This window comes from Herbaspirillum sp. C9C3 (genome assembly GCF_013359625.1).
Taxonomy (GTDB): Bacteria; Pseudomonadota; Gammaproteobacteria; order Burkholderiales; family Burkholderiaceae_D; genus Herbaspirillum.
In genome coordinates this window covers 171356-228170 of the sequence record NZ_JABFMQ010000001.1, presented here as the reverse complement: position 1 = coordinate 228170, position 56815 = coordinate 171356, and the positions used below count along the sequence as shown (strand labels likewise).

The following is a 56815-nucleotide window of genomic DNA, read 5'->3' as shown; positions in this document are numbered from 1 at the left end:
TCCGGATCCAGGCGCGGGAACATGTACAGCGCCGATTTGGGCTTCACGCAGGTCACGCCGGGGATATCGGTCAGGAGCCGGTGTGCCAGGTCGCGCTGCTTGGTGAGGCGACCATTGGGCGCCACCAGGTCGTTGATGCTCTGATAGCCGCCCAAGGCGGTCTGGATGGCGAACTGGCCAGGCGCATTGGCGCACAGGCGCATGGAGGCCAGCATGTTCAAGCCTTCGATGTAGTCGCGGGCATGCTTCTTCTCCCCCGACACCACCATCCAGCCGGCGCGGTAGCCGCAGGAACGATAGTTCTTGGACAGGCCGTTGAAGGTGATGAACAGCACGTCATCGGCCAGCGAGGCCAGCGAGGTATGGGTGTTGCCGTCGTAGAGCACCTTGTCGTAGATCTCGTCGGCCAGAATGATCAACTGGTGCTGACGCGCCAGTTCGATGATTTCCTTGAGCACGTCCACCGAATAGAGCGCGCCGGTCGGGTTGTTGGGATTGATGACGACGATGGCCTTGGTGTTGGGCGTGATCTTCTTCTTGATATCGGCGATGTCGGGCTGCCAGCCTTGCTGCTCGTCGCAGACGTAATGGACCGGAGTACCGCCCGACAGGCTCACCGCCGCCGTCCACAACGGATAGTCGGGCGAAGGGACCAGCACTTCGTCACCGGTGTTGAGCAGCGCGTTCACGCTCATGACGATCAGTTCGGAGGCGCCATTGCCGAGATAGATGTCATCGATGGTGACACCCTCGATCTTCTTTTGCTGGGTGTAGTGCATGACCGACTTGCGCGGGGCGAACAGGCCCTTGGAATCGGTATAGCCGGAGGCATTGCCCATGTTGCGGATCATGTCCTGCACGATCTCGTCGGGCGCATCGAAGCCGAAGGCGGCCAGGTTGCCGATATTGAGCTTGATGATCTTGTGGCCCTCTTCCTCCATCTGACGCGCTTTTTCCAGCACGGGACCCCGAATGTCGTAACACACATCTGCCAGCTTCTTGGATTTCTGAATCGGTCGCACAGCTCTTCCTCTATTCGTTTCGCGCCAGGCCGCACCGGCTGCCGGCCGGGCCTGCCCTGCTTCATCGGCCGCATGCGCCGGACCGGAACCTTTACCTCGCGGTTCTCTCCATTACCACGCTTGCCGTCATTTTCCTGCATGTTTTTGCCTGCTGCAGTGCAGTGTAAAGCACTTGCAAAGAGGCCTGCGGCGGCGCCCCATGGGCTTGCCGGGAACCGGCCATTTTGCCCAAAGCTAAGCATTTTATCAATCAAATAGGCGTGCGCCAGGGTCGGAAACGGCTACAATGGCGCACTTTACGACCACGTTGCCGCGATGTATGTCGACCTGACATCATGGCCTGGACGTTCGCCCCGCGGGGCCGCCTGCAACCCATCCTGCCCATCTGCGATGAAGCTCCATTCGACCGAAACCAAGCAATACCAGACCGTCACCGCCTACGACGAAGACGGTGTCGAGCTCAATGCCATCCGGTTCACCAACAGCCTGCTGGTACTGCCCGAAAGTGAACCGGTGCCATGGCCGGTAGAGCGCTTCGAGGCACTCACCACCGAGCATTTCGGCCAGATCGATGCTACCGCGCCCGATGTAGTCATCCTGGGCACTGGCGAGCGCCAGCGCTTCGTGCATCCCAGGCTGACCACGGCGCTGACCGCGCGTCGCATCGGCGTGGAGTGCATGGATAACCAGGCGGCCTGCCGCACCTACAACATTCTCATGGCCGAAGGGCGCAAGGTGGCCCTGGCGCTGATCATCGCGCCCCAAGCCTGACGCCGGCACTTGCCGCGACAAGAAACCGAAGAACACGCAACAAGGAACCACTGTCAATGCGCGACCTGTACAAATCCAAGGCGTTCGTCTGGACGCTGATCATTCTCTTCCTGCTGGTCTGGTTCTGGATGCTGGGCGCCCGCGTACTGGTGCCCACCGACGAGGGCCGCTATGCCGAAATGGCGCGCGAGATGGTGGCCACGCAAGACTGGATCACCACCCGCCTGAACGGCATCAAGTACTTCGAGAAGCCGCCCCTGCAAACCTGGATGAATGCCATCACCTTCGAGCTGTTTGGCCTGGGTGAATGGCAGGCGCGCCTGTGGACGGGCCTGTGCGGCCTGCTCGGCATCGGCCTGGCGAGCTATACCGGCACCCGCATCTTCAATGGCCGCGTGGGCTTCTATGCGGCACTGGTGCTGGCCTCCAGCTTCTTCTGGGCGGGCATGGGCCACATCAATACGCTGGACATGGGGCTGTCGGGGATGATGACCATCGCCCTCTGTTCGCTCCTGATGGCGCAGCGCGACGGCGCCTCCCGCGAGAGCCAGCGCAACTGGATGCTGCTGTGCTGGGCCGGCATGGCGCTGGCGGTGCTGTCCAAGGGTCTGATCGGTATCGTCCTGCCGGGCGCGGTGTTGGTACTCTATTCAGTCTTCGCGCGCGACTGGGCGATCTGGAAGCGGCTGCACCTGATCAAGGGCCTGATCCTGTTCTTTGCGATCTGCACCCCCTGGTTCCTGGCGGTGTCGCTGCGCAATCCGGAGTTCCCGCAGTTCTTCTTCATCCACGAACACTTCCAGCGCTTCACCACCAAGATTCATAGCCGCACCGGTCCGTGGTACTACTTCATCCCCATTCTGGTACTGGGCATCATTCCCTGGCTGGGCGTGTTCTTCCAGAGCCTGTGGAAAGGCACCCGCGAACAGCGCGATACGGCCGGCTACAACAGTCTCAACGGCGGACGCTTCCAGCCCAAGCGACTGCTGCTGGTGTGGGCAGTATTCATCTTCGTGTTCTTCAGCATCTCGGACTCCAAGCTACCCTCCTACATCCTGCCGATCTTCCCGGCGCTGGCATTGCTGATCGCCTGCTATCTGGAAGAAGCCGACTACAAGGCGCTGGCCTGGGCCGGCTCGCTGGTGGCCCTGCCCTCGGCGGTGGCGCTGGCCTTCATCCCGCGCGTGCCCTCGCTGGCCAAGAACGCCTACTCCCTGCCGCTGATCGAAGCCCACGTGCCCTACCTGTATGCGGGTGCCCTGATCTTCTTCGTCGGCGGCATCGCCGCCATCCGTCTGGCGCGTCAGCACAAGGACTGGGCCGTGACCTCACTGGCGACCACCGCCTTCCTGGCCGGCCAGTTGCTGATGCTGGGCCATGACCCGCAAGGCCGCTATTCCGCAGGCGTGGACTACGTACCTGTCCTGCAGGCCGAACTGAAGCCGGAAACCCCGATCTATCTGGTCGGCCGCTATGAACAGGCCCTGCCCTTCTATCTGCGCCGCACCATGATCCTGGTGGAGCATGCCGATGAGATGGAGTTCGGCCTCAAGCAGGAACCGCAGCTGTGGCTGCCGACCGTCGATGCCTTCGTGGCACAGTGGGTGGCCGACCATACCGCCGGCAAGAAGGATATCGCCATCATCGATCCGACCATCTACAAGCAGCTGGTCGAGCGCAAGCTGCCCATGCGCCTGATCGGCCAGGACCCGCGCCGGGTGATCGTGGCCAATGATCCGGCCCCCGCCGTTCCGGCCGCTGGCGAGAAGAAGGCCGCGAAATGAACCTGACGACATTTGGCTTCATCTTTGTCGGCATCTGCCTGAACGCAGTTGCACAATTGCTGCTCAAGGCCGGCACCAATGCGGTCGGCGCGATCCACCTGACGGCGGACAACTGGTTTTCAACCGGGCTCAAGCTGGCCACCCAGCTGCCCATCATCGGTGGCCTGTCCTGCTACGTGATTTCGGTCGGCGTGTGGATCATCGGCCTGTCGCGCGTGGATGTGACCATCGCCTACCCGCTGCTTTCCCTGGGCTACATCATCAATGCCATCGGTGCCTGGTACTTCCTGGGCGAGGCGGTCTCCCCGCAGCGCCTGCTGGCCATTGGCGTGATCATCGTGGGTGTGGTCTTGCTGACCAGAAGCTGATTTACAATACCGCGTTGCCGTGCGCCCGGCGCGCCGGCAACAGCCCTGCCGCCTGGCGCGGCCCTCCCCCCCACTGAATATCGTCTGACCGGATTTCACCATGAGCCTGCCCTTTCTGCCGTTTGCCAAACCCACCATCGATGAAGCCACCATCGCCGCCGTCGGCGACGTGCTGCGATCGGGCTGGATCACCAGCGGCCCCAAGGTGCAGGCCTTCGAAAAGGCCTTGTCGGAGTACCTGGACGGGCGCATCGTGCGCACCTTCAATTCCGGCACCTGCACGATGGAAATCGCCCTGCGCATCGCCGGCATCGGGCCGGGCGATGAAGTCATCACCACCCCGATCTCCTGGGTCGCCACCGCCAACGTGATCCTGGAGACCGGCGCCACCCCGGTCTTTGCCGACATTGATCCGGTCACCCGCAACATCGACCTGGATCAGCTGGAGGCGGCCATCACTCCGCGTACCAAGGCCGTCATCCCGGTCTACCTGTCGGGCCTGCCGGTGGACATGGACCGCCTCTACGCCATTGCCGCCAAGCACAAGTTGCGCGTGGTGGAAGACGCCGCCCAGGCGCTGGGATCGACCTGGAACGGCAAGCGCATCGGCGCCTTCGGCGACTTCGTCTCCTTCAGTCTGCAAGCCAACAAGAACATCACCAGCTCCGAAGGCGGTTTCCTGGTGCTCAACAATGCCGAGGAAGCCCGCCTGGCCGAGAAATACCGCCTGCAGGGCGTCACCCGCAGCGGCTTCGACGGCCTGGAAGTGGACGTCCTGGGTGGCAAGTTCAACATGACCGATGTGGCCGCCGCCATCGGCCTGGGGCAGTTCGCCCATATTGACACCATTACCGCCCATCGCAAGGCGCTGGCACGCCACTATTTCGCCTGCTTCGGCAGCGACTTCGAAGCCAACTACGGCGCCCAGCTGCCGGTGGCCGACTTCGAGAACTCCAACTGGCACATGTTCCAGCTGGTCCTGCCGGAACGCATCACCCGCGCCGCCTTCATGGAAAAGATGATGGAAAAGCAGATCGGCATCGGCTATCACTACCCGGCCATTCATTTGCTGAAGCTCTATCGTGAACGCGGCTTCAAGGAAGGCATGTTCCCGGTGGCCGAGCGCGTCGGCCAGCGCATCGTCTCGCTGCCCATGTTCAATGCAATGAGTAAAGAAGACGTTGAGCGCGCAGTTGAAACGGTAAAATTGGTGCTTGGCTGATTTTTGCGGTTGATGCGAAGAAATTCGGCATAATTCGATTTATTTGCATTCCTGCAATGTCGCAGCAGCACACTCCCTGGCCTGAACGCCGCGATGAAGCTGATCGTGGCGCATCGGGCCTTTGATTTATGGACGTCGATACGGCTCCGTCCGTGCCGACACCAGGCAATTCCAGCAATTTACGATATTTGATGAAACCAGAACTGTCCGTCGTCATCCCGGTATACAACGAGGAATCCGGGCTCTCCAAACTGTTCGAGCGCCTCTACCCGGCGCTGGACGCCCTGGGATACCGCTATGAAGTCATCTTCGTCAACGATGGCAGTCGCGACCGCTCCGCCGGCATCCTGGCCGAGCAATACCGCATCCGCCCGGATGTGACGCGTGTGGTGCTCTTCAATGGCAACTATGGTCAACACATGGCCATCATGGCCGGCTTCGAAGCCACCCGTGGCGAAGTCGTGGTGACCCTGGACGCCGACCTGCAGAATCCGCCCGAAGAAATCGGCAACCTGGTGGCCAAGATGCGCGAAGGCTACGACTACGTCGGCTCGATCCGCCGCAAGCGCCAGGATTCGGCCTGGCGCACCTATGCCTCCAAGGCCATGAACCGCCTGCGTGAAAAGATCACCCGCATCAAGATGACCGACCAGGGCAACATGCTGCGCGCCTACGGTCGCAATGTCATTGACCTGGTCAATCAGTGCCGCGAGGTCAATACCTTCGTACCGGCGCTGGCCTACACCTTCGCGCGCAATCCGACCGAGATCGTGGTGGAACATGAAGAACGCTCGGCCGGGGAATCGAAATATTCCTTCTACAGCCTGATCCGCCTGAACTTCGACCTGGTGACGGGCTTCTCGCTGGTGCCGCTGCAATTCTTCTCGCTGCTGGGTATTGCCCTGTCGTTCGCTTCGGCCGCGCTGTTCATCCTCATCGTGCTGCGCCGCCTGCTCATCGGTGCCGAAGTGGGCGGGGTGTTCACGCTGTTCGCCATCACCTTCTTCCTGATGGGCGTGATCCTGTTCTCCATCGGCCTGCTGGGCGAATACATCGGCCGCATCTACATGCAGGTGCGCTCGCGCCCGCGCTATGTGGTGCAGGCCATCCTTGAGCAAGCTACTTCAGAAGACAAGCAAGCCCTATGAACGCCGTCGTCTTTGCCTACCATGATGTGGGTGTACGCTGCCTGAAGGTCTTGCTCGCCCGCGGCGTGCAGGTGTCCCTGGTGGTCACCCATGAGGACAACGCTGCCGAGAACATCTGGTTCGGTTCGGTGGCCGGCCTGTGCCGCGAGCACGGCATTGCCTGCATCACCCCCGCCGATGCGCGCTCGCCGCAGTTGCTGGCCCAGCTGCAGGCCGCACAGCCGGACTTTATCTTCAGTTTTTATTACCGCCATATGCTGCCGGTGGAAGTACTGGCCTGCGCCAGGCGCGGTGCCTACAACATGCACGGCTCGCTGCTGCCCAAGTATCGCGGGCGCGTGCCCATCAACTGGGCGGTGCTGCACGGCGAAACCGAGACCGGCGCCACCCTGCATGAAATGACGGTCAAGCCGGACGCCGGCGCCATCGTGGCGCAGACGGCCGTGCCCATCCTGCCCGACGACACCGCCCATGAAGTCTTCGGCAAGGTCGTCGTGGCCGCCGAAATGACGCTCTGGAACGTGCTGCCGGCCATGCTGGCCGGCCAGACCCCCAACCTGCCCAATGAGCTCTCGCAAGGCAGCTACTTCAGCGGCCGCAAGCCCGAAGATGGCCGCATCGACTGGCGTCGTACCGCCGGCGAGGTCCATAATCTGGTGCGCGCGGTGGCCCCGCCCTATCCTGGCGCCTTCGAAGAAATCGCGGGTGATAAAATTACGGTCACGAGAACCCGGCTGGTTCCGCCAGCGGCCCATCCCGCGCTGCAGCGGGCCCACGGTACGCAGGACAAGTTCTTCGAAGGTGGCAAGTTGTACGCCCGTTGTGGCGATGGCAACTTCCTGCAGATTCTGGGCATCCAGATCAATGATCAGGATGCTTCACTCAACAATTACCTGAAATACATGGCCTCCTGAAGTCCGGCCATTCACTAGCTCTCAACATTATGAAAAAAGTCCTCATTCTCGGCGTCAACGGCTTCATCGGCCATCACCTGTCCAAGCGCATCCTGGAAACCACGGACTGGCACGTCTATGGCATGGACATGATGACCGACCGCATCACCGACATTCTGGAAAACGAGGCCTACAAGTCGCGCATGCACTTCTTCGAGGGCGACATCACCATCAATCAGGAATGGGTGGAATATCACGTCAAGAAGTGCGACGTGATCCTGCCGCTGGTGGCCATCGCCACCCCGTCGACCTACGTGAATGCCCCGCTGCGCGTCTTCGAGCTGGACTTCGAAGCCAACCTGCCGATCGTGCGTTCGGCGGCCAAGTACAAGAAGCACCTGGTCTTCCCCTCGACCTCGGAAGTCTATGGCATGTGCCATGACGAGGAGTTCGATCCGGAAGAATCCGAACTGATCTGCGGCCCCATCAACAAGCCGCGCTGGATATACTCCTGCGCCAAGCAGCTGATGGACCGCGTGATCTGGGGCTATGGCATGGAATCGGGCCTGAACTTCACCCTGTTCCGTCCGTTCAACTGGATCGGCGCCGGCCTGGACTCGATCCACACCCCCAAGGAAGGTTCGTCGCGCGTGGTGACCCAGTTCTTCGGCCACATCGTCCGTGGCGAGAACATCTCCCTGGTCGACGGCGGCCAGCAGAAGCGCGCCTTCACCTACATCGATGACGGCATCGATGCCCTGATGAAGATCATCGCCAACGAAGGCGGCGTAGCCTCCGGCAAGATCTACAACATCGGCAACCCGACCAACAACTACTCCATCAAGGATCTGGCTGACATGATGTTGAAGCTGGCCGCCGAGTATCCTGAGTACGCCGAGACCGCCAAGCAGGTGCAACTGGTCGAGACCACCTCCGCTGCCTACTACGGCAAGGGTTACCAGGACGTGCAGAACCGCGTGCCCAAGATCACCAACACCTGCGAAGAACTGAACTGGGCGCCCAAGACCACCATGGCCGACACCCTGCGCAATATCTTCGACGCCTACCGCAGCCAGGTGGCTCAGGCTCGTGCGCTGATGGACTGATCGTCTGCTTGTCAGATGGACCAAGGCAAACCGCGCTTCGGCGCGGTTTTGCTTTTTTGCTCATTTCCCGGCCGGCTTGAATGCAGAACAGATCCCTTAGCTGACACTGCATTGCCCCTCAATGCTGCGCCGCTGCATATTGTTCTATCCCGCGCAGGATGCTAGTCTCGCAACTTGTCGTCCGTCACCGCAGACCAACGCCTGGCGCCACGCCCAGAACATGGCGGACCACCGCCGATTACCTTCTTTTCCGGTCCAGCGAATTGCCCAAACTCACTCTCAAGATCGACGCCGATACCTACCGCGGCACCCGCGTGGGCGTCCCCAACCTGATCAATCAGCTGCGTCGCCATGGTGCGGGCGCCACGTTCCTCTTTTCGCTGGGCCCAGACCATACCGGCTGGGCACTCAAACAGATCTTCCGCCCCGGTTTCTTCAGCAAGGTCTCGCGCACCTCGGTGGTGGAACACTACGGCCTGAAGACCCTGATGTACGGCACCCTGCTGCCGGCCCCCGATATCGGCAAGACCTGCGCGCAATTCATGCGCGCAGCCCGGGATGCCGGCTTCGAATGCGGCATCCATACCTGGGACCACCGCGTCTGGCAGGACGACGTGCGCACCGCCCCGGCCCAATGGACGGTCGAAACCATGCACCGTTCCCATGCCCGCTACCGCGAGATCTTCGGCCAGGCGCCGCGTACCCACGGTGCAGCCGGCTGGCAGATGAATGATCACGCCTTCGTCCAGCTGGACCAGTTCGGCATGGCCTATTCTTCGGACGGTCGCGCGCAGTTGCGCGAGGATGGCCGCCTGGCCGATGCCGATGCGGGCCCGCATCGCCTCTCGGCCTTCGGCAAACCGCTGTCCTGCGTGCAGTTGCCGACCACGCTGCCCACGCTGGACGAAATCCTGGGCCGCGAGATCGGCGGCAAGATGATCGATGCGGGCAATGCCGCTGAGTTTTTGCTTCAGTTGACCAAAGAACCACGTGATCACGTTTTCACCCTGCACGCGGAACTTGAAGGACAGAAACTCGGCCCCATTTTCGAACGACTGCTCACCGGCTGGCGTGCCCAAGGCTATGAACTGGTGTCCATGGGCGACTACTACCAGAGCATCAAGAATGATGTCCTGCCCATCCTGCCGATCGCCTGGGGCGAGTTGCCCGGCCGTTCAGGCGAGATGATCGTGCAGGCCATGTAATCCCGCCAGCCAACCCTCCACCAACAAGATTTCACCTACGGGGCGCCACTTTGACAGACCGACCATCCCTCCTGAACAAGACCGTGCCGGACTTCTCGGCCGCCATGACCAGTGGCAAGACCTTCAACCTGGCCGACTATCGCGGCAAGAACCTGGTCCTGTACTTCTATCCCAAGGACAACACCCCCGGCTGCACCACCGAGGGCATGCAGTTCCGCGACCTGCATCCCGAGTTCCAGGCCGCCAATACCGAAATCTTCGGCATCAGCCGCGACAGCCTGAAGTCCCACGAAAACTTCAAGGGCAAGCTGGGCATGCCCTTCGAGCTGATCTCCGATCCCGACGAAAGCCTGTGCACCATGTTCGATGTCATGAAGATGAAAAACATGTATGGCAAGCAGGTGCGCGGCGTGGAGCGCAGCACGTTTGTGATTGACGCCGCAGGCAAAGTGGTGAAAGAATGGCGTGGAGTGAAGGTTCCTGCACACGTGGATGAGGTGCTGTCCTTCATCAAAACCTTGGCCTGAATGAAGTTTCATACCTGAACAGGCGGTCCGGTTGCTGCATCGCAATAGCCCATCAGGCTGCTGCGTCCAGCCTCCGGCAGCAGACTTCGATTCAGGCCGCGGCGCCGGTACCTGGCAAGTGCCTGCGACGTGTTCCAACCATGCGGTCAAACGATACAAGCCATTGAATTCAAACAGAAAAACGTTTGCTGGAAGCCGTTTCAGGTTAAGGCCCGAGGCCTGCCGAAACGGCTTTTTTACTTTTTACTTTGCCACCCTCGCCGTCCAGGCCAATCAAGCCCTCGCCCATTGCCTGTCGGCATACCGTCCGGACCCGTCCGGCACGCTGCACGACAGGTGCAAGGATTTCATTGGCATGCCCGGCCCCGCAGCAAGATCCCTCCCTTTGCTGTCTGATGTATTGCTTCACCTGTTCGCTCTGACAAAGCGGTGTTTTCTTCATCCACTTCCGAGGTCCTGATGCCCCTGCCCAAAATGCCGAGCAAACCAGCTTCGATGCTGTCTCCCGAGGACTATCCCAAGGCCGATCGCAACAAGCCCGTCAAACCGAACATCACTCTCGTTGAAACCTCCGCTGCCGTAGTTGCACCACAAGAAGTTGCAGTTGCCGTTGCCGACGTCTCCGACACCAAGGTCGCTGCGCCCCGTGCGCGCATCACCGGCAAGACTGCCGCCGTGGCCGAGAAACCCAAGGTCGCTCCCAAGAGCACCGAAGTCCGTCCCAAGTCGCCCACCAGCCGCGTAGCCGACAAGCTGGGCAAGTCCAAGCTGTTCGTGCTGGATACCAACGTGCTGATGCACGATCCGACCTCGCTGTTCCGCTTCGAGGAACACGACATCTACCTGCCCATGGTCACGCTGGAAGAACTGGACAACCACAAGAAGGGCATGTCCGAAGTGGCCCGCAATGCGCGCCAGATTTCGCGTTCGCTGGATGCGCTGGTGTCGGATATTGCCGAAGATGCGATCGACCTGGGCATTCCCTTGTCCAAGCTGGGCAACAAGGATGCCAAGGGCCGTCTGTACTTCCAGACCAAGCTGCAGAACGCCGCCCTGCCCGAAGGCCTGCCCGAGGGCAAGGCCGACAACCAGATCCTGGGTGTGGTGCGCGCACTGGACCAGCAGTATCCGGAACGTCCGGTAGTGCTGGTCTCCAAGGACATCAACATGCGTCTGAAGGCGCGTGCCATCGGTCTGCCCGCCGAAGATTACTTCAATGACCATGTGCTGGAAGATACCGACCTGCTGTATTCGGGTATCCAGCAGTTGCCGGATGACTTCTGGAACAAGCACGGCAAGGGCATGGAGTCCTGGCAGGAAAGCCGTCACGGCAGCAGCTATACCTACTACCGTGTGACCGGCCCCTACGTGCCGTCGCTGCTGGTCAACCAGTTCGTCTTCATCGAACCCAAGAATGGCGAGCCGGCCTTCTACGGTCAGGTCAGCCAGATCAACGGCAAGACCGCCGTGTTGCAGACCCTGCGCGACTTTGGCCATGCCAAGAACAGTGTCTGGGGCATCACTGCGCGCAACCGCGAGCAGAACTTCGCGCTGAACCTGCTGATGAACCCGGAGTGTGATTTCGTCACCCTGCTGGGCCAGGCCGGTACCGGCAAGACCCTGCTGGCACTGGCCTCGGGCCTGGCGCAGGTGCTGGAGACCAAGCTCTACAACGAAATCATCGTCACCCGCGTGACCGTGCCGGTCGGTGAAGACATCGGTTTCCTGCCGGGCACGGAAGAAGAGAAGATGGGGCCCTGGATGGGCGCCTTCGATGACAACCTCGAAGTGCTCAACAAGTCCGATGGCGATGCCGGTGAATGGGGTCGCGCTGCAACCCAGGATCTGATCCGCTCGCGCATCAAGATCAAGTCGCTCAACTTCATGCGCGGCCGCACTTTCGTGAACAAGTTCTTGATCATCGACGAGGCCCAGAACCTGACGCCCAAGCAGATGAAGACCCTGGTCACGCGCGCCGGTCCCGGCACCAAGATCGTCTGCCTGGGCAACATTGCCCAGATCGACACGCCCTACCTGACCGAAGGCTCCAGCGGCCTGACCTATGTGGTCGACCGCTTCAAGGGCTGGGCGCACAGCGGGCATGTCACCCTGGCGCGGGGTGAACGCTCGCGCCTGGCCGATCACGCCAGCGACGTGTTGTAATCATTTTTCTTCAGCATCAATGCAAAAAGCCACGTGAAAACGTGGCTTTTTGCTTTTGCACGGCGCGGCGAGTGCCGCGCCAACGGGAACGACTTACAGCACGTGCACGCCGATCCACCACGCGATCGCCGCCACGAAGGCCGAGGCCGGGATGGTGAAGATCCACGCCCAGACGATGTTGCTGGCCACGCCCCAACGCACGGCCGACATCTTCTGTGCTGCCCCCACGCCGACGATGGCGCCGGTGATGGTGTGCGTGGTCGAGACCGGAATGCCCAGCGCCGTGGCGATGAACAGAGTGATCGCGCCACCGGTTTCGGCGCAGAAACCACCGACCGGCTTCAATTTGGTGATTTTCTGGCCCATGGTCTTGACGATGCGCCAGCCACCGAAGAGCGTACCCAGGCTGATGGCGCAGTAGCAGGCAATGATGACCCACATCGGCGGTGCATCCGGCGAGGAATAGCCGGAGGCGATCAGCAGCATCCAGATGATGCCGATGGTCTTCTGCGCATCATTGCCGCCGTGGCCCAGGCTGTACATGGAGGCCGACAGCAATTGCAGGCGCCGGAACCAGCCGTCGATCTTGCGCGGCGTGGAGCGGTAGAAGATCCACGATACCGCAAGCATCATCAGCGAGCCGAACACCAGGCCCAGCAAGGGAGACAGCACGATGAAGAGGATCGTCTTCAACAGACCCGCCGAGATCAGCGCCCCGGTACCGGCCTTGGCCACGGCCGCACCGACCAGGCCGCCGATCAGAGCATGCGAGGACGAGGACGGAATACCGTAGTACCAGGTCACCAGGTTCCAGAAGATGGCGCCGATGAGGGCACCGAAGATGACGTACTGGTCAACGATGGCTGGCTCGATGGTGCCCTTGCCCACCGAGGCCGCCACGTGCAGCTGGTGAAACACGAACACGGCGGCCAGATTGAAGAAGGCCGCCATGGCCACGGCGGTCTGCGGGCGCAGCACGCCGGTCGAGACCACGGTAGCGATCGCGTTGGCGGCATCGTGGAAACCGTTCATGAAATCGAACAGCAAGGCCAGGACGATCAACAACGCGAGAATATGTAAGCTGATTTGGATTGTTTGCATGGGGAAACCGTTGTGTGAAACCAGCGGCGTCCCCGTCGGAAATCGAGGGAATCGCCGCTACGCCGACAGATCAGGCGTTTTCGACGATGATGCCTTCGATGATGTTGGCCACGTCTTCGCAGCGGTCGGTGACGGTTTCCAGGATTTCGTAGATGGCCTTGAGCTTGATCAGGGTGCGTACATCAGGTTCATCGCGGAACAGCTTGGACATGGCCGCACGCATGACGTGGTCGGCATCGGATTCCAGGCGGTCGATTTCCTGGCAGATCGCCAGGATCTGGCGCGAATTGTCCATGTTCGACAGCAGGCCCACGGCCGCCTGCACCTTCTCGGCGCAGGACAGGCACAGCTCGGCCAGGCGCTTGGCCTCCGGCGTGATGGACTTGATGTCGTACAGCGAAATGGTCTGGGCAGCGTCTTCCAGCAGGTCCAGGATATCGTCCATGCGCGTGATCAGCTGGTGGATGTCATCACGGTCCAGCGGCGTGATGAAAGTCTTGTGCAGCAGTTCGATGGCATTGTGCGTGATCTTGTCGGCTTCCTTCTCGACGGCTTCAATGGCATGCACACGGATTTCGAGGTCATCGAAATTGGTCATCAGCGCTACCATTTCCTTCGCACACTTGACCGCCAGCTCTGCATGCTGATTGAAAAGGTCAAAGAATTTGCCTTCAGTCGGCATCAATCGTCCAAACATTTTTCTCTCTCATCAATGGTTAGCGCCCGGTTCAAGCGCCGTTTCGAACCGGCCTGCGGCTGCCCCCATGGAAGCCGGTATCCCGCCCTGCCGGTCCTGCACGAACGGCCTTGGGAGCCGTCCGCCTTGCATGCCACGGGCGCCCAAAGGCTGCCCGTGATCCTCCGGCGACGCACCTGACCGGCGCGTCGCCCATGGCCTCAGTCGCCGCCGTAAGGCTGCGCCAGATTGCCGATATAGTTGTCGTACTTGGTATACATCCCCAGGAAGGACAGGCGAATGCTGCCGATGGGGCCATTACGCTGCTTGCCGATGATGATTTCCGCCGTGCCCTTGTCGGGCGAGTCCGGATTGTAAACTTCATCGCGGTAAATGAACAAAATGACGTCCGCATCCTGCTCGATGGCACCCGATTCGCGCAAGTCGGACATCACGGGACGCTTGTTGGGACGTTGTTCCAGCGAGCGGTTCAGCTGCGACAGGGCGATCACCGGACAATTGAGTTCCTTGGCCAGGCCCTTCAGGCTACGCGAGATTTCCGAGATTTCGGAGGCGCGGTTTTCGGAAGAGCTGCCGCCGTTGCCGGACATGAGCTGCAGGTAGTCGATGATGATCAGGCCCAGCTTGCCGCATTGACGCGCCAGGCGGCGCGAACGTGCGCGCAATTCGATGGGCGACAGCGCCGGGGTTTCATCGATGTAGAACTGAGCATCGTTCATCTTCTGGATGGCGTGCGTCAGGCGCGGCCAGTCCTCGTCGAGCAGGCGGCCGGTACGCAGGCGGTGCTGATCCAGCCGACCGACCGAACCCAGCATACGCATGGCCAGCTGGGCCCCGCCCATTTCCATGGAAAACACGGCCACCGGCAGACCCGACTCGATGGCCACATGTTCGCCGATATTGATCGAGAAAGCGGTTTTACCCATGGAAGGACGACCCGCGACGATAATCAGGTCACCCGGCTGCAGGCCGGAAGTCATCTTGTCCAGGTCCATGAAGCCGGTGGGTACGCCGGTGATGTCGCTGGAGCTGTCGCGGTTGTAGAGTTCGTCGATGCGTTCGACCACCTGCGTCAACAGCGGCTGGATTTCCATGAAACCCTGGGAGCCACGCGAACCTTCTTCGGCAATGGCGAAGATCTTGGATTCGGCCTCGTCCAGCATGGACTTCACATCCTTGCCCTGCGGATTGAAGGCGTTACCGGAAATTTCGTCGGCCACCGTGATGAGCTTGCGCAGGATACCGCGATCACGGACGATCTCGGCATAGCGGCGGATGTTGGCAGCAGAAGGGGTGTTTTGCGCCAGCGCATTCAGATACACCAGGCCACCCACCTCTTCGGCCTTGCCGCTGGTGGACATGGCTTCATAGACGGTGATGACGTCAGCCGGCTTGGTGCTGTTGATGAGCTTGACGATGTGCTCGAAGATGATGCGATGGTCGTAGCGATAGAAGTCGTCAGCGCTGACGAAATCGGCAATGCGGTCCCAGGCTGCGTTGTCCAGCAGCAGGCCGCCCAGCACCGACTGCTCGGCCTCGATGGAGTGTGGCGGCACGCGGAGCGCATCGATCTGGGGATCGGAGGACTCCTTCTGGCCACGGAAAAATTCTGGATTGCCGCGGGACGATTCTTTCATGGCGCGCATTATAACCTGCTGATGTGAAGCCGTAGGTCAGGCCGAACGTTTTTGCACGACCTGCCACTTCATATGAACGAATGCCATATGAAGCCCCCGACATCCCGGCGGATCGCGACGACCGCCAGCGGGACGCCGGAGGCAAAGACAATAAAAAAGCCAGGCGAACCCGGCTTTTCCATTGCAAAACGAATTGCAGCAAACAGGCGTATTACGCTTGCTCGCCCTTGACTGCGATGGTGACGTCGACCACCACGTCGGTGTGCAGAGCCACCGACACCGGGTGTTCGCCAACGATCTTCAGCGGGCCGTTGGGCAGACGCACTTGCGACTTTTCGACGGCGAAGCCCTTCTTGCCCAGCGCTTCAGCGATGTCGAAGTTGGTCACGGAACCGAACAGACGACCGTCAACACCGGCCTTCTGAGCGACTTCCACGGTGGCGCCAGCCAGCTTTTCGCCTTGGGCTTGAGCGGCGGCCAGCTTCTCGGCAGCGGCCTTTTCCAGCTCGGCGCGCTTGGCTTCGAATTCAGCGATGGCTGCATCGGTAGCGCGGCGGGCCTTGCGTTGCGGGATCAGGAAGTTGCGTGCGAAACCGTCCTTGACGCGCACGACATCACCCAGACCGCCGAGATTCACGATTTTTTCCAACAGAATGACTTGCATGTTTTTCTCCTATTTCTCGACGCTGATTAGGCGTTGTGCAGATCGGTGTACGGCAGCAGGGCCAGGTAACGCGCGCGCTTGATGGCGGTGTCAACTTGACGCTGGTAGTGGGCCTTGGTACCGGTCAGGCGTGCCGGCATGATCTTGCCGTTTTCCTGGACGAAGTCCTTCAGGGTGTCCACGTCCTTGTAATCGACCTGTTCAACGCCAGCGGCGGTGAAACGGCAGAATTTCTTGCGCTTGAACAGCGGGTTTTGCTGTTGACGCTTGTTTTTCAGCTTGCTTTTATCGAACTTTTTACCGAATGCCATGGTTGGCTCCTGTATCTAAAAATTGGGTAAGGTCTGTTTGGCTACCTTGCGTCTTCAATCCGACGCGACCGGGCCAAAATCAACGATATGAAACACGACACTCTTGCTGTTGCGATTCCTGCGGGCCAGAAAGCCGGTGAACCGGAAGACTTCCCCCAGTGCCGCCTTGTTGAGGGCACCGGAGATTTCCCCTGCTGCCAGCGCTGCGATCTCGAATTCGACCTGACGCTGCATGCCAGCTTCCATCTGTTCCGACTGATGCTGCAACCTGGCAGTGACAATCGGGATACCGGCCGGCGTGTAACGTAAAACATCACGTTCTGCCAGGCTGGCGATGACTTGAAACTGGTTCACTCTCCGCGATGTTCGCAGCGCTTAAGCTGCCGGTGCTTCGGTACGGCTCTTGGCCGCGTCTTCCTTCTGCACTGCCTTCAGGATGGGGGAAGGACCGGTTTCGGCCTTCTTCATCTTGACGGTCAGGTGGCGCAGGACGGCGTCGTTGAACTTGAAGCCGGTTTCGATTTCAGCCAGCGTTTCGCTGTCGACTTCGATGTTCAGGCAGACGTAGTGAGCCTTGGCCAGCTTCTGGATCTGGTAGGCCAGTTGACGACGGCCCCAATCTTCGACACGGTGGACCTTGCCGCCGCGGGTGGTGACGATGCCCTTGTAACGCTCGATCATCGCCGGCACTTGCTCGCTTTGGTCCGGGTGGACGATAAATACGATTTCATAATGACGCATGTAGACTCCTTATGGACTTATTGAAGACGCCCACCCCGGCGTCAAGACGGGTGTGGGAAGAGGAAAACCCGAGATCATACTAGCTTTCGCCCACCAGGGCAATGTCGGAGCCCACAAACGCCGCCCCGGCGGTGAGATCGAGCGGTCAGCGCGCCACACTTTCCGACTTGGCGGCATCAAATCTCATGTGTCTGCCTATATATATGCAGGAGAAAGATTGCCTTTTCCGCCTCGCAAAGTGCATGTTGCCGTTGACACAAGGATTGTACCTGTATAAAAATACAGACTGTTCATCCAGACAGCCTTCCCTCCGAGAAAGGCCACCCCCATGCTCAAACTGACTGCGCGCCAGGAACAGATCCTGAACCTGATCAAGAACGCCATCGAGAACACCGGCTTCCCTCCCACGCGCGCAGAGATCGCCGCCGAATTGGGCTTTCGCTCCGCCAATGCGGCCGAAGAGCATCTGCAGGCCCTGGCCCGCAAGGGGGCCATCGAGATTTCTCCCGGCACCTCGCGCGGCATCCGCCTGCGCGAGTCCTGCGCGCTCCCAGGATCCGTGGCAGCACGACAAATGGCCCTGCCCCATCCGGCGCTGATGCAGCTGAGCCTGCCACTGATCGGACGGGTGGCGGCGGGTTCGCCCATCCTCGCCCAGGAACATGTGGAAAAGACCTACCAGGTCGACCCGGCCATGTTCCCGGCCAAGCCGGATTACCTGCTCAAGGTGCGCGGCATGTCCATGCGCGACGCCGGCATCCTCGACGGCGATCTGCTGGCAGTGCGCCGCGCCGATCAGGCGCGCAACGGCCAGATCGTGGTGGCCCGCCTGGCCGATGAAGTCACGGTCAAGCGCTATCAGAAGACCGGCAGCGTCATCACCCTCTTCCCCGAGAATCCGGAATTCGAACCCATCATCGTCAAGCCGGAAGAAGACCAGTTCGCCCTCGAAGGACTGGCCGTCGGATTGCTGCGCAGCTGGAACTGATCCCCGGGGCAGCCCACCGCCCCGCACCAGGCGAGCAGGCCGCAAGCCGCTCCAGCAGGCTGCGCGCCGTCTCTTGCTGCATCAACCTCCGCCTAAAACGGAGGTTTTTTGCTTTCTATTCAGCTCTTCGCAAGTGACGGGTTGCGCATATCATGCCTGCTGGATAGCTATGTCCGGCGCCAGCGATGCGCCCAACCAAGAGGACCCCTTTCGATGTCGACGCGCAAGAGCAGCAACAAGCACGGCAAACCCGTTCCGGCCCCGGCCGCCGCCAAGGCCAACCTGCAGGATCTGCTGGATGTCCGCAAGAGTCTCGATCTGCTGGACAGTCGCCAGACCGAACAAGCCAAGGCCATCTGCGTGGCCGTTCTCAAACGCGACCCGGAACTGGTTTTCGCCAATCACGCGCGCGGCCTGATCGCCACCCAGGAGGGACTGCACCCGGAGGCTGAGCACTATTTGCGCAAGGCCTTTGCGGCCGATCCCGCCAATGCCGAATACCTCAGCAACCTGGCCGCCGCCGTGCTGGCACAGGACCGGGTGGACGAGGCCATCAAGCTGTACGAGCAGGCCATTTCGCTAGACCGGGAAAACCGGGCAGCACGCATCGGCCTGGCCAATGCGCTGCACGAAAAGAATGACCCGGAAGCCTCCATTGCCTACTTCGAGGACGCAGTCAAACGGGAGCCGGATGCTCCCGGCCCCCTGTCCCACCTCGGTCGCGCCCTGGTCGAGGCCAAACGCTACCAGGAGGCGGTGGCCACGATTCTCAAATCGCTGGAACTGGACATCAGTTTCGCACCCGGACATACCGCCTTGGGCGAGGCGTTTTACGGCATGGAGATGTACAAGGAAGCACTGGAATCGCTCAAGACGGCCATCCTGCTCGACCCTCAAGACACCTATGCCCAGATCAAGATCGCCGATGCCTATCTGAAACTGGAGAAAATCAGCGAAGCGCACGAGCACCTGCAACGCATCATCGAGATTGCCCCCAGGGATCCCAACAGCTACATCCGCCTTGCTTCCAGCCTCTTTGCGACCCAGGACCGCTTCGAGGATGCCATGCAGCTCTTCAACAAGGCCCTCGAACTGGATCCCAGGCAGGCGCTGACTTACAACAACATGGGCGCAGTCCTGCATGATCACGGCGACACCCATGAGGCCGTAGCCAACTTCCGCAAGGCATTGACGCTGCGCCCCAACTATCCGACGGCGCAACACAACCTGGCCTTGAGCCTGTTGCTGCACGGCGAACTTAAGGAAGGCTGGGCCTGCCACGAAAGCCGTCTGGTCACGCGCGAGCGCGCCCATGTCTACAAGTTGATCCACAAGCTCTTCGGCATCATCCCGAAATGGGATGGAAAGTCCTCGCTGGCCGGGAAGTACATCCTCCTGATGCACGAGCAAGGCTTCGGCGACAGCATCCAGTTCCTCCGTTATGTCCGGCTGCTGGTCGCACAGGGCGCGCGGGTGGCGCTGCACGTCAAGAATCCTCTGTACCGGCTGTTCCAGTCCTTCACACCGGAAATCACGCTCATCCGCGAAAGCGATCCGCTGCCACCCTGCGACTGCGCCTATGTGCTCATGAGCCTGCCCTACGCACTGGGAACCGATACGGTGGAAGACATCCCGGCATTCCCGAGCTATCTGGCAGCCGATCCGGCCCTGGTCGAGGTCTGGCGCGAGCGCATCGCCGCCATGGGCGGCGCGGCACCAGGCAAGCTGCGTGTGGGCGTAGTCTGGGCCGGCAATCCGGAACACGGCAACGACCGCCATCGCTCCATCAGCCTGAACAAATTTGCCAGATTGTTCAGCCTGCCAAACATCGAGTTCTACTCTTTACAGAAAGGCAAGCCCACCGAAGGGCTGCGCACCCTGCCGCCAGACCAGAAGGTTCACAACCTGGGCGATCTGTGCACGGACTTCGCCGATACCGCCGCAGCCATCCACAATATGGACCTGATGATCAGCGTCGACACCTCCGTGGTTCACCTGGCCGGTGCCCTGGGCCATCCGACCTGGGCCCTGGTGCCACATGTACCGGATTGGCGCTGGCTCCAGAATCGCGACGACTCCCCTTGGTATCCGAGCATGCGCCTGTTCCGCCAGCCCGCCATCAGTGACTGGGACTCGGTCCTGACCCGGCTTGCCGACGAATTGGTCATCTTGCAACAGAAAAAAATGCAGGGATAAGACGCCCCTCTCCAGAGACCGCCCCGCTTTGTGCGCAGCACCAGCGGGGCTTTTTGTCAGCGGCGGACAAAATTTCTCAGTTTCAACAAAAAATCGCTAAAGTTTTCTGAAGTGCCGTCGAAAAACATGTGCTTGGAGTTTCAAAGCACGTAGTTTTAGGTCGGAAAGCCTTGAAAAAGATTTTTTTGCAGCAAACCCTAAACTTTTTCCAAGACTGCCCGATAAAGCAATCAACAGCGGTTGAAACGCCTGGGGCTCATGGGTAGAAGACCAAAGTTAAGCACTGAAACTCGGATCATCGGTCTCAAATCTTAGGAGAATTAACATGGCAGCAGTCATTAATACCAACATTGCGTCGCTCAACACCCAGCGCAATCTGAATTCGTCGCAAGCGTCGCTGAACACCTCGATCCAACGTCTGTCGTCGGGCCTGCGCGTCAACAGCGCCAAGGACGACGCCGCCGGTCTGGCCATTGCCGACCGCATGAACGCCCAGATCAAGGGCCTGGCAGTTGCACAGCGTAACGCCAACGACGGCATCTCGATGGCGCAGACCGCTGAAGGCGCTCTGTCGACCGTCGGCGACAACCTGCAACGTATGCGTGAGTTGGCTGTGCAGGCTGCCAACGGCACCAACAGCGCACAAGACCGCAAGACCCTCAACGACGAATACACCCAGCTGTCGCAGGAAGTGTTCCGCGTTCTGAACGGCACCAGCTTCAACGGCCAGAACCTGTTCACCGGTGTCGGTCAAGGTGCTTCGGCTGGCGTGGGCTCTTCGTCGGCCAACGTCAAGGCTTCGCTGACCCTGTCCTTCCAGGTCGGCGCCAACGTGTCGGACAACAAGCTCAACGACCAGATCACCATCACTCTGGATGACCTGTCCAACAACGGCACCATGGCCGACGTCATCGGCACCAGCGCCAAGGGTCTGATCGGTCTGGGCGACACCTCCGGCGTGAGCGCTGCTCAAACCACCTACACCTCGGCCAAGGCTGCCCTGGACAACCTGTTCGCCACCGGCTCCTCGCTGTCGGCCAGCGCCCTGGCTGCTTCGGCTGTGACCCTGCAGAAGGCCGTGGACAGCGCCAAGCTGTCCCTGGACAAGGCAGTGGCTGCTCCGTCGGCACAGAGCGATGCCCAGAAGGCGATCAAGAACCTGGACAAGGCCATCAGCCTGATCTCCTCCAAGCGTGCAGAGTTCGGTGCAGTGCAGAACCGCTTCAGCGCCGTCATCAGCAACCTGCAAGTGTCGAGCGAGAACATCACCTCGTCGCGCAGCCGTATCATGGATACCGACTACGCGCAGGAAACCGCGAACCTGACCCGTGCGCAGATCCTGCAACAAGCTGGTACCGCCATGCTGTCGCAGGCGAACTCGGCACCCCAGCAAGTGCTGTCGCTGTTGAAATAAGCCTGATAGCTAGGTAGGATGACGTGCGGGGGATAGACCTTATTCTCCGCACGTTCCTTTAAGGAAGGGAGTAGTACCATGTCGATTGCCCCACTTAACATCACTGCTGCTGGCGACTCCGGTACTGCATATGCAGCACCGAAGGCTGCCGACAAGCCCAATCCCGTGGTATCGACGGTCGCACCGGCGGCCACTCCGGAAGCCCGCCGCGCAACCGAAAGCGAAGTCAATGATGCCGTCGGCAAACTCAACGATTTTGCCGCCGCCAATGCCGCCGCCTTGAATTTCTCCAAGGACCAGGATACCGGCAAGACCATCATCAAGGTCGTTGATACTGCCACTGACACCGTGATTCGCCAGATTCCCAGCGAAGAAGCGATTGCCATCGCAAAGTCCATCGACAAGATGCAAGGCCTGTTGATCAAGGACAAGGCTTGAGTGTCAGCTCGAGTCTGGTACGAACTGCAGTGGCTCGAATAACCGCATGCGTCAATGCTCGTTCATTGCGCATGTCGGGTTCGACTACTCTAGTTCATAACGGATTCAGATAGTCATCCCGCACAGCGTCCCTCTTTCCCCGACGCCGTACTCGAGAGCCCGTCTCCTCTTGACCGCGCTGGAAACTGCACAGCGCTGTGCTTCACGCAAAGTATCAGGAGTTGAACCGTGGCGACTTCCACCGGCACCATTTCCACATCGGCAGGCCCGCTTGATGTAGCCACTCTCGTAAGCCAGCTGGTTTCGGCCGAGAGTCAATCGCAACTGACCCCGCTGACCACCCAGGCGAGCAGCTACAACACGCTCATCTCCGCGTATGGAAGCCTCAAGAGTGCATTGTCGAGCTACCAGTCGGCGATCAAGTCGCTCACGTCGGCCAGCTTCAGTTCGCAGAAAAGCACAGTCAACAACGCCGGTACCGGGTCCACTCTGACCACCGATCCGTTCACCGCCGATATCAACGGCGACGACTCCACCAAGATCCTGGCGCAGAAGATCCAGTCGGCCGGCGTGAGCAGCGGCACCACCTACAATGCCGGGGATTCGATTGCGATCAAGATCGGCACGGGTTCACCGACCTTCATCACTCTCAAGGCCAACGCCACCCTGGCCGGCGTACGCGACGCGATCAATGCCGCCAAGGCTGGCGTGACCGCCTCCGTCGTCACCGATGGCAGCGGCGATCACCTGGTGCTGGAGTCCAACACCGGCGGCACGGCCAACACCATCAAGGTGAGCGCCAACAACAGCCTGTCCGCCTTCGCTTACGACCCGTCCAGCTCGACACCGAGCACCATGACCCAGACCCAGGCGCCGCGTGACGCCACCAAGGCGGCCTCGGGCACTTATTCGGTCAGCGTGTCGCAGCTGGCGCAAACTCAAAAGCTGAGTTCGGCCAGCATCGCCCCCGGCACCACCTTCGACAGTGGCATCCTGGCCATCAAGACCGGCACCGGCTCGACTACCATCATCCAGCCTGCCACCAATAGCCTGACCGGCGTGCGTGATGCCATCAACAGCAGCGATGCCGGCGTGAACGCCACCATTGTCAGCGACGGTACCAACGACCACCTGGTCATCACGGCCAAGGACAGCGGTGCGGCCAACACCATCAAGATCACCGGCACCGGCAATTATTCGGTGTTCAGCTCGGACCCCAGCGGCACGGTGATCTCACCCAACGTCAGCACCAGCCAGACCTACAGTTCCGGCACGCTGAACCTGAAGGTGGGCGACACCACCGTGGCCATCAACCCCACTGCCAACGGCAGCGGCAACATCGACCTGAACCAGGTCATGAGCGCCATCAACAGCGCCAGCGCGGGCGTGACCGCCTCCATCAGCAACGATGGCAGCAACGACCACCTGGTGCTCACACCCACCGGCAGCAGCGCGACGGCGGCTGTTTCACTGACCGGGACCGGTGATTATTCCGGGCTGACCATGAGCGGCATGGGCCAATTGCTCAAGGCACAGGATGCCAAGCTGTCCATCGACGGCGTGACCGTGACCAGCACCAGCAACAAGGTCGAAAACGTCATTTCGGGCGTGACGCTGAACCTGTCCAAGGTCACCACCTCGTCCGACAGCTTCACGCTCAACATCAGCAACGACACCTCCGGCATCACCACGGCGGCCAACAGTTTCGTATCGGCCTACAACACCCTGGCCAAGGCCGTGGCCAGCATGACCTCGCAGACACCCTCGACCACCCTGGGCGAGGCCAATACGTCTGCACCGCTGGCCAGCGAGTCGTCGGTGCAGACCATCATGAGCCAGCTGCGCAACACCCTGTTCTCCAGTGTGGATGGCGGCAACGGCATCAGCACCCTCTCCGACATCGGCATCGCCTTCCAGAAGGACGGCACCCTGGCACTGGATGCCACCAAGCTGTCGACGGCGACCACCAACAACTTCGCGGGCATTGCCAATCTGTTCACTGCCACTGATCCGGATACGACCAACACCACATCGTCCAAAAATGGTATCGTCACCAAATTGCAGACGTTGATGACCAATCTGCTCAGCGATACCGGCATCATTGCCTCCAAGACCAACGGACTGCAAGCCAGTCTGAAGATCAACCAGGATCGCCAGACCACGGTGCAGACCCGTCTGTCGAACCTCAAAGACGACTATACCAATCAGTTCAACCGCCTCAACGTCACGCTGGCCAGCATGCAGTCCACACAGAGCTACCTGACCCAGCAATTGGCCAGCCTGGCCAAGAGCAGTTGAAGTGACACCGCGAACATAGGAGAACGTCATGTTCGGAACCATGAAACGCGGGGCCAACGCCTACGCAAATATCGGCGTGGAAACCGGGGTGGTTGCGGCCAGTCCGCACAAGCTCATCACCATGCTCTTCGACGGCGCACTGGTGGCCATCGCACTGGGCAGGAAGTCCATGGGCGAGGGCAACATCAAGGACAAGGGCGAATCCATCACCAAGGCCATCCTGATCATCGACAACGGCCTGCGCGCCAGCCTGAACAAGGAAGTCGGCGGCGAACTGGCGCTCAATCTCGATTCGCTCTATGAATACATGAGCCGCCGCCTGTTCGAGGCCAACGCGACCAACAACCCGGCCATCCTCGACGAGATCCACGGACTGCTTGAGGATATCCGTTCCGCGTGGGAACAGATCGGTCCGAATGCAGCGCAGCCCGCTGCGCCGATGGCCATGGTGCAAGACGTCCCTCTCTCCAGCTTTGCAAAGGCATGACTGACATGAACGGTGACGACGTCATCGCGCTCTACGAGTCCATCTCGAAGCTGACCAACGAGATGCTGTCGGCCGCCCGTGCCGGTGACTGGGACTTGCTGGCCGCACTCGAAGCCCAGTGCGGCAAGCACATCGCCAGCCTGCGCGACAGCGAGGAACATGTCGCCCTGCCCGAGCCGCTGCGCCATCGCAAGGTCGACATCATCAAGAAGATCCTCGAAGACGACCGCGACATCCGCAACCTCACCGAACCGGGATTGCGCAAACTGTCGGCAATGATCCAGAGCAACCAGACCGAACAGAAGCTCCTCAATACCTACGGCATGGGTAGTTGACCATGTTGCCGCGGGCCGATATTGCCAGCGCCGTCCAGCCCGTCAATCCTGTCGAAGCGGCGACCGCCGTCGTTTCGGTTGCCGATGCGCGCCAGGAAGCCTTCAGTCGCCTGGCCCAGATTGCAGTGGGCCAGCAGATGTCGGGCCGCATCCTCTCCAATTTCAACGACGGCACCTTCCTGGTGCGCATCGCCAATACGGCCGCGCGCATGGTGCTGCCCAACAGCGCCAAGGTAGGCGATACCCTGACCCTGACGCTGGTCTCGAAGGATCCCCGCCCGACTTTCTCGGTCAACGAAGGCAGCATCCACCCTGACGAGGAAAGCGCCTCCGTAGCCTTGAGCAGTGCCGGGCGCGCGATGCAGAAGGACCTGAAGTCGCTGCAGTTCGTTACCCGCGACGAAAGCGGTGCGGGACAGATCGCGCAGAACGAGGATATCGCTGCCGATGCCCAGGCCAAGGGCCCACGCCAGGGGCAATCGGGCGCTCCCGCCAGTACCACCACCACGCTCAGCCATGCCGGCCGCCTGATCGACACGCTGTTGCACGCATCCCAACAGGGCGACGTGGCCGATCACATCAATGCGGCCACCCCCTTGCTGCCCAAGGCCGGGGTCGCCCCCGAACAGATGGCCGCAGCCTTGAAGGATGCCATTGCCAACAGCGGCGTCTTCTACGAGTCGCACGTGGCCGCCTGGGCCGCCGGCCAGCGTCCGGCCGCAGACCTGATGAAGGAACCGCAAGCCCAGGTCGCTGCGCGACAGGGTGGCGACATCAATCTGCTCAGCGACAGCGATCCCTCCCAGAATCAGCTGGGACAAATCATCAACCTCCAGCTCAACGCCCTGGAACAGCAGCGCGTGGTCTGGCACGGCGAAGTCTGGCCCGGCCAGAAGATGGAATGGGAAATCAATCAGGAACAGGGCCAGAACAGCCGCGAACAAGCCGGCGCCGAGGACGAGAACACGCCCACCTGGCATAGCGTGGTGCGCTTCAACTTTGCCCACCTGGGCAGCGTCTCGGCCTCGATCCGGTTGATTGGTCAGCAGATCCACGTACAGCTGAAAGCCGACAACGAAGCCGCCGCCGCTGCCCTGCGCGGCAACAGCGCGCTGTTTTCCGGTGCCATGGCGGCTGCCGGCACCTCCCTGGACTCACTGATTGTCAAGCAAGCCGATGGAGAAACCTAATATCCCCCTGCAAAACGCCGTGGCCCTGGCCTACAACGCCAGCCAGGCAGCCCCGCAGGTGGTGGCCAAGGGCCGCGGCCTGGTGGCCGAAGCCATCATTGCGCGGGCGCGCGATGCGGGCGTCTATGTCCATGAATCCAAGGAGCTGGTCTCACTGCTGATGCAGGTCGAACTGGACCAGCAGATCCCCCCTGCCCTGTACCGCACCGTGGCGGAATTGCTGGCCTGGCTATATCGTATTGAAAATATGCAATTAAGCGGGTCAGTGATGTATGATACGGGGTTAAATTATTCCAACAAATCCTCAGGGGAAAGCGATCCCACTCGCTGAATTCAGACGTACAAGACGCACAGATGGCTAACCACGACGAGATCGACGACGACAGCCCATACCGGGTTCATTCACGGAGGGAGATCATTGCCCTGCTGACCAGCATGATGGAGAAGAACCAGCTCCTGAGCCTGCTGATCAAGGGCGGATCCGAGTCCGTGATCACTTCCATTCTGGAAGTCGATGACGATGACGACTCGCTCATCATCGACGCCGCCCCCAGCGCCATGCTCAACGAGAGCATCGTGTCGAGCAAGCGCATCAATTTCGAGGCGCTCTACAACAGCATCCGCATTACCTTTGCCGTCGACGGCGCACGCCAGGTCGAATACCAGAGCCGCCCGGCGTTGCGGGTCGATATCCCCGAAAGCCTGGTGCGCCTGCAGCGCCGCGAGTATTTCCGCATCCCCACGCCGATCGCCAAGCCGCTGCGCTGCACTTTCCGCATCACCCAGCCGGATGGCTCCTTCATCACGGTCGTTACGCTGCTCAACAATATCAGCGCCGGCGGCGTGGGCATCACCGACGAAAAGAAGCTGCTCCCCACCACTCCGGGCGTGACCTACGAAGATTGCCAGCTGGAGCTGGGTGACAACACCCTGGTATCGGTCAAGCTGCAGGTGCGCGACTGCAAGGAATTCAAGATGACCAATGGCAAGGTGGTCAATCGCTTCGGTCTGCAGTTCATCGACATCCCGCGTACGGTACTGGCCGCGATCCAGCGCTTCATCACCAAGCTTGAACGCGAACAGAACGCCAAGGCCTCAGGCATGATGTAAGCCGGTGCGCCCCGCCGGGCGCGCCAATGACAAAACACCCCAGCAACCGAATCACCGGTTCTGGGGTGTTTTGTCATGCACGACCGCCCCTTGCCAGGGGCGACCTCAAGCAGAAAACTTCACACCTGCATGGTCATGATGTCACGGTAAGCCGAGACCAGCTTGTTGCGCACCTGGATACTGGTCTGGAAGGAAATGTTGGCTTTCTGCGAAGCGATCATCACATCCGACAGGTTCACGTTGTCATCCCCCATGGCGAAGGCCTGCGACATCTTGGCCGCCTTCTGCTGAGAATCGTTGACCTGGTCGATCGCGCCCTTGAGCACGTCGGCAAAATCCACCCGCTGGGCCGGTTTTTCGGCTGCCACGCTGCTCTGAACCGGGTCCACACCCCCTTGGGCGCGGGCCGCTGCCGCCTTCAACTGGGCTACCATTGCTTCGATCTTGCTGGTGTCGATCACGCTGTCAATTGCCATTTCCCACCTCTTGAGTTCATTTTGCCGCCTGGCAAAAGTACCACGCGCACCTTCGCCATCTACAGCAGCACCTTAACACTGCTGCATTGACAAATCGCACCAATAAGCGGGGAATTTGCCATTCTGTTCGGCCGATCAAATTCCCGCTACCAACGGACAATCCACACTGAGCAAAAAACCTCACAAAGGTAGGCAGTGATCAAAGTATTCATCAAGCTGGCAATCGAGGGAACGCCAGAGGGGAAATCATGGCGGTAGCAGCCGACGGCACGATGACCGGCGAGACCAACAATTCGGGCGAACTCGGCAACAACGAGGGCATGCCCCAGGGGCAGTCCGCCCAGGGCGGCATGATGGGCTACGCCCGTTCGCCCCAGGGCAAGCGTATTCTGCTCATCATTGCCGCCGCCGCGACTCTGGCGCTGATGGCCGGCATCTGGCTGTGGAGCCAGAAGGTCGAGTATCGCGTCCTGTTCGCCAACTTCAATGACCGCGACGGTGGCGCCATCGTGGCCTCGTTGCAGCAGATGAACGTGCCCTACAAGTATTCCGAAGGCGGCACGGCCATCCTGGTGCCCGAAAACATGGTGCATGACGCGCGCCTGAAACTGGCCGCCCAGGGCCTGCCCAAGGGTGGCAATGTCGGCTTCGAGCTGATGGAGAACCAGAAGCTGGGCATTTCCCAGTTCCTGGAACAAGTCAATTTCCAGCGCGCCCTGGAAGGCGAACTGGCGCGCTCGGTGGAATCCCTGGCGCCGGTCCAGACCGCCCGTGTGCACCTGGCCCTGCCCAAAGCCTCGGTGTTCGTGCGCGACCAGCAAAAGCCGACCGCCTCGGTGATCCTGAGCCTCTATCCGGGCCGCTACCTCGATCAGCAACAGGTCAGTGCCGTCGTGCACCTGGTCGCCAGCAGCGTCCCCGAGCTCTCGCCCAAGGCCGTGACCATCGTCGACCAGAACGGCAATCTGCTCTCCGACACCACCAAGCAAGGCCAGACCAACACCCTCGATCCGACCCAGCTGAAGTATGTCCAGGATCTGCAGCAGGATATCGTCAAGCGCGTCGAATCCATCATTGCACCCATCGTCGGCAACGGCAACGTGCGTGCCGAGGCCACGGCCGATGTGGACTTCTCCCGCTCCGAGCAGGCTTCCGAAGCCTACAAGCCCAATCAGACCCGTGACACCGCCGCCGTTCGCAGCAAGCAGAGCAGCGAGTCCAACAGCGCCACCTCCGGCACGTCGGGCGTACCCGGCGCGCTGACCAACCAGCCCCCTGCCCCGGCCACCGCCCAGATCGTCAATCCGGCGGCCGCCAATGGTGCAGCCAACCAGAATACTGCGGCCACGCCCAATGGCGCAGCACCGACTCCTGCGGCCAGCGGCAATTCGCGCAAAGATGAGACCATCAACTACGAGGTCGACAAGACGGTGCGCTACACCCAGCAACCCATGGGTGGCGTGCGTCGCCTGACGGTGGCCGTGGTGGTGAACTACAAGCGCACCCTGGACAACACCGGCAAGATCGTCATGCGCCCGCTGACCGAAGCCGAGCGCAACCAGATCACCGATCTGGTCAAGGAGGCGATGGGTTACAACAAGGATCGCGGCGACTCGCTCAACGTGGTCAACACCCAGTTCAGCACCGACATGGAACCGGAAGTGCCGCTGTGGAAGCAGCCGGGCATGATCGAACTGGCCAAGGAAATCGGCAAGTACGTGCTGGTGGCCGCGGTCCTGCTGTTCCTCTACTTCCGCGTGCTGCGCCCCATCGTCTGGAAGCTGTCGGGCCGCGAAGAACGCGAACGTCTGGCCAAGGAAAAGGCCGAGGCCGAAGCCGCCGCCGCTGCCGCAGCGGTTGCCGCCGGCTTCGATCCGGACGATCCGGACGCCATCGTCAACCTCTCCGGCGAGCCGGCAGTGGACGAACGTGCCCAGTACAAGGCCAATCTGGAAACCGCCAAGCAGTGGGCCAAGAATGATCCGAAACTGGTGGCAAGCATCATCAAGTCATGGGTGAACAATGAGTAACGACGGCGTTCAAAAAGGCGCCATCCTGATGCTCGCCCTGGGCGAGGATGAGGCCGCCGAAGTCATGAAATATCTGGGTCCGAAAGAGGTCCAGAAGCTGGGCGCGGCCATGTCGGCCCTGCGCAATGTCAGCTTCGAAGAAATCAACGAAGTGCTGGAAGCCTTCGTCGCCGAGACCGGCCAGGCCTCCTCGCTGGGACTGGATTCGGACGAATACATCCGTAGCGTGCTGACCAAGGCCCTGGGCGACGACAAGGCCACCTCCCTGCTCAACCGCATCCTGGGCGGACGCGATGCGTCCGGCATCGAAAGCCTCAAGTGGATGGACGCGCAGTCCGTGGCCGAGCTCATCCGCAACGAACACCCGCAGATCATCGCCACCATCCTGGTCCACCTGGAGCGCGACCATGCCTGCGGCATCATCAACAATTTCACGGAACGTTTGCGCAACGACGTCATCCTTCGTATTGCAACTCTGGACGGCGTGCAACCGGCCGCGTTGCGCGAACTCAATGACGTGTTGACCAAGCTGCTGACCGGCAACGAAAGCCTCAAGAAGCAACAGATGGGCGGCATCCGCACTGCGGCCGAGATCCTCAACTTCATGTCGGGCGAGAACGAGACCTCGGTGATGAACAACCTGCGCTCCTACGACGAGGACATGGCGCAGAAGATCATGGACGAGATGTTCGTCTTCGAGAACATCATCGATATCGACGGCCGCGGCATCCAGCTGCTGCTGCGCGAAGTCCAGTCCGAGTCGCTGATCGTGGCCCTCAAGGGTGCCTCGCAAGGCCTGCGCGACAAGATCTTCGCCAACATGTCGCAGCGTGCGGCCGAGATGATGAAGGAAGACCTGGAGTCCAAGGGACCGGTGCGCCTGTCCGAAGTGGATGCGCAACAGAAGGCCATTCTGCAGATCGTGCGCCGCCTGGCCGACGAAGGCCAGATCGTGCTGGGTGCCAAGGGCGAGGACGCGTTCATCTGATGCACTTGAAGCGGTCCATGCAGGATGCTGTCGGCATGCCGGCCTGAGGAGTCAAAGAAGCCATGCGTGCAAAGATCATACCCAAGGAAGAGATGACGCCCTACCAGCGCTGGGAGCTGGCGTCCTTCAACGAAGAACCCGAACCGGAGCCGGAACCGCTGCCGGAAGAGGAAGAGTTTCTGGAAGAACCGCCGCCAGTCCCCCAACTGACGGCCGAGCAGCTCGACGCCATCCGCGAGGCCGCACGCCAGGAGGGCTTTGCCGAAGGCCGCGGGCACGGCCTGCAGGCCGGCCGCTCGGAGGGCTATATGGCCGGATTGCAGCAAGGCCAGCAGGAAGTCAACGAAGTCATCCAGCACTTCCGCCAGATCGCCGTCAACTTCAGCACCGAAGTCTCCCAGTGCAGCGAAAAGATGGCCCCCGAACTGCTGGACCTGGCACTGGACCTGGCCAAGTCCATGTTGAAGACGGCCTTGAACGTGCGCCCCGAACTGATCCTGCCGACGGTGAGTGCCGCCATCCACGCCCTGCCCGTGCTGCAACTGCCGGCCAGCCTGACACTGCACCCGGACGATGCTGCGCTGGTGCGCAAGCACCTGGGCGAAGAACTGGCCCAGCAAGGCTGGAAGATCGAGGAAGACGCCCTGCTCGACCGCGGCGGCTGCCGTGTCGAAACCCGCACCAACCAGATCGATGCCACCACCCAGACGCGCTGGCAGCGTCTGGGCGAGTCGCTGTCCAAGCAGCTCGACTGGCTGGAATGAGGTGTCCGCCGTGATACCGACCTGAACGGGAGACCCGCATGAACTCCCCGATGCCATCCCATAGCAGCCTGTGGCAAGCCTATCTGCACAACTGTCGCAGCCTGGTGGCCATGACCGAGCCTACCCGCACGGCCGGGCGCATCACGCGCGTGGCCGGACTGGTGATGGAAGCGGTCGGACTGAAGCTTCCTGTGGGCAGCCCCTGCAATGTGCCACTGCCCAACGGCACGATGATCGAAGCCGAAGTCGTCGGTTTTCAAGATGAACGTTTGTTCCTGATGCCGCAGAGCGATGTCGAAGGCATCGTTCCCGGCACCCGCGTCTATCCCGTCGAACCGGTGCGTCCACCGCCGCGCACCGGCCCCATCAGCTTCACCCCGCGCCGCGCCGACGAGCACAGCCGCCGCCTGCCGGTCGGTGACGAACTGCTGGGCCGCGTGCTCGACGGCGCCGGCCGTCCGCTGGACAATCTCGGCCCCCTGCACACTGAACGCTCGGCCCCGCTGGCCGTGCGCGCCGCCAACCCGCTGGGACGCGCACCGATCCGCGACATCCTGGACACCGGCATTCGCGCCATCAACACCATGCTTACCGTGGGACGGGGCCAGCGCATGGGCCTGTTCGCCGGCTCCGGCGTAGGCAAGAGCGTGCTGCTGGGCATGATGGCGCGCTATACCAGCGCCGATGTGATCGTGGTCGGCCTGATCGGTGAGCGCGGCCGCGAAGTGAAGGAATTCATCGAACAGATCCTTGGTGCCGAGGGCCTGGCACGCTCGGTGGTGGTGGCTGCACCGGCCGACACCCCGCCGCTCATGCGCCTGCAGGGCGCCGCGTATTGCACTTCCATTGCCGAGTATTTCCGCGACCAGGGCAAGGATGTGCTGCTGATCATGGATTCGCTGACCCGTTACGCCATGGCGCAGCGCGAAATTGCCCTGGCCATCGGCGAGCCGCCGGCCACCAAGGGCTACCCGCCCTCGGTCTTCGCCAAGCTGCCGGCCCTGGTGGAACGCGCCGGCAATGGCGATGAGGGAGGCGGCTCCATCACCGCCTTCTACACCGTGCTGACCGAAGGCGACGACCAGCAGGACCCGATCGCCGATGCCGCCCGCGCCATCCTGGACGGCCACATCGTGCTCAACCGCCAGTTGGCCGAAGCCGGCCACTATCCGGCCATCGACATCGAGCAATCCATCAGCCGTGCCATGCACAGCATTACCGACGCCGACCATCAGCGCCGTTCACGCCATCTGAAGCAATTGTATTCACGTTTCCAGCGCAACCGCGACCTCATCAACGTGGGCGCCTATGCCGCCGGCAGCGATCCGATCCTGGATGAAGCCATTGCCTTGTTGCCAAGAATGGAAGCCTTTTTGCAGCAAGGCATCCATGAGCAAGCCGATGTATCAGAGAGCTTGAGGCAACTTACCGCTCTATTCGGGTGATTGAGCGCGCATCCTCAAAAATATAATCAGAGCGATCATGGCTACTCCCTCCGCACTTGATACGCTGATTGAATTGGCGACCAAAGAGACCGACGAAGCGACCAAGCGCCTCGGTCGGGCTATTCGCGTGAGTGAAGAAGCACAGCAGAAGCTGGGCATCCTGCAGCAATACCGCGACGATTACGCCGCGCGCTTCCAGGAAACACTGACCAATGGCCTGACTGCGCTGGCCTATCGCAATTTCCAGTTGTTCCTGGAAAAGATCGACAACGCCATCGACGGCCAGGTCAACGTGGTACAAAGCAGCCAGCAGCGTGTGGCCGAAGCCCGTGCAGCATGGCAGGCCTGCGAGCGCAAGCGCATGTCCTATGACACCCTGGCCACCCGCGCCCGGGACCAGGAGCAGCGCAAGGAAAACAAGCGCGACCAGAAGTCCATGGACGAGCATGCCGCCCGCATCAGTTTCTACAAGCGCTGAGCGCTGAAACACCCGGCCACGCAATACCGAAACCGTACGCAACGCACCACAACCCGCATCCTAGAGCAGCAGACAGCACTTACCGACAGGCCCACCATCATGAACACTTCCCTGCCGTTGTTGAACGTGATTACCGGCTCCCAGGCCGCCACAGGCGCGCGCTCGGGCAATCCTGCCGACAGCTTCTCGGCCGATGTCCCCTTCAACCAGGTGCTCAACAGCCAGGTCAGCACGCGCGTGCAGGACAACCAGGCCCAGGCGCGCCAGGCCCAGCAGAACGCCGACAACCAGGCCGCCAATGCCCAGGCTGCGGCCAAACAGGCGGCCGCCAGTCAATCGGCTGCCAGCCAGCAATCCCCCAACGCCGCCAACAGCGCCAGTCACGCCGGCAAGAGCGACGGCAGTGACGAGAGCAGCCAGGTCAGCGACAAGGACAAGGACGAAGACGGCAGCGACACCACCACCCAGGCCTCGGCCGAACTGCTGGCCCTGGTGGCCAACATCGCCCAGAACGCCGTCAAGCCCGGCGATGGCAAGGCCAAGGGCGAGAGCAGCGAGGCCGACCTGCTGGCCCAGGCCAAGCGCGGCGGTGGCAAGCTGTCCCTGGCGGATCAGCAGCAAGCCCTGGCCGAAGACAAGCAAGGCAAGCTCGATCCGACCGCCCTGCAGGATGCCCTGGCTGCCGCCAGAGGCAAGCAGGGTGCCGCCGCCGGCGAACTGGCCGGCAAGAGCAACGCCGAGGCCAACCCGCCCCAGCAAAACGGCCACGGCAAGGACGGCAAGCCAGCCATCGACCTCAGCGCCGCCGCCAAGGCCGAGCCCAAGGAAGATGCCAGCGCCCTGGCCGCACGTGCCCAGCTGAACAAGACCGCGCCCGAGATGGCAGCGCCTGCCCGACAGGACCAGGCCCAGGCGGCCCCGCAGCCGCTGGCCTTGCCCGTCATGCAGCAAACCGCTGCGGCCAACCAGACGCAGGCCGTGTTCGCCCCGGCCTACAGCGACAAGATCCAGTCCAACGTCGGCAGCGCCGGCTGGAACCAGGCCCTGGGCACCAAGATCACCTGGATGGCCACCGCCGGCATGCAGAGTGCCTCGCTGAGCCTGAACCCGCCGGACCTGGGCCCGATGCAGGTGGTCCTGAACGTGCACAACCAACAAGCCGATGCCACCTTCATCACCGCCCAGCCGGAAGTGAAGCAGGCGCTGGAAGCGGCCCTGCCCAAGCTGCGCGAAATGATGGACCAGGCCGGCATCCAGCTCGGCCAGGCCAATGTCCAGACCGGCATGCCCAACCAGCATCAGGGGGCAGGCAATGGCCAGCAGCAGGCGCGCAGCGGGTCCTCCTCCAGCTTCGGCAAGGAACAGGAGGGCGACGTCGCCCTCAGCGGCAGCGTCACGGCAGCCGCAACCTCCAGTGGACTGGGCCTGGTCGATACCTTCGTGTAAGCGCCGAGACCGGAAACCTTAAAAAACATGCAATTTTCGTCCGTGCGGGACTCAACAATGCGATTTGGCTGCCGATAAGCAGATAAGCCCTCAACCCGCGCTGACGAACTGAAAGGAATAGTAGATGGCAACAAAAGGAAAAGCCCCGGCCAAGGGAGCTGAAGCAGAAGCAGCACCGGCAAAATCCAGCAAGAAGATGCTCTTCATCATCATCGGTGTCGTGCTGGTACTGGTGATCGGTGGTGCAGCAGCTTTCTTCATGATGGGTGGCAAGGGCAAGAAGGGTGAGGATCATGCCGAAGAAAAGGTCGAGGCCAAGGCGCCGACCTTCGTGGTGATCGAACCCTTTGTGGTGAACCTGCAGCAGGAAACCGGCGACCAGTACCTGCAAGTGGCCATGACCCTGCAGGTGCCCGACAGCCAGACCGCCGAAGCCCTCAAGCTGTACATGCCCCAGGTGCGCAGCCGCCTGCTGATGGTGCTCTCCAGCAAGAAGGCGTCCGAACTGCTCACCAGCGAAGGCAAGCGCCGTCTGACCGACGAGATCATCGACCAACTGGGCGAGCCGTTCTCGGGCAAGGGCAAGGGACCGCAGATCACCGACGTGTTCTACACCTCGTTCGTGATCCAACAGCAGTAACACCGTATCGAAGTCAGAGATCGTCGACCATGGCCGAGCATTTTCTATCACAGGAAGAAGTCGATGCCCTTTTGAAGGGCGTGACGGGAGATGAAGACGAAGAAAAAATCGTCGAAGAAGCTCCTGGTACGGTACGTACCTACAACCTGGCCACGCAGGAACGCATCGTGCGTGGGCGCATGCCCACGCTGGAAATCATCAACGAGCGTTTCGCGCGTCTGTTCCGCATCGGCTTGTTCAACTTCATTCACCGTACCGCCGAGATCTCGGTCGGTCCGGTGAAGGTGTCCAAGTACAGTGAATTCATCCGCAACCTGGTGGTCCCGACCAACCTGAACCTGGTCCACATCAAGCCCTTCCGTGGCATCGGGCTGGTGGTGTTCGACCCGCAGTTCGTGTTCATGCTGGTGGACAACATGTTCGGCGGCGATGGTCGCTTCCATACCCGCATCGAAGGCCGCGAATTCACGCCCACCGAGCAGCGCATCATCATGCGCGTGCTGGAGATCACCTTCGAGACCTACGCCAAGTCGTGGGAACCGATCTATCCGATCGAATTCGAATTCATCCGCTCGGAAATGAATACCCAGTTCGCCAACATCGCCACGCCCAACGAAGTGGTGGTCTCGACCACCTTCACCGTCGAGCTGGGGCCGGTGTCGGGCGAGATCCACATCTGCACGCCCTACTCGATGATCGAGCCGGTGCGTGACCGTCTCACCAGCAGCATGCAGGGCGAAGCGCTGGAAGTGGACAAGCGCTGGATCCGCCTGATGAAGCAGCAGATCCAGACCGCCGAGGTCGAACTGATCGTCAATTTCGGTACTGCCCGAGTCAATTTCACCGATCTGCTGAACATGCAGGTCGGCGACGTCATCGCGCTGCAGACCAATACGACCGTCGAGGCACAGGTTGACGGCGTACCGGTGATGGAATGCAGCTATGGCCAGTCCAATGGTCAATACGCCCTGCGCGTGGAGAAACTGCTGTCCATCACCCATCAAGAAACACCGGAAAGCTTTCAAGGAGATTAGCAATGGCTGATGAGAACGTAGCAGGCGCAGGCGCAGCGGAAGACGATCCGTGGGGCGCGGCCATGGCCGAGCAGAGCGAGGCCGAAGAGGCGCAGAAAAAAGGCGAGATGGAAGACGAGAAAGGCATCACCGCAGCCCCTGCGATGGCCACCGTCTTCAAGGACCTGAGTGCGGCCGATATCAAGACCAATACCCCCAACGACATCGACTTCATCCTCGATATCCCGGTACAACTCACCGTGGAACTGGGCCGCACCAAGATCGCCATCAAGAACCTGCTGCAACTGGCGCAGGGCTCGGTGGTGGAACTCGATGGCATGGCCGGTGAACCGATGGACGTACTGGTCAACGGCTGCCTGATCGCACAAGGCGAAGTGGTGGTGGTCAACGACAAGTTCGGTATCCGCCTGACCGACATCATCACGCCGGCCGAACGCATTCGCAAGCTCAACCGCTGAGCGCAATGACTTCCGTTTCATGAGACGTATTTACGCAGCATCGATGAGACAAGCCTTGCGTCAGTCCCGGGCGGACCTGGTGTCCGCCCTGATCTTTCTGGGCGGCAGTCTGGCTGTCACGGCCCAAAGCCGGGCCGACAACACCACCGCCGGCAGCGTCGCTGTCCCGGCACCGGCAGCAGCCGGCGCTCTTCCCTCCTCCACCGGCAGTGTCTTGACCATGCTCTTGGGGCTGGTCGCGGTACTGGCCGTGATGGCCGCAGTCGCCTGGCTGTTCAAGCGCTTCGGCCTGGCCAGCGGCATGAGCGGCAACGCCGTGGCCAAGGTCGTCGGCGGCGTGTCGGTGGGTACCCGCGAGCGGGTGATGGTGGTCGAAGTCGGCGACCAGTGGATCGTGGTCGGTGTGGCTCCCGGTCGGGTCAATGCCCTGGCCACCCTGCCGCGCCAGGAAGGCGTGGCGGCCCAACCGGTCACGGCCGGACCGGCCTTTGCCACCTGGCTCAAGCACACCATGGACAAACGAAATGGCGGTACCGGCAACGGCGACCGTCCGGGTAATGATGGCAGCACATCCTAAGCCGCGAGGCACACTCTCTTTCCTGCGCCACCGCACCGCCGCGTTGCTGCGCAGCCCCTACTGGTGGCTGGCGCTGCTGTGCCTGCCGCTGGCGGCCTCGGCCCAGCAGGGCCTGCCCGCGCTCAACAGCATGCCCGCCCCAGGCGGCGGCACGAATTATTCGCTGCCGATCCAGACCATGCTGTTGCTCACTTCGCTGTCGTTCATTCCGGCGGCGATGCTGATGATGACCTCGTTCACCCGCATCGTGATCGTGCTGTCCTTGCTGCGCCAGGCACTGGGCACCCAGTCCACGCCACCCACGCAGGTGCTGGTCGGGTTGTCGCTGTTCCTGACCTTCTTCGTGATGAGTCCGGTGTTCGACCGCATCTACACCGAGGCCTACCAGCCCTTCTCGGAAAACAAGATCCAGATGATGGAAGCGCTCGACAAGGGGGCCGCACCGCTCAAGGAATTCATGCTCAAGCAGACCCGCCAGGCCGACCTGGCACTGTATGTGAAGCTCTCGCGCGGACCGGCCCTGCAAGGCCCGGAAGACGTGCCGCTGCGCCTGCTGGTACCGGCCTTCGTTACCAGTGAACTGAAGACCGCTTTCCAGATCGGCTTTGCCATCTTCATTCCCTTCCTCATCATCGACATGGTGGTGGCCAGCATCCTGATGTCGATGGGCATGATGATGATGTCCCCGGCCATCGTCTCGCTGCCCTTCAAGCTGATGCTGTTCGTGCTGGTGGACGGATGGCAGTTGCTGATCGGCTCCCTGGCCCAGAGTTTCTACTAGTCGCCGACCAAGGCAAGGATCACTATGACACCCGAAAGCGTCATGACCATGGGCCGCCAGGCCATCGAAGTCACCCTCCTGGTCGCGGCCCCGATGCTGCTCACTGCCCTGTTCATCGGACTGCTGGTGAGCATCTTCCAGGCCGCGACCCAGATCAACGAGCAGACCCTGGCCTTCATCCCCAAGCTGGTCGGCGTGTTCCTGGCCATGATCATCGCCGGTCCCTGGATGCTGACCATCATCCTCGATTACATGCACACCATGTTCAGCGGCATCCCCGCCATGGTCCAGTAGCACGCCCGCGCGCGGGGCCGCCGCCCTGCGCTTGCCGACCATGCTCACCTTCTCCAGCCAGCAGCTCTATGCCTGGGTCGCCATGTTCATCTGGCCGACCACGCGCATCCTAGGATTGCTCTCCATTGCGCCGCCTTTCGGCAGCACCAGTGTCCCCATGCTGGTGAAGGTGCTGCTGGGCATTGCCATCGGCGCGGTGCTGGCACCGGATGTGCCGGTGCCGCCGGCCATCGATCCGATGTCGATGACGGGCCTGCTGATCCTGTTGCAGCAACTGCTGATCGGTCTGTCCATGGGCTTTGCCATGCGTATCGTCTTTGCCGCCGTGGAGGCCGCCGGGGAGCTGACCAGCTCGACCATGGGCTTGTCCTTCGCGGCCTTCTTCGATCCCCAGACACAGGGGCGCACAGCCGTCATTGGCCAGGTTTTCTCGCTGCTGGCGACCATGGTCTTCCTGAGCCTGAATGGCCACCTGGTGTTGCTGCAGGTGATGGCCGAAAGCTTTCACACCCTGCCCATCACCGGCGTACCGATCACCACCGAAGGCTTCCATCAACTGGGCCTGTGGGGCGCCAAGGTATTCAGCATGGGGGTGCAATTGTCGCTACCGCTGCTCATCGCCCTGCTCATCACCAACTTTGCCCTGGGCATCCTTACCCGTGCGGCTCCCCAACTGAATCTGTTCGGCATCGGGTTTTCGATTACCATGCTGGCTGGCTTCGTCCTGATCGCCTTGGCCCTGCCCTACATGCTCACCCCCTTGCAGCGCTTCCTGGTCGAGGGCGTGGAGATGGTGCGGCTGCTGGGCAGCGTACCGCCGGTCAATGCCTTGCCCAGGCCCTGAGGCCGGCAACCTCCGCTTGCACAAAATTTACGTCTCCTGACGTGCACTCCGGCCGAATTGCCTCACACTGTCGCCTCTGCGGCCAGGTCCGCAGGGCCTTCCTTCGCACTGCCTTCTGACGCATGAACATCGCCTATTTCCGCCGTCCCAAGATCATCTTCGCCGCGCTTGCCATCCTGCTGCTCGCAGGCTATCTGGGGTACCGGGCCTTCACCCCGCCGCCGCCGCCCGCCTACCTTACCGCCACCGCGGCCATCGCCGACATCCAGGACGTGGTCCTGGCCAGCGGTACCGTCAAGGCCTACAAGCAGGTCAGCGTGGGAGCCCAGGTGTCGGGCCAGATCAAGTCACTCAAGGTCGCGCTCGGAGACCACGTCAAGAAGGGCCAACTGGTGGCCGAGATCGATTCCCTGACCCAGGCCAATGCGCTGGCCAGCGCCGAATACTCGCTGCAGAACCTGCAGGCCCAGTTGCGTTCCAAGCAAGCCACCTTGAAGCAGGCGCAACTGGCCTATGCGCGCCAGCAGATGATGCTGGCCGGTGAGGCCAGCTCGCGCGAGAACTTCGAGAGCGCCGAGGCGACCCTGAACTCCACCCGCGCCGACATCGCCGCCCTGCAGGCGCAGATCAGGGACGGCGCCATCAAGGTCGATACCGCCCGCCTGAACCTGGGCTATACCCGCATCACCGCCCCCATCGACGGCGAAGTGGTGGCCATCGTGGCGCAGGAAGGCCAGACCGTGAACGCCAACCAGTCCACTCCGACCATCATCAAGGTGGCCCGCATGGATACTGTGACGGTCAAGGCGCAGATCTCGGAAGCGGACGTAGTCCGCGTCAAGCCTGGCCTGCCGGTGTACTTCACCATCCTGGGCGACCCCGACCACCGCTATCGCACCACCCTGCGCGCCATCGAGCCGGCCCCGGATTCGATCCTGCAGGACGACACCAGTACCAGCACCACCACCAGTACCAGCAGCAGTTCCAGCTCCACGGCGATCTACTACAACGGCCTGCTGGACCTGCCCAACCCGGATGGCAAGCTGCGCATCTCCATGACCACGCAGGTCAACATCGTGCTGGCCGAGGCCAAGGATGCGCTGGTGGTGCCCTCCACCGCACTGGGGGCCAAGGATGCGCAGGGCCGTTACACCGTGCGAGTGCTGGATGCGCAAGGCCAGGCACAGGAGCGCCAGGTGCGCATCGGCATCAACACCAATGCCCAGGTACAGATCATCGAAGGACTCAAGGCCGGTGAGCGCGTGGTGACCGGCACCGCCCTGGCGGGCAGCGCCGACAGCAGCAGCGAGCGCCGTGGCCCGCCGCCGCGCATGTAAGGCGGCCATGACGACGCCCCTGTTGCAACTGCGCGGACTGCGCCGCGACTTTCCCGCCGGTGATGACACCATCACCGTGCTCAACGACATCAACCTCGACATCGCTGCCGGCGAGATGGTCGCCATCGTCGGCGCTTCCGGCTCGGGCAAGTCGACTCTGATGAATATCCTCGGCTGCCTGGACAAGCCCAGTGCCGGCAGCTACCTGGTCGCCGGACGCGAGACCGGCAAGCTGGAGCCGGACGAACTGGCGCAATTGCGGCGCGAGCATTTCGGCTTCATCTTCCAGCGCTACCACCTGCTCTCGGACCTGGATGCCACGGCCAACGTGGAAGTACCGGCGGTCTATGCCGGTCAGGAACCGGCCCAGCGCCGCCAGCGCGCCGCGCAACTGCTGGCGCGACTGGGCCTGGCCGAGCGCGGCCACCACAAGCCGGGCCAGCTCTCGGGCGGGCAGCAGCAGCGCGTCTCGATTGCGCGCGCGCTGATGAATGGCGGCGACGTGATCCTGGCCGACGAACCGACCGGCGCGCTGGACAGCCACAGCGGTCACGAGGTGATGAACATCCTCAAGGAACTGCATGCCGAAGGCCACACCATCATCATCGTCACGCATGACATGCAGGTGGCCGGCAATGCCCAGCGCATCATCGAGATCAAGGACGGCGTGATCGTTGCGGATCGCCGCAACCAGGTACCCGCAGCGGCAGCGGTGAGCAGCGCGCACAAGCAGCAAGGCCAGCAGAGCCGACAGGCCAGCGCCTGGCGCGCCGGACTGGATCGCTTCAAGGAAGCGCTGCGCATGTCCTTGCTGGCCATGAATGCGCACCGCCTGCGCAGCTTCCTGACCATGCTGGGCATCATCATCGGCATCGCCTCGGTGGTATCGGTGGTCGCCCTGGGCAGCGGTTCGCGCGCGCAGATCCTGTCGGACATCAGCGCCATGGGCACCAATACCATCGACATCTTCCCCGGCACCGATTTCGGCGACATGAAATCAGCCGCCATCCGCACCCTCACACCCGCAGATGCCGCCGCCCTGGCCGAGCAGAACTATGTCGACAGTGTCACACCCAGCGTGTCCACGGCCTCCTCCGCACGCTATGGCAACATCTCGGTCAGCGCCACCATCAACGGCGTGGGCGAGCAATATTTCCGCGTACGCGGGCTGAAGATGGCGCAGGGCATGAGCTTCGACAACGACGGCATCCGCCGCCAGGCGCAGGAAGTGGTGATCGATGCCAATACCTACAAGAAGCTCTTCCCCAACGGCGGCAATGCACTGGGCGAAGTGATCTTCCTGGGCAGCGTGCCATGCCGCGTGATCGGCGTGACGCAGAAGCGCGAGAACGGCTTCGGCAACAACAGCGCCCTCAATGTCTGGGTGCCCTACACCACCGCCATGACCCGCGTGATCGGCCAGCGCTACCTGAGCGGCATCACCGTGCGGGTCAGCGACAAGGTCCCCAGCGCGGCCGCCGAGCAGGGCATTACGCAACTGATGACGCTGCGCCATCGCACCAAGGACTTCTACATCTTCAACACCGACAGCATCCGCCAGACCATCGAGAAGGCCACCGCCACGCTGACCCTGCTGGTCTCCATGATTGCGCTGATCTCGCTGGTGGTGGGCGGCATTGGCGTGATGAACATCATGCTGGTCTCGGTCACCGAGCGTACCCGCGAGATCGGCGTGCGCATGGCCGTGGGCGCGCGCCAGGGCGACATCATGCAGCAGTTCCTCATCGAAGCGGTGCTGGTCTGCCTGGCCGGCGGACTGCTGGGCGTGCTGGTGGCGCTGTCCTTTGGCGCGGTGTTTGCCCACTTCGTCAGCAGTTTCCACCTGATCTATTCGACTGTCTCCATCGTCAGCGCCTTTGCCTGCTCCACCCTGATCGGCGTGGTGTTCGGTTTCCTGCCGGCGCGCAATGCCGCGCGCCTCAATCCGGTGGACGCCCTCGCCCGCGAATGAAATTGCACGCCATGTCCAAGCTCCCGAATTTCCCTTCACTTTCCCGCCTGACGCTGTTGCTGGCACTGGCCCTGCTGGGCGGCTGCAGCAGCCTGGTGCGCACTCCCTACACCGCACCGGCGACCCGGACCCCTGCGGCCTGGCAACAGGGTGACCCGGCCGCTGGCGTCAACGCCAGCCAATGGTGGCAAGCCTTCGGCGACCAGACCCTCAACGGCCTCATCGATGAGGCCCTGCGCAAGAACAACGACCTGGCGGTGGCGACCATCAAGCTCAGGCGCGCCCAATTGCAGGCCGGGATCGCCAACGATGCCTTCGTCCCGGCCCTCAGCGCCCAGCTCGGCAGCAGTGCCGGCAAAGCGCTCGATGGCAACGGCCAGACCACCCGCGCCAGCCAGAATTCGGTGAGCCTGTCCTATGAAGTCGACCTGTGGGGCCGCCTGGGCGCCAACTACGACGTGGCCCGCTGGGAAGCCCTGGCCACCGAGCAGGACCGCGCCGCCACTGCCCTGGCCCTGGTCGGCACCACCGCCAACCTCTACTGGACCGGCGCCTACCTGAACCAGCGCATCCAGAACGCCGAACAAAGCATCGCCTACGCGCAGAAGACGCTGGACCTGGTCAATACCCAGTACCGTGCTGGTGCGGTGTCATCCCTGGAGGTGCTCACGGCCCGGCAAAACCTGCTGAGCCAGCAATCCAGCTATACCGAACTGGTGCAGCAGCGGGTGGAAAATGACAATGCCCTGGCCATCCTGTTCGACAGTCCGCCCGGCCAGCGTCGCCAACTGCCGCCGGCCCTGCCGGAGCAGCCCTTGCCGTCCCTGGCGGCGGGCCTGCCGGCCGAACTGCTGGGACGACGTCCGGATCTGCGGGCAGCCGAATTGCGACTGCGCGAAGCCCTGGCCAATGTCGACCTGACACGGACCGGCTTTTATCCGCAGCTGAGCCTGACCGGCTCGCTCGGCACCAGCAGCGATGCCCTGCTGCGTCTGGTGCAGAATCCGGTGGCTTCGCTGGCCGCGCAACTGACCCTGCCCTTCCTGCAACAGACCCAGATGAAGCTCAAGGTCGGCGTCTCCCAGGCCGACTACGACAGTGCCCTCACGCAGTTCCGCCAGACCCTGTACGCCGCCTTCAGCGATGTCGAAAACGCCCTGTCGGCGCGCGAGCAATATGCCCGGCAGCAGGCGCTGCAGGCCCGCAACGTCGAGGTGGCACGCGCGGCCGAGCAGCTCTACGCGCTGCGTTACCGGGCCGGCTCGGCCACCTTGCAAGCCTGGCTGGACCAGCAGGACAAGCGCCGCAGCGCCGAGGACACTCTGGCCCAGGTGCGGCTGAACCAGTTGAAGAACCAGATGACGCTATACCAGGCCCTGGGTGGCGATGCCCGCGCGACTCCTCCCCGGTGAAACGCGATGGCCCCAAGCAAAAAGGCGAACCCGCGGGTTCGCCTTTTTGCATTTTCCTTCACTGCGATCGGCCTGCAACGCCGTCGCTGTGAAGGTAACTTCATTATTTGAGGTAATTCAGCAAAGTCAGGCCACTGGTGGTGACGAAGACCTTCTGGGCTGCCGACAGATAGGTCTGCTTGAGCGTGAGGTCGCTGATCAGCTCGCTGGTATCGGAAAGATTGCGGCCCAGCAGGTTGTTGATGGTCTGGGTGTAGTTTTCCTTGTTGACCTCACCGGCCGCATCCAGGTTGTCCAGCTCGTTCTGGCGGGCACCGATGGACGCCTTGACGGTGGAGACGCTGCTGGCAATCGAGTCGATCTGGGTATTGAACTTGGCCAGGTTGCGCGACAGCGCTGCCTGGCTGCCCGCCACCGGCGTACGCGCCGCATCGGCAGCATCGGCCTGCAGCTTGAGCGCCGCCGTTTCGGTGAACTTGGCCTGATAGGTCGGATCGTCCGGCTTGAGGGCATCCAGTTCAGATTGTGCCGTCTTGTAGGCGGCAATCGGGGTCTGGCCGGAGCCGGCCGGATACACGAAATTGTTGGCAGCGGTCTCGTCGGCAGTGTTGGCCGCTTCGGTCACCGGCACGGACAGCACATTGATCATGTTGGTCATGGTCTTGAAGATATCCTGACCATTGCCCTGGAACACCGTCTGGCCCGAGGCGCTGATATCCATCTGGCGGGTCGAGTCGACCTGCAGCGTCATGGCGCCCTGGTCGCCGTTGTAGACCACGCCGCCGGTGCCGTCCAGGGTGAAGGGCTGGGTGGTGCTCTTGAAACCGGCGAAGATGTAATTGCCCTGGCCGTCCTGGGCATTGGCATAGCCCAGCACTTCGTTGAGGTTGCCCTTGATCTCGGAAGCCATGTTGATGCGCTCGGCATTCGAATACGAGGCATTGCCTGCAGTGATGACATTGGACTTGAGCTTGGTCAGCATGTTGGTCAGGCTGTCCAGGGTCCCCTGCACGGTCGACAGGGCGCTGTTGGCGTTCTGGCGATTGGTCTTGTACTGGTCGTTCAGGGCCGAGGTCTGGGTCATGTCCAGGGCGCGGGCGGCGGCCACCGGGTCGTCCGAGGGCAGCAAGACCTTCTGCTGCGCCGTCACCTGCTGGGTCAGCTTCAGGATCTGGCCCTGCATGCTGGTCAGGTCATTGTTGCTCGACTGATAGAGCATCTGGGTGCTGATACGCATGGTCATCTTCCTTTAACTGATTAGCTGCCCAGGGTGAGCAGGACATTGATCATGTCGCTGGCGGCCTGGATGATCTTGGCCGCAGCCTGGTACTGCTGCTGGTTGCGGATCATGTTGGCCAGTTCCTCGTCCTGGTTGACGCCGGACTCGGACTGCTGCTGGGTCTGGATCGCCGTCAGGCGCGATTTCTCGGCCGTATTGGTGACGTTGATCTCGTTGGTCTTGTTGCCGATGGTGGCCACCAGCTGCGAGTAGGAACCCTGGAAGCTGGTGCCATTGATGGTGTTGGCCGTCTGCAGGTTGGCCATGGCCAGCGCATTGCGATTGTCCGACGCCGCATTGGTGTTGGCCGAGATGGTGAACTGGTCGCCATTGGAGGGCTGGCCGGAGATCTGGAACTTCACACCGCTGATCTCGTAGGTATCGCCGGCCTTGTACGGGATGTTGGTATCACCCGCATTGATCGTGGTGGTCGTGCCGTCCAGATGGGTAATGGTGCCTGTACCTGGCGCTGCCGGCGACATGACGAACACCGGGGGCGTGGCCGTGCTGTCGTAGCTCAGCGTGGTGGGCTTGGTCAGCGGCGTGGTCGTGGTCAGGTAGTCCGCCGTCACCGAACCGGTACTGATGGTCGCCGTGCCCTTGTTGGCCGCCACCGGGGCAAAATTGAACGTGTCACCGGTGCTGGGCGTACCGGTCAGCGTATAGGTCACGCCGCCGCTGCTGATGGTCATGCCCGGCGTGTAATTGAACGCGGCCCCGCCCGTGGCCGTACCGGTGGTCCCGTCCGGGTTGGTATAGGTCACGTCCGGCGCAGGCGTATTGTTGGTCCAGGTGGCGGCCAGCTGGAGCTGGTTCGGCGTCACCGTGGTATCGAGTGTAGTGCTGAACGATACCGACGAACCCTGCTTGAACGAGCTCGGATCCAGCGAGGTGTTGGAAATGATCGCGTTGCCGGTGTTGCTGGCGCCGGTACTGGCGTTGACGTTGTTGGTCGCGTTGATCGAGGTCGAGATCGGCGCGGCCGTGGCCAGCAGTTGGGTATTGCTCAGCAGCAGCGAGAAGGCCGCAGCACCGTTGGCCGTCGGCTGGATCTTGTAGATATTGCCGCTGGCCATGGTCGGCGCGCCCGCCGGGGAGCCACCGTCGGAGTAGGTCACGCCGTCGAGCGTGACCGGAAAGTCGCCGGCGGCCTTGACGGTCTTGGTGTTGTCCGACAGACGCGTAAAGGTGTAGTTGGTGCCGTCGTAGGTCAGCGTGTAGTCACTCGTGCTCAGCGCCGAGGGGTCGCTGATGGTCGTCGTCAGGTTGGTGGTGCCGGTATTGGTCGGATAGCCGATCAGGTTGGGCGAACTGACGTTGAACATGTCGGTGCCCGCGTTACCGTTCTGGTCCAGCCCCAGCTTTTGCTGTTCATTGAACGCGGTCCCCATGGCGATGGCGATGCGGCCCAGGGCGTTCTGGGTCGGATCCAGGGTTTCCGTACGGTACTTCAGCAGGCCACCCAGACTGCCACCGTCATAGAAGAAGCTGTCGGGAATGGTCGCCGTGCCGCCACCGGGCAGCACCTGGCCGACCTGCAGACGAGAGACATCGGTGGGCGAATTGGTCACCGCCAGCTGGGTCACCTGGTCACCGGTCACCAGCGACTGGCCGGTGCCGATGAACACGCTCACCGCCCCGGTATCCTGCGGCACCGTGGTGATCTTGACGTACTTGTTGAGCTCCGCCACCAACTGGTCGCGCTGATCCAGCAGATCGTTGGGCTGCTGCCCGCCGCCGGTCCCCACGGCATTGACGATGGCCTGGTTCAACTGGGCGAGCTGTTGCGCGTAGGAATTGATGGTGGTCACCGTCGAGGTGATCTGACTGTTGACGCTGGCGCTGCTCTGGGCGAGCTGGTCGTTGATGCTGGACACGCGCGCCACCAGGGTCGACGCCTGCGACAGCACCGACTGGCGCGAGGCCTGGGTATTCGGGTTGGAGGCCAGATTCTGCACGGCCGCAAAGAAATCCTGCAGGGCCGGCGACAGACCGGCCTTGGTGTCGGCCACCGTGTTGTTGATCTGCGAGATCTCCGAGTAATACGAATCCAGCGAGCTCGCCGAGCTCTGCGAGGCCAGTGCCTGCTTGGTCAGGAAATCGTTGTAGATGCGCTTGATCTGGGTGACCTGGGCACCCTGGCCGACGAAGCCGTAGCCATAGTTGATGCCGCCGGCCGAGCTTTGCACGACTTCCTGGCGGTTGTAGCCGGGAGTGGTGGCGTTGGAGATGTTGTGGCTGGTGGTGGCCTGCGCCGCCATGGCCGCCTGCAACGCGCTTTGCCCGATACTGAAGATGTTAGTTGCCATGCTAGGTTGTCGTCCCTGAAAGCTTTTAGCGGAATAACCAAGTCAACGGCAGGATTGACCAAAACTTTAGCGGCTCCGGCCCGAATTTGTTTCCGGTCGGAACCGATGAGCTTGCCGCGCGATCATGCCCTGCGGCGGCGCGGGATCAGGCCGACAGTGAGGTACGGATGATGCGCGAGAGCTTTTCCGCATAGTGCGGATCGGTGGCATAACCGGCGCGCTGCAGGCCGTATGCGAAACCGTGGGCATCCTGGGCGCTGGCCAGGACCTTCTCGTAGCGCGGATTGCTGCGCAGCAAGTTGGCGTAATCCTTGAAGGCATCCGCATAGGAATCATAGGCGCGGAATTTTTCGACGCGCTTCTGCGGCTTGCCGTTGATGTATTCGATGGTGGTGGCCTCGACCACCTTGCCGGTCCAGTTGCCGGTCGCCTTGATACCGAACAGGTTGTGGGCGGAACGGCCGTCGCGGCTGACGATTTCCTTCTTGCCCCAGCCGGTTTCCAGCGCCGCCTGCGCCAGCATGAACTTGGCCGGGATGCCGGTCATCTTGCTGGCCAGTTCGGCATCGGCCTGCAAACGGTTCTGGAAGGCTTCCACATGGGCCGGCTTGTTGGAACTGCGGCGCTGCTTGTTGCGACCGTCCTGGTCCGTCCTCTCGGCGGTCTGCTGGCTGGCGAAGCTCTGGATGAACTTGGCGCGGTCGGCATCGCTCATTTCCTTGACCAGCGGGATGCCCATCGGCAGGCCATCATCGCCCGCAGCGGTATTGCCGTCCAGATCCTGGGCATCAGGCAGCTTCTTGGGCAGCGAGGCCGAGAGCTGGCGCGTGAGCACATCGGCCAGCCCGACCCCACGCTGGGCCAGGCTCTGGCTCAGTTGCTGGTCCAGCATGGAGGTAAACATCTTGGTCTGCTCGTTGTCGAACGGCCCATCCTGCGGCGTGGCATCCCGCATGCTCTTCATCACCATGTTCAGGAACATGGCCTCGAACTGCTTGGCGGCGCCCTTGATGGATTCCGGTGAATTCTGCTTGGCGGCCTCGCGCAGGCCATTCAGCCCATTCGCATCGACGGCAAGACTCTCGGTCGGATTGGATGGGTTGATCTTGTTGAGCATGGATGACCTTGGTGGAAAGCGTTGGATGTTGGATCGACCCGCAGCGTCAGATCACTTCGAGTTCGGCGCGCAAGGAACCGGCCGCCTTCATGGCCTGCAGGATCGCCAGCAAGTCCTGGGGAGTGGCGCCGATGGCGTTGAGCGCCTTGACCACGTCCGACAGCGAAGCACCGCCCTTCAACAGCATGACCTTGCCCGGCTCCTTGTTGATGGAGACCTGGGCATTCTGCACCCCCGCCGTCTGGCCACCGGCCAGGGCATTGGGCTGGCTGACCGCATTGTCGGCCTGGATCACTACCGACAGGTTGCCGTGCGAGACCGCGCAGGTCTCCAGCATCACGCTCTGGTTCATCACCACCGAGCCGGTACGGGCATTCAAGATCACCTTGGCCGCCAGCTTGCCGGGGGTGACATCCACGTTTTCCAGGGCACCGAGGAAGGCTACCCGGTCGCCACTGGAAATGGGCGCGCGCACGCGGATCACACGGCCATCCTGAGCCACGGCGGTATCGCTGCCGAAACGCTTGTTGAGCGCATCGACCACCCGGCTGGCAGTCGAGAAATCATAGTCATTGAGCTCCAGCACGACTGCGTCGCCGCCGCCGAGCGAACTGGGCACGGCCCGTTCCACGGTCGCTCCGCCGGAAATGCGGCCGGCCGACAGCTGGTTGACGATGGTGCTGCTGCCGGCAGCCGAACCGCCCGCACCGCCGATGACGATGTTGCCCTGGGCGATGGCGTAGATCTGGCCGTCAGCACCCTTCAGGGGGGCCATCAGCAGCGTGCCGCCACGCAGGCTCTTGGCATTGCCGATGGAGGACACCGTCACGTCGATCAACTGGCCCGGCTGGGCGAAGGCTGGCAAGGTGGCCGTGACCATGGCGGCAGCCACGTTCTTCAACTGCATGTTGCTGCTGGTGCCGGAGGGCACGTTCACGCCCAGCTGCTGCAGCATGCTGATGACGCTCTGCACCGTAAACGGCGTCTGCGTGGTCTGGTCGCCACTGCCATCCAGACCCACGACCAGGCCATAACCGACCAGCTGGTTCTGGCGCACGCCCTGGATGCTGGCCAGGTCCTTGAGACGCTCGGCATGGGCCGGCATGGCCGCTGCCAGGCACAGCGCTGCGACGGCTGCCGCCGAAAGCAGCTTGCTGCCCATCCTGATCATGTCCATGGCGAAAAATCCTTTCCGGGTCATTGCACTACTCCACATCAGAAAGGAGAAACGCTGAAGAAGAATCGGCCCAGCGAAGACATGAAGTCAGCCATGTCCACGCGGGTGTTGGTACGGTATTCGACTTTCGCATCCGCCACCAGCGTGGAGGAAACGGTGTTGCCGGTCTGGATGTTGTCGGGGCTGACAGTGCCGGAGAAGCGCACGTATTCCACGCCCTTGTCCAGTGACACCTGCTTTTCGCCCGAGACCACCAGGTTGCCGTTGGGCAGCACCTCCACCACCGTCACGCCGATGGTACCGGTGAAGGTGTTGCTGGAGGTCGTGGCGCCCTTGTCATCGAACTTGGAGGAGGAACTGCCGGAGGCCGACAATTCCTTGATCGAGGTGCCGAAGATGGTCGGTGCGGGCGAGGCCACTTCGCCGGTCTTGCTGGCCGAACTCGCGGCGGACTTGGCAGCACTGGTCTTCTCGTTGATGATGATGGTGAGCGTGTCACCGACCAAACGCGCGCGACGGTCTTCCAGCAAGGGGCGATAGACCGCCGACTGGAAAATCGCACCCGAGGTCGGCGGCGCGTAGGACGCCGGCTGCGGACGCGCCGTCTTGGGACCTGTCACGATACTGTCGGGAACGGTGGTGCAAGCACTCACGCTCAACACGCCCGCCATGGTGACCAATTTCAGCATGCTCTTCATCTCTGCCTCGTCCTTCTTCTGCTACCGACTACCTTGTTCAACATCCACTGCGCGAAGCCTTACAGCTGCGAAAGCTTGGCCAGCATCTGGTCGGACGTGGTGATGGCCTTGCTGTTGATTTCATAGGCGCGCTGTGTCTGGATCATGTTGACCAGCTCTTCCACCACGTTCACGTTGGAAGTTTCCACGTAACCCTGCCACAGGGCACCGGCACCGTTGGTCCCCGGGGTGTTCGGGTTGGGCGTACCGGAAGCGGCGGTTTCGACGTACAGGTTCTCGCCACGGCTTTCCAGGCCAGCCGGGTTGATGAAGGTGGCGACCTGGATGGTACCGATCTGCGTGGTAGCGGTGGAACCGGCCTGCATGATCGAGACGGTACCGTCACGGCCCACGGTCAGCTTGGTGGTGTTGAGCGGAATGGTGATCGGCGGCTGCAGGGTGTAGCCGCTGGAGGTCACCATCTGGCCCTGGCTGTCGGTCTGGAAGGAGCCATCGCGGGTGTAGGCGGTGGTGCCGTCGGGCAGCAGGATCTGGAAGAAGCCATTGCCCTGGATCGCCAGGTCCTTGTCATTGTTGGTCTGGTTGACGTTGCCCTGGGTGAAGATGCGTTCGGTTGCCACCGGACGCACGCCGGTACCGATCTGCAGGCCCGAGGGCAATTGCGTCTGCTGCGAAGACTGGGCACCAGGCTGGCGCACGGTCTGGTACAGCAGGTCTTCGAAGACAGCGCGCGAACGCTTGAAACCATTGGTGCTGACGTTGGCCAGGTTGTTGGAAATCACGTCCAGCTGCGTCTGTTGCGCATCCAGGCCGGTCTTGGAAATCCACAGGGAACGAATCATTTGTTTCTCCGGTAATCAGCGCTTGCGCTGCGGGTACATCATTGAGGTCAAGTGCGTGACCAGCATCAGGACAGCGTCAGGATCGAGGTCGCCTTGGTCGCATCGCTCTCGGCGGTCTGGATCACTTTCATGTTCATTTCGAACTGGCGCGACAGGTTGATCATGTTGACCATCGCTTCCACCACGTTCACGTTGCTGCCCTCCAGCGCACCGCTGGCCAGGCGCACGTTGGCGTCGGGCTGGGCGGCACCGGTGATGGTGCGAAACAGGCCGTCATCACCACGCTGGAGATTCTTGTCGTCCGGGTTGACCAGCTTGATACGACCCAGCACGTTGACCGCATTGGGAATGCCGTTGGTCGGGATCGAGGACACCGTGCCGTCGGCAGCAATGGCCACGGTGGTATCCGGCGGAATCGTGATCGGACCGGCGTCACCCTGTACGGACTGGCCGTTCTGGGTCTGCAGGATGCCGTTCTCGTTGATCTTGAAGCTGCCGTTGCGGGTGTAGGCTTCGCCACCGTCAGCGGTCTGCACCGCGATCCAGCCACGGCCCTGCACTGCCACATCCAGAGCACGGCCAGTATCCTGAATCGGCCCCTGGGAAAAATCGTTGCCGGCCGTGGAATCCACCACGAAGGCGCGCGTGGGCAGGCCCGGGCCCACCACCGGCGCCGAACGGAAGGTATTCAATTGGGCGCGAAAACCCGTGGTCGTGGCATTGGCCAGGTTGTTGCTGGCGCTGGCTTGCTGCTCAAGCGTGTGCTTGGCACCCGACATCGCTGTATAGATCAGACGATCCATATCACCCCTTAGTAATGGCGTCCATCCCTGGCGCCATCGGTTCAAACCGGCCACCGACGACGCCGGCAGCCTTGAAGCAGGCGCGCCGCACGGCGCGCCAGGCACATCCTGTGAAACTTATCAGCGCAGGCTGACCAGGGTCTGCAGCACGGTGTCCTGCACCTTGATGGTCTGCGAGTTGGCCTGGTAGACGCGCTGGGCCACGATCATGTTGACCAGCTCGGCGGTCAGGTCGACGTTGGAGTCTTCCACCGCACGCGCCTGCAGAGTGCCGAAGGTACCGGTGGTCGGCTTGCCCACCAGCGCGCTGCCGGCTGCGCCGGTAGCCTGGTACAGGTTGTTGCCCAGCGGCTGCAGGCCGTTCGGGTTGGCGAAGTTCACCAGCACCACGGTACCCAGGTTCTTGGTCTGCTGATTGCTGTAGGAGCCGACGATGGAACCGTCCTTGTCGATCGAGAAACTGGACAGGGTGCCGGGCGGCATGCCGTTCTGGCTCTGCGCCAGGTTCACGAAGGCCGAACCGGTCTGGGTCGAGCCGGTATAGCTGAGCGAGATGGCGCTGGCAAAGTTGCCGCCGCCGGCAGCCACATCGGAGTTCGCGCCGGTCGCGGTGAGGTCGATGCTCATCGTGCCGCCGCTGATGAGCGCACCGGTGGAATCGAATGTCATCGTGCCCAGGGACAGCGGGACCGAACCGCCGCTGGTGGTCACCAGGGTCTTGTCACCCACCTTGGCGTAGACGTCCCAGCTGGTGGTGGGCGGCGTCACGGTGGTGTCCGGGTCGTGCTTGACGTAGTAGGTCTGGACGCTGTACGGATTACCCAGGCTGTCGTAGATGGTCACGCCCGTGGAATTGTTGTAGGTCGTCGGATCGGCCGCATTGAACGGCGTGGTGGTCGGCGTATCGAGGCGCGAATCCAGGTTCACCTTGGTGGTGATGGAAGTCGTCGTGGTGGCCGGAATGGCCGAGGTATCGATCTGCAGCGCAACCGGGTCCCCTCCCGAGGTACCGGCCGCCCAGCCCATCAGGTAAGCGCCGTTCATGCTGGGATTGACGATGTAGCCATTCTTGTCCAGCTGGAACTGGCCGTTGCGGCCGTACATCGGCGACAGGTCGGTCAGCGACGGAGCCACCTGGAAGAAGCCATCGCCATTGATGGCGATATCCAGAGGATTGTTGGACGAACTGATGTTGCCCTGGGTGAACTGTTGTGCCACGTTGGCGACGGTCACGCCGATGCCCACCGGCGAATTGCCGGAACGGTTCATCGAATTGGCATACATATCGGCAAACTGCGTCTGCGACTGCTTGAAACCCACCGTGCTGGCGTTGGCCACGTTATTACCGATGACGTCCAGGCTCTTGGCTGCGCCGTTCAGTCCGCTCAGACCTTGTTGAAAACTCATGAGATATCCCCTTGTTCCGAATGTTGTCGGTAATGACGATTAAAGAATTTGCACGACGTCGGTCGGCTTGATGGTGCCGATGTTGGAGACGTTGAGCTTGACGCCGTCCGACGCAGTCGAGACGCTTGATACTGTGCCGAAGGACAAGGTCGAGGCACTCACCGCCGTACCGTTGTTGGAGGCGCTGACCGTGAAGGTGTAGTTGCCATCGGCCACCTTGCCGCCGGTGTTGTTGGTGCCATCCCAGATCACCGGCACCACGCCGGCCGCCTGGGTACCGAGATCGGTGGTATGCACCACGGCGCCGGTGGAATCCTTGATGGTCACCACCACCGAGGAAGCAGTACCGGAGAGGTTCACGCCGAAGACGGCCTTCTGGCTGGTGACATCATTGCCGCTGCTGTCCTTGGTGGTATCGGAGGTCAGCTGGATGCTGTTGCCCGGGGCCAGCACGCTGTGACCGATCATGTTGGCCGTGGACAGTGCCTGCGAGGAATTGAGATTGCCCATCAGCGTGGACAGCGAGTTGTTCAACTGGCTGATACCCGAGACGGTCGAGAGCTGCGCCATCTGGGTGGTGAGCTGCGAGTTGTCCATCGGGTTGCTGGGATCCTGGTTCTTCATCTGCGCGATCAGCAGCGTCAGGAAGCGATTCTGGATCGCGTCCGGGCTGTTGTCGTCCAGACTGGAAGAGCTGGTGGTGGTGGACGAGCTGCTGCTCGTACCATTCATTGCGGTGAGCAGGTCACTGGAGACGATTGCCATGATTCAGGTCCTGGTTATTGGCCGATGGTAAGGGTCTTGACGAGCATGGCCTTGGCCGTGTTCATCGTTTCCACATTGGTCTGGTAAGAGCGCGAAGCCGAGATCATGTTGACCATTTCCTCGACCGGATTGACGTTGGGCATGGCCACGTAGCCATTGCCATCGGCCATGGGATGCTTGGGGTCATAGACCAGCTTGGGCGGGGCCTGGTCCTCGACCACGGCCGCGACCTTCACGCCGCTGTCCTTGACCCCGCCCACGGGAATGGCTTCGAACACCACCTGCTTGGCCTTGTAGGGCGTTCCGTCGGGGCTGGTGGCACTGTCGGCGTTGGCGATGTTGCTGGCCGTGGCATTGAGCCGCTGGGCCTGGGCGCTCATGGCCGAGCCGGCCACGTTGAAGATGTTGGAAAGAGACATGGTTTATCAACCCGGTTGGATGGCGTTCAACATGGCCTTGATCTGGCCGTTCACGGCAGTGACGCCGGCTTCGTAGCGAAGGCCGTTGTCGACGAATTCATTGCGTTCCACGTCCAGATCGACCGTGTTGCCGTCCACGCTGCCCTGGGCCGGCGTACGGTACTGCAAGGGCGAACCGCCGATGCTGCCCGGACCATTGTCGGGCGCGGTACCGGCCACGTGGGCCGCGGCAGTGCGCTCCAGCTGCAGGGGCGGCAGGGTGGTGCTCTTGCTGTCCAGCGCATTCTTGAGCGCATCGGCAAAGTTGACGTCACGCGCCTTGTAGTTGGGCGTGTCCGCATTGGCGATGTTGGACGCCAGCACTTGCTGGCGCTGGGCCCGCAGGTTCAGCGCCATCTCGTTGAAACGGAAAAAATCGTCGAGCTTAGAGACCATCGGGTCCTCCGGAAATACCGTCGCTGCGCCGCTCTCGCCTGCCCTTGCCTGGCCGCTTGCGGACTGCGCCGATGATGGAATTACGTAGGCTTGATCATACGTTCGGTCCCCGGACTCTAAGGGGCGATAAAGAGAGAAAAGCCTCCCCTGTTTGCGCTTTTGACCTCGCGCGCGCGAAGTAACATCACTGCCAAGATTCGCCTACGCCCTGCCGGCAAGTTGCACAACATGAAACACCTGAACCACCCCTTGCGCGCCCTGCGCCGCACCTTCGCCGCCCTGGCCCTGCTGGCAGCCGGCCTGGCGACGCTTGCGCCCGCACACGCCCAGATCAGCGCCAACGGCGCCAGCACGGCCAATACTCCCAATACGCCGCAAAAGCAGGACTTATCAGCCTTGCAACAAGTGGCGGAAGAATTCCTGAAAGGCCAGACCTCGGGCCTGCCCGGCAGCGTCACGGTCACCATCGACCCGGTCGATACACGCCTCACACTGGCGGCCTGCCTGGAACCGCAAGCCTTCATGCCCAATGGCGGCCGCCTGTTCGGCCGCACCACGGTCGGCGTCAAGTGCGTGGCGCCCTCCCCCTGGACCATTTACCTGCGCGCCAACGTCCAGGTGATCTCGGATTACCTGGTCGCCGCCGTACCGCTGGCCCAGGGCCAGACCATCAGCGCCAGTGACGTCACCCGCATCCACGGTGACATGTCGACCCTGCCCAGCGGGGTCGTCACCGAAGAATCGCAAGTGGTCGGCCGGGTGGCCAACATGT

57 protein-coding genes (2 of these 57 cut by a window edge) are annotated in these 56815 nt (G+C 61.8%); 37 read left to right on the top strand and 20 right to left on the bottom strand.

Features of this window, described 5'->3' with window-relative positions; translation table 11 throughout:
- Window positions 1–1022: the 5' portion of a pyridoxal phosphate-dependent aminotransferase gene (locus tag HNO82_RS01110; protein ID WP_034350244.1), read on the bottom strand. Its footprint begins 208 nt before the window's first position; 1022 of the gene's 1230 nt are visible here — the first part of the coding sequence; the start codon lies at window positions 1020–1022; its stop codon lies beyond the left edge, outside the window.
- Window positions 1023–1412: 390 nt separating this feature from the next.
- Between HNO82_RS01110 and HNO82_RS01105 the strand changes: the two genes are divergently transcribed.
- The 10 genes from HNO82_RS01105 to HNO82_RS01060 all read left to right on the top strand — a co-directional run bounded on the left by HNO82_RS01105 (window position 1413) and on the right by HNO82_RS01060 (window position 12209).
- Window positions 1413–1793, top strand: coding sequence for an Mth938-like domain-containing protein (locus HNO82_RS01105; RefSeq protein WP_175342457.1), 381 nt, complete (start codon window positions 1413–1415; stop codon window positions 1791–1793).
- A gap of 56 nt (window positions 1794–1849) precedes the next feature.
- Window positions 1850–3577 (top strand): glycosyltransferase family 39 protein, encoded by a 1728-nt coding sequence (locus HNO82_RS01100; RefSeq protein ID WP_175342456.1) that lies wholly within the window; start codon window positions 1850–1852, stop codon window positions 3575–3577.
- Window positions 3574–3945, top strand: coding sequence for a DMT family transporter (locus HNO82_RS01095; protein WP_175342455.1), 372 nt, complete (start codon window positions 3574–3576; stop codon window positions 3943–3945). The genes HNO82_RS01100 and HNO82_RS01095 overlap by 4 nt, the downstream gene beginning before the upstream one ends.
- Window positions 3946–4045: 100 nt before the next feature.
- Entirely contained in the window at window positions 4046–5167 is a 1122-nt protein-coding gene (locus HNO82_RS01090) for a DegT/DnrJ/EryC1/StrS family aminotransferase (RefSeq protein ID WP_175342454.1), read from the top strand.
- A gap of 191 nt (window positions 5168–5358) precedes the next feature.
- Window positions 5359–6315 (top strand): glycosyltransferase, encoded by a 957-nt coding sequence (locus tag HNO82_RS01085; RefSeq protein ID WP_034350243.1) that lies wholly within the window; start codon window positions 5359–5361, stop codon window positions 6313–6315.
- The gene (locus tag HNO82_RS01080; protein WP_008328237.1) at window positions 6312–7229 is read left to right on the top strand and encodes a formyltransferase; all 918 of its coding nucleotides are present in this window, start codon (window positions 6312–6314) and stop codon (window positions 7227–7229) included. Before HNO82_RS01085 ends, HNO82_RS01080 begins: the two co-directional genes overlap by 4 nt.
- A 29-nt stretch (window positions 7230–7258) precedes the next feature.
- On the top strand, window positions 7259–8314 hold the full coding sequence (locus HNO82_RS01075) for a bifunctional UDP-4-keto-pentose/UDP-xylose synthase (protein WP_008328236.1): 1056 nt from the start codon (window positions 7259–7261) through the stop codon (window positions 8312–8314).
- A 263-nt stretch (window positions 8315–8577) separates the two neighbouring features.
- Window positions 8578–9519, top strand: a complete 942-nt coding sequence (locus tag HNO82_RS01070) for a polysaccharide deacetylase family protein (protein WP_175342453.1) — start codon at window positions 8578–8580, stop codon at window positions 9517–9519.
- A 50-nt stretch (window positions 9520–9569) separates the two neighbouring features.
- A complete protein-coding gene (locus HNO82_RS01065; protein ID WP_081486042.1) occupies window positions 9570–10046 on the top strand; it encodes a peroxiredoxin in 477 nt (158 codons plus the stop codon).
- 495 nt (window positions 10047–10541) lie between these two features.
- Window positions 10542–12209: a PhoH family protein gene (locus HNO82_RS01060; protein WP_249776903.1), complete on the top strand. Its 1668-nt coding sequence runs from the start codon at window positions 10542–10544 to the stop codon at window positions 12207–12209.
- A 93-nt stretch (window positions 12210–12302) separates the two neighbouring features.
- On the opposite strand, the gene HNO82_RS01055 is transcribed toward HNO82_RS01060, so the two are convergent.
- The 7 genes from HNO82_RS01055 to rpsF form a co-directional block, all read right to left on the bottom strand.
- Window positions 12303–13310 (bottom strand): inorganic phosphate transporter, encoded by a 1008-nt coding sequence (locus HNO82_RS01055; RefSeq protein ID WP_034350240.1) that lies wholly within the window; start codon window positions 13308–13310, stop codon window positions 12303–12305.
- 70 nt (window positions 13311–13380) lie between these two features.
- Complete coding sequence (locus HNO82_RS01050; protein WP_008328231.1) at window positions 13381–14007, bottom strand: DUF47 domain-containing protein; 627 nt, start codon at window positions 14005–14007, stop codon at window positions 13381–13383.
- A 200-nt stretch (window positions 14008–14207) separates the two neighbouring features.
- Window positions 14208–15653: a replicative DNA helicase gene (locus HNO82_RS01045; RefSeq protein ID WP_008328230.1), complete on the bottom strand. Its 1446-nt coding sequence runs from the start codon at window positions 15651–15653 to the stop codon at window positions 14208–14210.
- 202 nt (window positions 15654–15855) lie between these two features.
- Window positions 15856–16308, bottom strand: a complete 453-nt coding sequence (rplI, locus tag HNO82_RS01040) for a 50S ribosomal protein L9 (protein ID WP_008328229.1) — start codon at window positions 16306–16308, stop codon at window positions 15856–15858.
- Between the two features lie 26 nt (window positions 16309–16334).
- On the bottom strand, window positions 16335–16619 hold the full coding sequence (gene rpsR, locus HNO82_RS01035) for a 30S ribosomal protein S18 (protein WP_006462643.1): 285 nt from the start codon (window positions 16617–16619) through the stop codon (window positions 16335–16337).
- 54 nt (window positions 16620–16673) lie between these two features.
- Window positions 16674–16973, bottom strand: coding sequence for a primosomal replication protein N (gene priB, locus HNO82_RS01030; RefSeq protein WP_008328228.1), 300 nt, complete (start codon window positions 16971–16973; stop codon window positions 16674–16676).
- A gap of 21 nt (window positions 16974–16994) precedes the next feature.
- Window positions 16995–17360: a 30S ribosomal protein S6 gene (rpsF, locus tag HNO82_RS01025; RefSeq protein WP_006462645.1), complete on the bottom strand. Its 366-nt coding sequence runs from the start codon at window positions 17358–17360 to the stop codon at window positions 16995–16997.
- A 328-nt stretch (window positions 17361–17688) separates the two neighbouring features.
- Between rpsF and lexA the strand changes: the two genes are divergently transcribed.
- The 10 genes from lexA (at window position 17689) to HNO82_RS00975 (ending at window position 27816) form a co-directional block, all read left to right on the top strand.
- Window positions 17689–18348, top strand: a complete 660-nt coding sequence (gene lexA / locus HNO82_RS01020; RefSeq protein WP_175342450.1) for a transcriptional repressor LexA — start codon at window positions 17689–17691, stop codon at window positions 18346–18348.
- A gap of 213 nt (window positions 18349–18561) precedes the next feature.
- Window positions 18562–20544 carry a tetratricopeptide repeat protein gene (locus HNO82_RS01015; RefSeq protein ID WP_008328215.1) on the top strand — a complete coding sequence of 661 codons (1983 nt, stop codon included), beginning with the start codon at window positions 18562–18564 and terminating at the stop codon, window positions 20542–20544.
- Window positions 20545–20869: 325 nt separating this feature from the next.
- On the top strand, window positions 20870–21958 hold the full coding sequence (locus HNO82_RS01010; RefSeq protein WP_008328213.1) for a flagellin N-terminal helical domain-containing protein: 1089 nt from the start codon (window positions 20870–20872) through the stop codon (window positions 21956–21958).
- 78 nt (window positions 21959–22036) lie between these two features.
- On the top strand, window positions 22037–22396 hold the full coding sequence (locus HNO82_RS01005; RefSeq protein ID WP_008328211.1) for a flagellar protein FlaG: 360 nt from the start codon (window positions 22037–22039) through the stop codon (window positions 22394–22396).
- 228 nt (window positions 22397–22624) lie between these two features.
- Window positions 22625–24694: a flagellar filament capping protein FliD gene (gene fliD, locus HNO82_RS01000; RefSeq protein ID WP_175342449.1), complete on the top strand. Its 2070-nt coding sequence runs from the start codon at window positions 22625–22627 to the stop codon at window positions 24692–24694.
- Between the two features lie 28 nt (window positions 24695–24722).
- Complete coding sequence (gene fliS / locus HNO82_RS00995) at window positions 24723–25181, top strand: flagellar export chaperone FliS (RefSeq protein WP_175342448.1); 459 nt, start codon at window positions 24723–24725, stop codon at window positions 25179–25181.
- Between the two features lie 5 nt (window positions 25182–25186).
- Window positions 25187–25516 (top strand): flagellar protein FliT, encoded by a 330-nt coding sequence (locus tag HNO82_RS00990; RefSeq protein ID WP_175342608.1) that lies wholly within the window; start codon window positions 25187–25189, stop codon window positions 25514–25516.
- Window positions 25517–25518: 2 nt separating this feature from the next.
- On the top strand, window positions 25519–26706 hold the full coding sequence (gene fliK, locus HNO82_RS00985; RefSeq protein ID WP_175342447.1) for a flagellar hook-length control protein FliK: 1188 nt from the start codon (window positions 25519–25521) through the stop codon (window positions 26704–26706).
- Window positions 26693–27037, top strand: coding sequence for an EscU/YscU/HrcU family type III secretion system export apparatus switch protein (locus tag HNO82_RS00980; RefSeq protein WP_034350237.1), 345 nt, complete (start codon window positions 26693–26695; stop codon window positions 27035–27037). The genes fliK and HNO82_RS00980 overlap by 14 nt, the downstream gene beginning before the upstream one ends.
- Before the next feature lie 23 nt (window positions 27038–27060).
- Window positions 27061–27816, top strand: a complete 756-nt coding sequence (locus HNO82_RS00975; protein ID WP_008328199.1) for a flagellar brake protein — start codon at window positions 27061–27063, stop codon at window positions 27814–27816.
- A gap of 119 nt (window positions 27817–27935) precedes the next feature.
- On the opposite strand, the gene fliE is transcribed toward HNO82_RS00975, so the two are convergent.
- Window positions 27936–28292 carry a flagellar hook-basal body complex protein FliE gene (gene fliE, locus HNO82_RS00970; RefSeq protein WP_008328197.1) on the bottom strand — a complete coding sequence of 119 codons (357 nt, stop codon included), beginning with the start codon at window positions 28290–28292 and terminating at the stop codon, window positions 27936–27938.
- A gap of 248 nt (window positions 28293–28540) precedes the next feature.
- On the opposite strand from fliE, the gene fliF reads away from it, so the two are divergent.
- The 16 genes from fliF to HNO82_RS00890 all read left to right on the top strand — a co-directional run bounded on the left by fliF (window position 28541) and on the right by HNO82_RS00890 (window position 44792).
- Window positions 28541–30322, top strand: coding sequence for a flagellar basal-body MS-ring/collar protein FliF (gene fliF / locus HNO82_RS00965; protein WP_008328195.1), 1782 nt, complete (start codon window positions 28541–28543; stop codon window positions 30320–30322).
- Entirely contained in the window at window positions 30315–31310 is a 996-nt protein-coding gene (gene fliG, locus HNO82_RS00960) for a flagellar motor switch protein FliG (protein ID WP_006462657.1), read from the top strand. Before fliF ends, fliG begins: the two co-directional genes overlap by 8 nt.
- Window positions 31311–31372: 62 nt before the next feature.
- Window positions 31373–32074, top strand: coding sequence for a flagellar assembly protein FliH (gene fliH / locus HNO82_RS00955; protein ID WP_008328191.1), 702 nt, complete (start codon window positions 31373–31375; stop codon window positions 32072–32074).
- A gap of 38 nt (window positions 32075–32112) precedes the next feature.
- Window positions 32113–33519 (top strand): flagellar protein export ATPase FliI, encoded by a 1407-nt coding sequence (gene fliI, locus HNO82_RS00950; protein WP_175342446.1) that lies wholly within the window; start codon window positions 32113–32115, stop codon window positions 33517–33519.
- 37 nt (window positions 33520–33556) lie between these two features.
- A complete protein-coding gene (gene fliJ / locus HNO82_RS00945) occupies window positions 33557–33997 on the top strand; it encodes a flagellar export protein FliJ (protein ID WP_034350233.1) in 441 nt (146 codons plus the stop codon).
- A gap of 99 nt (window positions 33998–34096) precedes the next feature.
- The gene (locus HNO82_RS00940; protein WP_175342445.1) at window positions 34097–35443 is read left to right on the top strand and encodes a flagellar hook-length control protein FliK; all 1347 of its coding nucleotides are present in this window, start codon (window positions 34097–34099) and stop codon (window positions 35441–35443) included.
- A 124-nt stretch (window positions 35444–35567) separates the two neighbouring features.
- Entirely contained in the window at window positions 35568–36083 is a 516-nt protein-coding gene (fliL, locus tag HNO82_RS00935) for a flagellar basal body-associated protein FliL (RefSeq protein ID WP_008328183.1), read from the top strand.
- A 29-nt stretch (window positions 36084–36112) separates the two neighbouring features.
- Entirely contained in the window at window positions 36113–37117 is a 1005-nt protein-coding gene (gene fliM, locus HNO82_RS00930) for a flagellar motor switch protein FliM (RefSeq protein WP_008328180.1), read from the top strand.
- A gap of 2 nt (window positions 37118–37119) precedes the next feature.
- Window positions 37120–37575: a flagellar motor switch protein FliN gene (gene fliN / locus HNO82_RS00925; RefSeq protein WP_008328178.1), complete on the top strand. Its 456-nt coding sequence runs from the start codon at window positions 37120–37122 to the stop codon at window positions 37573–37575.
- 43 nt (window positions 37576–37618) lie between these two features.
- The gene (fliO, locus tag HNO82_RS00920; protein WP_157174203.1) at window positions 37619–38152 is read left to right on the top strand and encodes a flagellar biosynthetic protein FliO; all 534 of its coding nucleotides are present in this window, start codon (window positions 37619–37621) and stop codon (window positions 38150–38152) included.
- Window positions 38136–38933 carry a flagellar type III secretion system pore protein FliP gene (fliP, locus tag HNO82_RS00915; RefSeq protein ID WP_369770097.1) on the top strand — a complete coding sequence of 266 codons (798 nt, stop codon included), beginning with the start codon at window positions 38136–38138 and terminating at the stop codon, window positions 38931–38933. Before fliO ends, fliP begins: the two co-directional genes overlap by 17 nt.
- 24 nt (window positions 38934–38957) lie before the next feature.
- A complete protein-coding gene (fliQ, locus tag HNO82_RS00910) occupies window positions 38958–39227 on the top strand; it encodes a flagellar biosynthesis protein FliQ (protein ID WP_008328172.1) in 270 nt (89 codons plus the stop codon).
- Between the two features lie 40 nt (window positions 39228–39267).
- The gene (gene fliR / locus HNO82_RS00905; protein ID WP_175342444.1) at window positions 39268–40071 is read left to right on the top strand and encodes a flagellar biosynthetic protein FliR; all 804 of its coding nucleotides are present in this window, start codon (window positions 39268–39270) and stop codon (window positions 40069–40071) included.
- 122 nt (window positions 40072–40193) lie between these two features.
- Window positions 40194–41408 (top strand): efflux RND transporter periplasmic adaptor subunit, encoded by a 1215-nt coding sequence (locus tag HNO82_RS00900; RefSeq protein WP_175342443.1) that lies wholly within the window; start codon window positions 40194–40196, stop codon window positions 41406–41408.
- Window positions 41409–41415: 7 nt separating this feature from the next.
- The gene (locus tag HNO82_RS00895) at window positions 41416–43380 is read left to right on the top strand and encodes a MacB family efflux pump subunit (protein WP_175342442.1); all 1965 of its coding nucleotides are present in this window, start codon (window positions 41416–41418) and stop codon (window positions 43378–43380) included.
- An 11-nt stretch (window positions 43381–43391) separates the two neighbouring features.
- Window positions 43392–44792, top strand: a complete 1401-nt coding sequence (locus HNO82_RS00890) for an efflux transporter outer membrane subunit (protein WP_008328162.1) — start codon at window positions 43392–43394, stop codon at window positions 44790–44792.
- A gap of 103 nt (window positions 44793–44895) precedes the next feature.
- Here HNO82_RS00890 and flgL read toward each other — a convergent pair whose 3' ends face one another.
- The 11 genes from flgL to flgB all read right to left on the bottom strand — a co-directional run bounded on the left by flgL (window position 44896) and on the right by flgB (window position 56043).
- The gene (gene flgL, locus HNO82_RS00885; RefSeq protein ID WP_175342441.1) at window positions 44896–46029 is read right to left on the bottom strand and encodes a flagellar hook-associated protein FlgL; all 1134 of its coding nucleotides are present in this window, start codon (window positions 46027–46029) and stop codon (window positions 44896–44898) included.
- 20 nt (window positions 46030–46049) lie between these two features.
- Window positions 46050–48380 carry a flagellar hook-associated protein FlgK gene (flgK, locus tag HNO82_RS00880; protein ID WP_008328156.1) on the bottom strand — a complete coding sequence of 777 codons (2331 nt, stop codon included), beginning with the start codon at window positions 48378–48380 and terminating at the stop codon, window positions 46050–46052.
- Between the two features lie 145 nt (window positions 48381–48525).
- Window positions 48526–49497 carry a flagellar assembly peptidoglycan hydrolase FlgJ gene (gene flgJ / locus HNO82_RS00875; protein ID WP_175342440.1) on the bottom strand — a complete coding sequence of 324 codons (972 nt, stop codon included), beginning with the start codon at window positions 49495–49497 and terminating at the stop codon, window positions 48526–48528.
- A gap of 46 nt (window positions 49498–49543) precedes the next feature.
- Window positions 49544–50674, bottom strand: a complete 1131-nt coding sequence (locus tag HNO82_RS00870; protein ID WP_008328152.1) for a flagellar basal body P-ring protein FlgI — start codon at window positions 50672–50674, stop codon at window positions 49544–49546.
- A 38-nt stretch (window positions 50675–50712) separates the two neighbouring features.
- The gene (locus HNO82_RS00865) at window positions 50713–51372 is read right to left on the bottom strand and encodes a flagellar basal body L-ring protein FlgH (protein WP_175342439.1); all 660 of its coding nucleotides are present in this window, start codon (window positions 51370–51372) and stop codon (window positions 50713–50715) included.
- A 59-nt stretch (window positions 51373–51431) separates the two neighbouring features.
- Complete coding sequence (gene flgG / locus HNO82_RS00860; RefSeq protein ID WP_008328148.1) at window positions 51432–52214, bottom strand: flagellar basal-body rod protein FlgG; 783 nt, start codon at window positions 52212–52214, stop codon at window positions 51432–51434.
- Between the two features lie 65 nt (window positions 52215–52279).
- Window positions 52280–53017, bottom strand: coding sequence for a flagellar basal-body rod protein FlgF (flgF, locus tag HNO82_RS00855; RefSeq protein WP_008328146.1), 738 nt, complete (start codon window positions 53015–53017; stop codon window positions 52280–52282).
- Between the two features lie 120 nt (window positions 53018–53137).
- Window positions 53138–54424: a flagellar hook protein FlgE gene (gene flgE / locus HNO82_RS00850; RefSeq protein ID WP_008328143.1), complete on the bottom strand. Its 1287-nt coding sequence runs from the start codon at window positions 54422–54424 to the stop codon at window positions 53138–53140.
- Window positions 54425–54463: 39 nt separating this feature from the next.
- Complete coding sequence (locus tag HNO82_RS00845; protein ID WP_008328141.1) at window positions 54464–55189, bottom strand: flagellar hook assembly protein FlgD; 726 nt, start codon at window positions 55187–55189, stop codon at window positions 54464–54466.
- Between the two features lie 14 nt (window positions 55190–55203).
- The gene (gene flgC / locus HNO82_RS00840; RefSeq protein WP_008328139.1) at window positions 55204–55608 is read right to left on the bottom strand and encodes a flagellar basal body rod protein FlgC; all 405 of its coding nucleotides are present in this window, start codon (window positions 55606–55608) and stop codon (window positions 55204–55206) included.
- A 6-nt stretch (window positions 55609–55614) separates the two neighbouring features.
- Window positions 55615–56043, bottom strand: coding sequence for a flagellar basal body rod protein FlgB (gene flgB, locus HNO82_RS00835; protein ID WP_008328136.1), 429 nt, complete (start codon window positions 56041–56043; stop codon window positions 55615–55617).
- Between the two features lie 228 nt (window positions 56044–56271).
- On the opposite strand from flgB, the gene flgA reads away from it, so the two are divergent.
- Window positions 56272–56815, top strand: the 5' portion of a protein-coding gene (flgA, locus tag HNO82_RS00830; RefSeq protein WP_175342438.1) for a flagellar basal body P-ring formation chaperone FlgA. 230 nt of this gene lie beyond the right edge of the window; the window shows 544 of its 774 coding nt (coding positions 1–544); the start codon lies at window positions 56272–56274; its stop codon lies off the right edge, out of view.

Bases quoted from the DNA above. Each gene is read 5' to 3' on its own strand.
- HNO82_RS01105 (WP_175342457.1), top strand. From the start codon at position 1,413: ATGAAGCTCCATTCGACCGAAACCAAGCAATACCAGACCGTCACCGCC.
- HNO82_RS01100 (WP_175342456.1), top strand. From the start codon at position 1,850: ATGCGCGACCTGTACAAATCCAAGGCGTTCGTCTGGACGCTGATCATT.
- HNO82_RS01095 (WP_175342455.1), top strand. From the start codon at position 3,574: ATGAACCTGACGACATTTGGCTTCATCTTTGTCGGCATCTGCCTGAAC.
- HNO82_RS01090 (WP_175342454.1), top strand. From the start codon at position 4,046: ATGAGCCTGCCCTTTCTGCCGTTTGCCAAACCCACCATCGATGAAGCC.
- HNO82_RS01085 (WP_034350243.1), top strand. From the start codon at position 5,359: ATGAAACCAGAACTGTCCGTCGTCATCCCGGTATACAACGAGGAATCC.
- HNO82_RS01080 (WP_008328237.1), top strand. From the start codon at position 6,312: ATGAACGCCGTCGTCTTTGCCTACCATGATGTGGGTGTACGCTGCCTG.
- HNO82_RS01075 (WP_008328236.1), top strand. From the start codon at position 7,259: ATGAAAAAAGTCCTCATTCTCGGCGTCAACGGCTTCATCGGCCATCAC.
- HNO82_RS01060 (WP_249776903.1), top strand. From the start codon at position 10,542: ATGCTGTCTCCCGAGGACTATCCCAAGGCCGATCGCAACAAGCCCGTC.
- HNO82_RS01055 (WP_034350240.1), bottom strand. From the start codon at position 13,310: ATGCAAACAATCCAAATCAGCTTACATATTCTCGCGTTGTTGATCGTC.
- HNO82_RS01050 (WP_008328231.1), bottom strand. From the start codon at position 14,007: ATGTTTGGACGATTGATGCCGACTGAAGGCAAATTCTTTGACCTTTTC.
- HNO82_RS01045 (WP_008328230.1), bottom strand. From the start codon at position 15,653: ATGCGCGCCATGAAAGAATCGTCCCGCGGCAATCCAGAATTTTTCCGT.
- rplI (WP_008328229.1), bottom strand. From the start codon at position 16,308: ATGCAAGTCATTCTGTTGGAAAAAATCGTGAATCTCGGCGGTCTGGGT.
- rpsR (WP_006462643.1), bottom strand. From the start codon at position 16,619: ATGGCATTCGGTAAAAAGTTCGATAAAAGCAAGCTGAAAAACAAGCGT.
- rpsF (WP_006462645.1), bottom strand. From the start codon at position 17,360: ATGCGTCATTATGAAATCGTATTTATCGTCCACCCGGACCAAAGCGAG.
- lexA (WP_175342450.1), top strand. From the start codon at position 17,689: ATGCTCAAACTGACTGCGCGCCAGGAACAGATCCTGAACCTGATCAAG.
- HNO82_RS01015 (WP_008328215.1), top strand. From the start codon at position 18,562: ATGTCGACGCGCAAGAGCAGCAACAAGCACGGCAAACCCGTTCCGGCC.
- HNO82_RS01010 (WP_008328213.1), top strand. From the start codon at position 20,870: ATGGCAGCAGTCATTAATACCAACATTGCGTCGCTCAACACCCAGCGC.
- HNO82_RS01005 (WP_008328211.1), top strand. From the start codon at position 22,037: ATGTCGATTGCCCCACTTAACATCACTGCTGCTGGCGACTCCGGTACT.
- fliS (WP_175342448.1), top strand. From the start codon at position 24,723: ATGTTCGGAACCATGAAACGCGGGGCCAACGCCTACGCAAATATCGGC.
- HNO82_RS00990 (WP_175342608.1), top strand. From the start codon at position 25,187: ATGAACGGTGACGACGTCATCGCGCTCTACGAGTCCATCTCGAAGCTG.
- fliK (WP_175342447.1), top strand. From the start codon at position 25,519: ATGTTGCCGCGGGCCGATATTGCCAGCGCCGTCCAGCCCGTCAATCCT.
- HNO82_RS00980 (WP_034350237.1), top strand. From the start codon at position 26,693: ATGGAGAAACCTAATATCCCCCTGCAAAACGCCGTGGCCCTGGCCTAC.
- HNO82_RS00975 (WP_008328199.1), top strand. From the start codon at position 27,061: ATGGCTAACCACGACGAGATCGACGACGACAGCCCATACCGGGTTCAT.
- fliE (WP_008328197.1), bottom strand. From the start codon at position 28,292: ATGGCAATTGACAGCGTGATCGACACCAGCAAGATCGAAGCAATGGTA.
- fliF (WP_008328195.1), top strand. From the start codon at position 28,541: ATGGCGGTAGCAGCCGACGGCACGATGACCGGCGAGACCAACAATTCG.
- fliG (WP_006462657.1), top strand. From the start codon at position 30,315: ATGAGTAACGACGGCGTTCAAAAAGGCGCCATCCTGATGCTCGCCCTG.
- fliH (WP_008328191.1), top strand. From the start codon at position 31,373: ATGCGTGCAAAGATCATACCCAAGGAAGAGATGACGCCCTACCAGCGC.
- fliI (WP_175342446.1), top strand. From the start codon at position 32,113: ATGAACTCCCCGATGCCATCCCATAGCAGCCTGTGGCAAGCCTATCTG.
- fliJ (WP_034350233.1), top strand. From the start codon at position 33,557: ATGGCTACTCCCTCCGCACTTGATACGCTGATTGAATTGGCGACCAAA.
- HNO82_RS00940 (WP_175342445.1), top strand. From the start codon at position 34,097: ATGAACACTTCCCTGCCGTTGTTGAACGTGATTACCGGCTCCCAGGCC.
- fliL (WP_008328183.1), top strand. From the start codon at position 35,568: ATGGCAACAAAAGGAAAAGCCCCGGCCAAGGGAGCTGAAGCAGAAGCA.
- fliM (WP_008328180.1), top strand. From the start codon at position 36,113: ATGGCCGAGCATTTTCTATCACAGGAAGAAGTCGATGCCCTTTTGAAG.
- fliN (WP_008328178.1), top strand. From the start codon at position 37,120: ATGGCTGATGAGAACGTAGCAGGCGCAGGCGCAGCGGAAGACGATCCG.
- fliO (WP_157174203.1), top strand. From the start codon at position 37,619: ATGAGACAAGCCTTGCGTCAGTCCCGGGCGGACCTGGTGTCCGCCCTG.
- fliP (WP_369770097.1), top strand. From the start codon at position 38,136: ATGGCAGCACATCCTAAGCCGCGAGGCACACTCTCTTTCCTGCGCCAC.
- fliQ (WP_008328172.1), top strand. From the start codon at position 38,958: ATGACACCCGAAAGCGTCATGACCATGGGCCGCCAGGCCATCGAAGTC.
- fliR (WP_175342444.1), top strand. From the start codon at position 39,268: ATGCTCACCTTCTCCAGCCAGCAGCTCTATGCCTGGGTCGCCATGTTC.
- HNO82_RS00900 (WP_175342443.1), top strand. From the start codon at position 40,194: ATGAACATCGCCTATTTCCGCCGTCCCAAGATCATCTTCGCCGCGCTT.
- HNO82_RS00895 (WP_175342442.1), top strand. From the start codon at position 41,416: ATGACGACGCCCCTGTTGCAACTGCGCGGACTGCGCCGCGACTTTCCC.
- HNO82_RS00890 (WP_008328162.1), top strand. From the start codon at position 43,392: ATGTCCAAGCTCCCGAATTTCCCTTCACTTTCCCGCCTGACGCTGTTG.
- flgL (WP_175342441.1), bottom strand. From the start codon at position 46,029: ATGCGTATCAGCACCCAGATGCTCTATCAGTCGAGCAACAATGACCTG.
- flgK (WP_008328156.1), bottom strand. From the start codon at position 48,380: ATGGCAACTAACATCTTCAGTATCGGGCAAAGCGCGTTGCAGGCGGCC.
- flgJ (WP_175342440.1), bottom strand. From the start codon at position 49,497: ATGCTCAACAAGATCAACCCATCCAATCCGACCGAGAGTCTTGCCGTC.
- HNO82_RS00870 (WP_008328152.1), bottom strand. From the start codon at position 50,674: ATGGACATGATCAGGATGGGCAGCAAGCTGCTTTCGGCGGCAGCCGTC.
- HNO82_RS00865 (WP_175342439.1), bottom strand. From the start codon at position 51,372: ATGAAGAGCATGCTGAAATTGGTCACCATGGCGGGCGTGTTGAGCGTG.
- flgG (WP_008328148.1), bottom strand. From the start codon at position 52,214: ATGATTCGTTCCCTGTGGATTTCCAAGACCGGCCTGGATGCGCAACAG.
- flgF (WP_008328146.1), bottom strand. From the start codon at position 53,017: ATGGATCGTCTGATCTATACAGCGATGTCGGGTGCCAAGCACACGCTT.
- flgE (WP_008328143.1), bottom strand. From the start codon at position 54,424: ATGAGTTTTCAACAAGGTCTGAGCGGACTGAACGGCGCAGCCAAGAGC.
- HNO82_RS00845 (WP_008328141.1), bottom strand. From the start codon at position 55,189: ATGGCAATCGTCTCCAGTGACCTGCTCACCGCAATGAATGGTACGAGC.
- flgC (WP_008328139.1), bottom strand. From the start codon at position 55,608: ATGTCTCTTTCCAACATCTTCAACGTGGCCGGCTCGGCCATGAGCGCC.
- flgB (WP_008328136.1), bottom strand. From the start codon at position 56,043: ATGGTCTCTAAGCTCGACGATTTTTTCCGTTTCAACGAGATGGCGCTG.